Source organism: Eubacterium ramulus ATCC 29099 (genome assembly GCF_000469345.1).
Taxonomy (GTDB): domain Bacteria; phylum Bacillota; class Clostridia; order Lachnospirales; family Lachnospiraceae; genus Eubacterium_I; species Eubacterium_I ramulus.
Genome location: NZ_KI271077.1, coordinates 1 through 57,671 on the forward strand (window position 1 = coordinate 1; position 57,671 = coordinate 57,671).

At 40.5% G+C, this 57,671-nt stretch carries 52 protein-coding genes, 1 other RNA gene, 1 pseudogene and 1 other annotated feature (1 of these 55 running past the window's edge); of the genes and pseudogenes, 52 read left to right on the forward strand and 2 right to left on the reverse strand.

Translation table 11 applies throughout. The features are described from left to right. Positions 1–199: 199 nt before the first annotated feature. From HMPREF0373_RS00750 to HMPREF0373_RS00875, 29 genes and pseudogenes are all read left to right on the forward strand, one after another. The gene (locus HMPREF0373_RS00750; protein WP_021737617.1) at positions 200–1,516 is read left to right on the forward strand and encodes an ABC transporter substrate-binding protein; all 1,317 of its coding nucleotides are present in this window, start codon (positions 200–202) and stop codon (positions 1,514–1,516) included. A gap of 187 nt (positions 1,517–1,703) precedes the next feature. Next, on the forward strand, positions 1,704–2,984 hold the full coding sequence (locus tag HMPREF0373_RS00755; protein WP_021737618.1) for an ABC transporter substrate-binding protein: 1,281 nt from the start codon (positions 1,704–1,706) through the stop codon (positions 2,982–2,984). A 136-nt stretch (positions 2,985–3,120) separates the two neighbouring features. Continuing rightward, positions 3,121–3,849, forward strand: coding sequence for an ABC transporter ATP-binding protein (locus tag HMPREF0373_RS00760; RefSeq protein WP_044962514.1), 729 nt, complete (start codon positions 3,121–3,123; stop codon positions 3,847–3,849). Further along, positions 3,846–4,565: an ABC transporter ATP-binding protein gene (locus HMPREF0373_RS00765; RefSeq protein ID WP_021737620.1), complete on the forward strand. Its 720-nt coding sequence runs from the start codon at positions 3,846–3,848 to the stop codon at positions 4,563–4,565. The genes HMPREF0373_RS00760 and HMPREF0373_RS00765 overlap by 4 nt, the downstream gene beginning before the upstream one ends. 28 nt (positions 4,566–4,593) lie before the next feature. Further along, complete coding sequence (locus tag HMPREF0373_RS00770; protein ID WP_021737621.1) at positions 4,594–5,460, forward strand: branched-chain amino acid ABC transporter permease; 867 nt, start codon at positions 4,594–4,596, stop codon at positions 5,458–5,460. 14 nt (positions 5,461–5,474) lie between these two features. Then, on the forward strand, positions 5,475–6,425 hold the full coding sequence (locus HMPREF0373_RS00775) for a branched-chain amino acid ABC transporter permease (RefSeq protein ID WP_021737622.1): 951 nt from the start codon (positions 5,475–5,477) through the stop codon (positions 6,423–6,425). A 213-nt stretch (positions 6,426–6,638) separates the two neighbouring features. Beyond that, entirely contained in the window at positions 6,639–7,289 is a 651-nt protein-coding gene (gene deoC / locus HMPREF0373_RS00780; RefSeq protein ID WP_021737623.1) for a deoxyribose-phosphate aldolase, read from the forward strand. Position 7,290: 1 nt separating this feature from the next. After that, a complete protein-coding gene (locus tag HMPREF0373_RS00785; protein ID WP_021737624.1) occupies positions 7,291–7,680 on the forward strand; it encodes a cytidine deaminase in 390 nt (129 codons plus the stop codon). A gap of 109 nt (positions 7,681–7,789) precedes the next feature. Then, a non-coding RNA gene (gene ssrS, locus HMPREF0373_RS16260) (6S RNA) lies at positions 7,790–7,969 on the forward strand. Between the two features lie 174 nt (positions 7,970–8,143). Further along, positions 8,144–10,138 (forward strand): SpoIID/LytB domain-containing protein, encoded by a 1,995-nt coding sequence (locus HMPREF0373_RS00790; protein ID WP_044962515.1) that lies wholly within the window; start codon positions 8,144–8,146, stop codon positions 10,136–10,138. Positions 10,139–10,227: 89 nt separating this feature from the next. Continuing rightward, positions 10,228–11,094, forward strand: a complete 867-nt coding sequence (locus HMPREF0373_RS00795) for a YihY/virulence factor BrkB family protein (protein ID WP_022035692.1) — start codon at positions 10,228–10,230, stop codon at positions 11,092–11,094. Positions 11,095–11,229: 135 nt separating this feature from the next. Continuing rightward, positions 11,230–11,477: a binding site (T-box leader), on the forward strand. Between the two features lie 131 nt (positions 11,478–11,608). Then, positions 11,609–12,628: a phenylalanine--tRNA ligase subunit alpha gene (gene pheS, locus HMPREF0373_RS00800; protein WP_021737629.1), complete on the forward strand. Its 1,020-nt coding sequence runs from the start codon at positions 11,609–11,611 to the stop codon at positions 12,626–12,628. 325 nt (positions 12,629–12,953) lie between these two features. After that, positions 12,954–15,371 (forward strand): phenylalanine--tRNA ligase subunit beta, encoded by a 2,418-nt coding sequence (pheT, locus tag HMPREF0373_RS00805; protein ID WP_021737631.1) that lies wholly within the window; start codon positions 12,954–12,956, stop codon positions 15,369–15,371. A 31-nt stretch (positions 15,372–15,402) separates the two neighbouring features. Continuing rightward, entirely contained in the window at positions 15,403–16,428 is a 1,026-nt protein-coding gene (gene queA / locus HMPREF0373_RS00810; protein WP_021737632.1) for a tRNA preQ1(34) S-adenosylmethionine ribosyltransferase-isomerase QueA, read from the forward strand. A gap of 591 nt (positions 16,429–17,019) precedes the next feature. Next, complete coding sequence (locus tag HMPREF0373_RS00815) at positions 17,020–17,652, forward strand: nucleotidyltransferase family protein (RefSeq protein WP_021737633.1); 633 nt, start codon at positions 17,020–17,022, stop codon at positions 17,650–17,652. Beyond that, a complete protein-coding gene (locus HMPREF0373_RS00820) occupies positions 17,621–17,845 on the forward strand; it encodes a DUF6718 family protein (RefSeq protein WP_044962516.1) in 225 nt (74 codons plus the stop codon). Before HMPREF0373_RS00815 ends, HMPREF0373_RS00820 begins: the two co-directional genes overlap by 32 nt. 215 nt (positions 17,846–18,060) lie before the next feature. Next, the gene (locus HMPREF0373_RS15830) at positions 18,061–18,354 is read left to right on the forward strand and encodes an FAD-dependent oxidoreductase (protein ID WP_021737634.1); all 294 of its coding nucleotides are present in this window, start codon (positions 18,061–18,063) and stop codon (positions 18,352–18,354) included. Next, entirely contained in the window at positions 18,321–19,541 is a 1,221-nt protein-coding gene (locus HMPREF0373_RS00825; RefSeq protein WP_147597849.1) for a hypothetical protein, read from the forward strand. The genes HMPREF0373_RS15830 and HMPREF0373_RS00825 overlap by 34 nt, the downstream gene beginning before the upstream one ends. Next, the gene (locus HMPREF0373_RS00830; RefSeq protein ID WP_021737636.1) at positions 19,504–20,937 is read left to right on the forward strand and encodes a DUF6020 family protein; all 1,434 of its coding nucleotides are present in this window, start codon (positions 19,504–19,506) and stop codon (positions 20,935–20,937) included. Before HMPREF0373_RS00825 ends, HMPREF0373_RS00830 begins: the two co-directional genes overlap by 38 nt. Positions 20,938–21,018: 81 nt before the next feature. Continuing rightward, entirely contained in the window at positions 21,019–21,381 is a 363-nt protein-coding gene (gene hxsD / locus HMPREF0373_RS00835) for a His-Xaa-Ser system protein HxsD (RefSeq protein ID WP_021737637.1), read from the forward strand. Continuing rightward, positions 21,374–21,574 (forward strand): HxsD-like protein, encoded by a 201-nt coding sequence (locus tag HMPREF0373_RS00840; RefSeq protein WP_021737638.1) that lies wholly within the window; start codon positions 21,374–21,376, stop codon positions 21,572–21,574. Before hxsD ends, HMPREF0373_RS00840 begins: the two co-directional genes overlap by 8 nt. Before the next feature lie 2 nt (positions 21,575–21,576). Beyond that, positions 21,577–22,602 (forward strand): hypothetical protein, encoded by a 1,026-nt coding sequence (locus HMPREF0373_RS00845; protein ID WP_021737639.1) that lies wholly within the window; start codon positions 21,577–21,579, stop codon positions 22,600–22,602. Further along, a complete protein-coding gene (gene hxsC, locus HMPREF0373_RS00850) occupies positions 22,599–23,705 on the forward strand; it encodes a His-Xaa-Ser system radical SAM maturase HxsC (protein WP_044962517.1) in 1,107 nt (368 codons plus the stop codon). The genes HMPREF0373_RS00845 and hxsC overlap by 4 nt, the downstream gene beginning before the upstream one ends. Continuing rightward, positions 23,702–25,093: a His-Xaa-Ser system radical SAM maturase HxsB gene (gene hxsB, locus HMPREF0373_RS00855; protein WP_021737641.1), complete on the forward strand. Its 1,392-nt coding sequence runs from the start codon at positions 23,702–23,704 to the stop codon at positions 25,091–25,093. The genes hxsC and hxsB overlap by 4 nt, the downstream gene beginning before the upstream one ends. 2 nt (positions 25,094–25,095) lie before the next feature. Continuing rightward, positions 25,096–26,463: an MORN repeat-containing protein gene (locus HMPREF0373_RS00860; RefSeq protein ID WP_044962518.1), complete on the forward strand. Its 1,368-nt coding sequence runs from the start codon at positions 25,096–25,098 to the stop codon at positions 26,461–26,463. A 1-nt stretch (position 26,464) separates the two neighbouring features. Further along, positions 26,465–26,695 (forward strand): annotated as a pseudogene (gene hxsA3 / locus HMPREF0373_RS17680) (His-Xaa-Ser repeat protein HxsA3); the annotation flags it as partial. A gap of 48 nt (positions 26,696–26,743) precedes the next feature. Next, on the forward strand, positions 26,744–27,040 hold the full coding sequence (locus HMPREF0373_RS17220) for a hypothetical protein (protein WP_242831172.1): 297 nt from the start codon (positions 26,744–26,746) through the stop codon (positions 27,038–27,040). A gap of 19 nt (positions 27,041–27,059) precedes the next feature. Beyond that, positions 27,060–28,181, forward strand: coding sequence for a 5-bromo-4-chloroindolyl phosphate hydrolysis family protein (locus tag HMPREF0373_RS00870; RefSeq protein ID WP_021737644.1), 1,122 nt, complete (start codon positions 27,060–27,062; stop codon positions 28,179–28,181). 62 nt (positions 28,182–28,243) lie between these two features. Continuing rightward, entirely contained in the window at positions 28,244–28,444 is a 201-nt protein-coding gene (locus tag HMPREF0373_RS00875) for a hypothetical protein (RefSeq protein WP_044962519.1), read from the forward strand. 198 nt (positions 28,445–28,642) lie between these two features. On the opposite strand, the gene HMPREF0373_RS00880 is transcribed toward HMPREF0373_RS00875, so the two are convergent. After that, positions 28,643–29,842, reverse strand: coding sequence for an MFS transporter (locus HMPREF0373_RS00880; protein ID WP_021737646.1), 1,200 nt, complete (start codon positions 29,840–29,842; stop codon positions 28,643–28,645). A gap of 270 nt (positions 29,843–30,112) precedes the next feature. On the opposite strand from HMPREF0373_RS00880, the gene HMPREF0373_RS00885 reads away from it, so the two are divergent. The 10 genes from HMPREF0373_RS00885 (at position 30,113) to HMPREF0373_RS00930 (ending at position 42,107) form a co-directional block, all read left to right on the forward strand. Then, entirely contained in the window at positions 30,113–31,021 is a 909-nt protein-coding gene (locus tag HMPREF0373_RS00885) for an AraC family transcriptional regulator (protein WP_021737648.1), read from the forward strand. A 356-nt stretch (positions 31,022–31,377) separates the two neighbouring features. Then, positions 31,378–32,865: an RNA-binding domain-containing protein gene (locus HMPREF0373_RS00890; protein WP_021737649.1), complete on the forward strand. Its 1,488-nt coding sequence runs from the start codon at positions 31,378–31,380 to the stop codon at positions 32,863–32,865. A gap of 86 nt (positions 32,866–32,951) precedes the next feature. Next, entirely contained in the window at positions 32,952–33,428 is a 477-nt protein-coding gene (locus HMPREF0373_RS00895; protein ID WP_021737650.1) for an LURP-one-related/scramblase family protein, read from the forward strand. Positions 33,429–33,490: 62 nt separating this feature from the next. Then, positions 33,491–35,677 carry a DNA topoisomerase III gene (locus tag HMPREF0373_RS00900; protein ID WP_021737651.1) on the forward strand — a complete coding sequence of 729 codons (2,187 nt, stop codon included), beginning with the start codon at positions 33,491–33,493 and terminating at the stop codon, positions 35,675–35,677. A 296-nt stretch (positions 35,678–35,973) separates the two neighbouring features. Then, positions 35,974–36,552 carry a 2-oxoacid:acceptor oxidoreductase family protein gene (locus HMPREF0373_RS00905; protein WP_021737652.1) on the forward strand — a complete coding sequence of 193 codons (579 nt, stop codon included), beginning with the start codon at positions 35,974–35,976 and terminating at the stop codon, positions 36,550–36,552. Positions 36,553–36,564: 12 nt separating this feature from the next. Next, positions 36,565–36,870 (forward strand): 4Fe-4S binding protein, encoded by a 306-nt coding sequence (locus HMPREF0373_RS00910; RefSeq protein WP_021737653.1) that lies wholly within the window; start codon positions 36,565–36,567, stop codon positions 36,868–36,870. Beyond that, a complete protein-coding gene (locus HMPREF0373_RS00915; RefSeq protein ID WP_021737654.1) occupies positions 36,870–38,051 on the forward strand; it encodes a transketolase C-terminal domain-containing protein in 1,182 nt (393 codons plus the stop codon). Before HMPREF0373_RS00910 ends, HMPREF0373_RS00915 begins: the two co-directional genes overlap by 1 nt. A gap of 11 nt (positions 38,052–38,062) precedes the next feature. Continuing rightward, positions 38,063–39,004 carry a thiamine pyrophosphate-dependent enzyme gene (locus tag HMPREF0373_RS00920; protein WP_021737655.1) on the forward strand — a complete coding sequence of 314 codons (942 nt, stop codon included), beginning with the start codon at positions 38,063–38,065 and terminating at the stop codon, positions 39,002–39,004. A gap of 18 nt (positions 39,005–39,022) precedes the next feature. Next, positions 39,023–39,910 (forward strand): LysR family transcriptional regulator, encoded by an 888-nt coding sequence (locus HMPREF0373_RS00925; RefSeq protein ID WP_021737656.1) that lies wholly within the window; start codon positions 39,023–39,025, stop codon positions 39,908–39,910. A 439-nt stretch (positions 39,911–40,349) separates the two neighbouring features. Next, a complete protein-coding gene (locus tag HMPREF0373_RS00930; RefSeq protein WP_021737658.1) occupies positions 40,350–42,107 on the forward strand; it encodes an ammonium transporter in 1,758 nt (585 codons plus the stop codon). 139 nt (positions 42,108–42,246) lie between these two features. On the opposite strand, the gene HMPREF0373_RS00935 is transcribed toward HMPREF0373_RS00930, so the two are convergent. Further along, positions 42,247–43,140, reverse strand: a complete 894-nt coding sequence (locus tag HMPREF0373_RS00935; protein WP_021737659.1) for a LysR family transcriptional regulator — start codon at positions 43,138–43,140, stop codon at positions 42,247–42,249. Positions 43,141–43,302: 162 nt separating this feature from the next. On the opposite strand from HMPREF0373_RS00935, the gene HMPREF0373_RS00940 reads away from it, so the two are divergent. From HMPREF0373_RS00940 to HMPREF0373_RS01000, 13 genes are all read left to right on the forward strand, one after another. Further along, on the forward strand, positions 43,303–44,100 hold the full coding sequence (locus tag HMPREF0373_RS00940; protein ID WP_021737660.1) for a DUF4866 domain-containing protein: 798 nt from the start codon (positions 43,303–43,305) through the stop codon (positions 44,098–44,100). 69 nt (positions 44,101–44,169) lie between these two features. Further along, positions 44,170–45,510: a threonine/serine exporter family protein gene (locus tag HMPREF0373_RS00945; protein WP_021737661.1), complete on the forward strand. Its 1,341-nt coding sequence runs from the start codon at positions 44,170–44,172 to the stop codon at positions 45,508–45,510. Positions 45,511–45,569: 59 nt separating this feature from the next. Beyond that, positions 45,570–46,250, forward strand: a complete 681-nt coding sequence (locus tag HMPREF0373_RS00950; RefSeq protein ID WP_021737662.1) for a YoaK family protein — start codon at positions 45,570–45,572, stop codon at positions 46,248–46,250. A gap of 241 nt (positions 46,251–46,491) precedes the next feature. Beyond that, complete coding sequence (tig, locus tag HMPREF0373_RS00955; protein WP_022035704.1) at positions 46,492–47,451, forward strand: trigger factor; 960 nt, start codon at positions 46,492–46,494, stop codon at positions 47,449–47,451. Between the two features lie 171 nt (positions 47,452–47,622). Beyond that, positions 47,623–48,459 (forward strand): selenium-dependent molybdenum cofactor biosynthesis protein YqeB, encoded by an 837-nt coding sequence (yqeB, locus tag HMPREF0373_RS00960; protein WP_044962520.1) that lies wholly within the window; start codon positions 47,623–47,625, stop codon positions 48,457–48,459. Beyond that, positions 48,450–49,055 carry a selenium cofactor biosynthesis protein YqeC gene (yqeC, locus tag HMPREF0373_RS00965; protein WP_021737666.1) on the forward strand — a complete coding sequence of 202 codons (606 nt, stop codon included), beginning with the start codon at positions 48,450–48,452 and terminating at the stop codon, positions 49,053–49,055. The genes yqeB and yqeC overlap by 10 nt, the downstream gene beginning before the upstream one ends. A 150-nt stretch (positions 49,056–49,205) precedes the next feature. Then, on the forward strand, positions 49,206–50,999 hold the full coding sequence (locus tag HMPREF0373_RS00970) for an aminopeptidase P family protein (protein WP_021737667.1): 1,794 nt from the start codon (positions 49,206–49,208) through the stop codon (positions 50,997–50,999). A 1-nt stretch (position 51,000) separates the two neighbouring features. Continuing rightward, the gene (polA, locus tag HMPREF0373_RS00975; protein WP_021737668.1) at positions 51,001–53,634 is read left to right on the forward strand and encodes a DNA polymerase I; all 2,634 of its coding nucleotides are present in this window, start codon (positions 51,001–51,003) and stop codon (positions 53,632–53,634) included. A gap of 179 nt (positions 53,635–53,813) precedes the next feature. Continuing rightward, positions 53,814–54,497, forward strand: coding sequence for a dephospho-CoA kinase (gene coaE, locus HMPREF0373_RS00980; protein ID WP_341348887.1), 684 nt, complete (start codon positions 53,814–53,816; stop codon positions 54,495–54,497). Next, positions 54,498–55,295: an MBL fold metallo-hydrolase gene (locus HMPREF0373_RS00985; RefSeq protein ID WP_021737670.1), complete on the forward strand. Its 798-nt coding sequence runs from the start codon at positions 54,498–54,500 to the stop codon at positions 55,293–55,295. A 119-nt stretch (positions 55,296–55,414) separates the two neighbouring features. Then, positions 55,415–55,714, forward strand: coding sequence for an ACT domain-containing protein (locus HMPREF0373_RS00990; RefSeq protein WP_021737671.1), 300 nt, complete (start codon positions 55,415–55,417; stop codon positions 55,712–55,714). Between the two features lie 29 nt (positions 55,715–55,743). After that, positions 55,744–57,108 carry a PFL family protein gene (locus tag HMPREF0373_RS00995; RefSeq protein WP_021737672.1) on the forward strand — a complete coding sequence of 455 codons (1,365 nt, stop codon included), beginning with the start codon at positions 55,744–55,746 and terminating at the stop codon, positions 57,106–57,108. A 287-nt stretch (positions 57,109–57,395) separates the two neighbouring features. Beyond that, a protein-coding gene (locus HMPREF0373_RS01000; protein ID WP_021737673.1) for an IMP cyclohydrolase crosses the window boundary here: on the forward strand, positions 57,396–57,671 show its start. 441 nt of this gene lie beyond the right edge of the window; 276 of the gene's 717 nt are visible here — the first part of the coding sequence; the start codon lies at positions 57,396–57,398; its stop codon lies beyond the right edge, outside the window.

Here is a 57,671-nt window from a genome sequence, read left to right on the forward strand (position 1 = left end):
TTTATGGTTGACTTTTCATAGCTGGTCTCCTTTATGTGTAAGTTTTACATAGAATCATTTTACAATACGACAGTTTTTTTGTAAAATAAAAGAGATAGGGTTGCGGACGATATTTTTTGAAGAATGGACCATGAAGCCTGAAATGGTATTTTGTGAATGGCGCAGGTGAAGGATAATAAGACGGGAGAGTGGTGCGAAAATGGGAATGAGAAAGTTACACTGCAAAGTGATGCCGGCGTTGCTAAGCGCCGTATTTTTAGTTGTATTTCTGGGAGGATGTACTCAGAAGAAAAGTGTAGCACAGCAGGAACCGGCAAAAGCAGAACTTGAGGTATGGACATTTTTTGACAAAAATGTTCCAGGTGCCTATTATGTATTTTTATGGGATACGTTGGCAGAAAAATACGGTTATGATATTAACGTAAAATCTTATTCCACCGAGCAGCTGAAGGATAAACTGAAGGTGGCACTTATCTGCAATGAACTTCCGGATATTTTTCTTGTATGGGGTGGCTCTTATCCGGGATATCTGTTTGATGCAGGAGCCTGTATGCCGGTGGATGATTATATCAGTCAGGCACCATTTAAGGAAGAATATATTCAGCCCTATAAGGATGGCGTGCATTATATCATTCCGTGTCTGTCCGATGGATACGAGGTACTTTATGGGAATCAGAGTCTGATGACAGAACTTGGAATTGATCAGATTCCACAGACCTGGGAAGAACTTGAGATGCTGGTGAGACAGGTGGCTGCATATAATGCGGCACATGATACTTCCTATGCTGCACTGGAACTGGGAGAAAGGGACAACTATCTGGGAGAAATGTTGTACGGAATGATTGTGAACAGGATAGATCCTTATGCATATGAAAAATGGGAGAATGGAACCATTGATTTTATGGATCCGGTTTTTCTTGAAGCAGCACAGAAGGTGGAATGGCTGGTGCAAAACCATGCGTTTCCGGAAAACTATATGGAAACGGGGGAGGCAGAAGCTGTTCGGAATTTTATCAATAAAAAAGCGGTGCTTTTTTCACATCAGTCTGCAATCATTTATCATTTGATCCATAATATGGGAGAACATGGATTTCTTGTGGGACAGTTTCCGTCCTGCACGGAAACTTATAATGAGACATACGGTCAGTATCTGATGGATATGAATCATTCCCTGACACCGGGTATCTGCATCAATGAAAAATCTGAATACAAAGAAGATGCGGCAGAAATCTGCATGGAATTTTCTCAACAGGTAAATGAAATCAATGTGACGGAATATGGCTATCAGAATCTTATGGATCTTACATATCCGCAAACAAGTGATGTGGTCAAACCGGTATCAGATTTGAATGAGATGATTGCATCCGCAAAGAAGATCACACCGGACTGGTATTCCCAGCTTCCACAGGAAACAGGGGACAGTTGGCGGAATCTGACCAAAAAACTGTTTGCCGGAGAACTGAATGCACAGAAATTTATAGAAGAAGCACAAAAATATATGCAAAAACAACAATAAAGAAGTGAAAAACTACTTTTAATTGTGCAAAAATAAAATATAACAGAAAAAAATTAATATTTTTTTTAGAAATCCGAATAAATTCAATAAAATCTGAATTTTTTCGGATTTTTTTTTGTGCAAAAATCAGATACAATGTAGGCACCGAAAGGATACTAGAGAGATCTTTTAGAGGAGGGTAAAAAATATGAAAAAGAGATTAGCAAGACTTGCAGCAGTTGTAATGTCCGTAATGATGATCGGATCATTAGCAGCATGTGGAAGCGGGGACGGGGGTTCCGGCGACGGCGGCAGCGCATCCAAAGGTTCATCAGGGGATACCATTAAAGTTGGTATCGTTATTCCGGAGACCGGAGCACTTGCAGCATTTGGTGCCGGTACACAGGAAATGACACAGTATGCACTGGATCAGATTAATGAGGCAGGCGGAATTGAAGTTGATGGAACAGCAAAGAAATTAGAACTGGTGGTTGCCGATTCCGAGTCTAATGCAACAAAAGCATCTGAAGCAGCCAACAACCTGATTTCCAGCAAAAATATTGATATTATGATTACATCTCATACAGCAGATACAACAGTTCCGGTTGCAGCCGCTTGTGAGAGAGCAGGCGTTGTATGTTTATCTGTTGATACACCGGATGAGGCATGGGCAACTTCTGATTACAAATATAGCTACCATGCAGGATTCAATACAGAGAATGAGCTTTCCTGCTTTAAGGATGCATGGGATGCAGCAGGCATCGCAGGCGGAAAAGTCGGTGTAATGCACGCAACAGATACAGAAGGTCAGACAATGATCAACGCAATTTCTGATTTTGCAAACTCCAACGGTTACGAAGCATATGATCCGGGCGCTTATACATCCGGGGCAACAGATTATACATCTATTATCAATAACCTGAAAAAAGAAGGCTGTGACGCAGTTGTCGGCGTTATGCTTACATCTGATTTTGGTACTTTCTATTCACAGCTGAAATCTTCCGGATATATGCCGAAGGTATGTACTGTTGCAAAAGCTACACTGTTCAAAGAAGATGTTGACTCCGCAGGTGCGAACGGACTGGCTGACGGACTTTGCTCTGAAGTTTGGTGGACACCGGATCATCCATATACCTCTTCTATCTCAGGACAGACATGTAAAGAAATTGGTGATAAATGGATGGAGCTGACAGGCGACAAATACGCACCGGCTACAGCAGGTTATGATTACGCAAACGTAGAGATCCTTTATAACGTACTGAAAAATGCAGGTTCTCTTGATACAAAAAAACTTTGTGCAGCAGCAGATGAACTTAATGTTGATACAATTATCGGTAATGTAAACTATAATGACAAACATTACTCCGTTCAGAGCCTTGTAACAGGTCAGTGGACATACAATGATGATGGAACATGGACACAGAACATCATTGCAAACACACAGGTTCCGGATTGCCCGGTTACATCTGAACTCAGAGTTTTAAAGTAATGCAGACTTCAGTAATGTAACGAACACGATCAGGAAAAATCCTGATTAGACAAAAGGAGGTAACCGTCGGAAAGGTAATGTGTTTTCTGACGGTTATTCTTCTCATAAGAGAATTTTGACAGGGAGGTATAAGGTTTTGAGTGCAATCTTAACGGTAAAAGACCTGAGCATCTCATTCGGAAGCAACCATGTATTAAAAAGTATCAATTTTGAACTTGGCGAGAATGAGGTACTTGGTGTGATCGGACCAAACGGTGCAGGAAAAACAGTTATGTTGAACATCCTGACCGGTATTTTGAAACCAACCGGTGGTACCATGATTTTTGATGGAAAGGATATTGCAAGTGAGGGTGTGACAGAGCGGTGCCGTGGCGGTATCGGAAGAACATTCCAGGTGCCGAGACCATTTGAACAGATGACCGTATTTGAAAATATTATGGTTGGTGGTGTATTCGGAGCTGGTATGTCCGAAGCACAGGCAAAAGAAAAGGCCCTTAAAGTAGCGAAAATCATTAAATTAGATGATAAATTGGATTTGTTTGCAGGAAAACTGGGACTGTTAGATCGTAAACGTCTCGAAATCGGACGTGCACTGGCTACTGAGCCGAAGATTTTACTGCTGGATGAGGTTGGTGGTGGTCTGACAGAGTCTGAGGTAGGACTGATTATCAATCTTGTAAAAGAAATCAAGCGGGAAGGTGTCAGCGTAATCTGGATCGAACATATCATCCGTACCATGCTGGAAGGAACCGACCGTGTTATGCTTCTGGCTGACGGTGTGGATGTCATTACAGGAAAACCACTGGATGTTATGAATTCCAAAGAAGTAAAACGAGTATATATGGGAGGAGGAGACGACGAATGAGTTTGTTAGAAGTAAATCATATTGATGTTCATTACGGAGATTTCCTTGCTCTGAAAGACGTATCAATTCATGTAGAACCTGGTACCATCGTATCCCTGATCGGAGCGAACGGTGCCGGAAAATCCACAATTATGAATACTATCTGTGGACTCAACAAACCGACAAAAGGAGATATTATTTTTGACGGACAGAATATTGCGGGCAAGAAACCAAATCAGATCGCACGCCTTGGTCTTTCCATGGCTCCGGAAGGAAGTCACTGCTTTGAGCGAATGACCGTACAGGATAACCTTCTGATGGGTGCCTACCTTGCAAAGAAAGACGAACGTATGCAGCGACTGGAAAATGTATATAAACTGTTCCCGATCCTGAAAGAGAAAGCGAATCAGATGTCAACGTTCCTTTCCGGTGGACAGAGACAGATGCTTGCTATTGGCCGTGGAATTATGACACAGCCTAAGATTCTTCTCTGTGATGAGATTTCTTTGGGACTTGCGCCGGTTGTTATCAATGATATTTATGAAAAACTGAAAGAGATCGCTGACACCGGACTGACCATGCTGATCGTTGAGCAGGATGTAAACCGTTCACTGAAATCCTCTGATTACGCATATGTGGTTCTGGAAGGAAAAATTGTAATGCAGGGTAAATCTAAAGAGTTAAGTGTAGATGAAGTAAATGATGCTTACTTCGGTATTAATACATTTTCTCACTGATCATGTTAGACAAAGGAGTTGAGAAATTATGATTCAATGTATTGTTACAGGTATCCTCCTGGGAGGATTATACTCCATGATTGGTATCGGTATGTCTCTGGTTTTCGGTATTATGGGACTGACCAACCTGGCACATGGAGATTTGATGATTCTTGGTACTTATATTTCACTTGTTATGACAAGAGCGCTTGGATGTAATCTGATCGTATCGGTTATCGTATCTGTTGTCGTTATGTGTGTACTTGGTTTCGTGATACAGCAGTTCCTTGTTAATAAGGTTATGGATAAAGGTGAGGCACCGGCACTGCTGGTAACCTTCGGACTTTCCATTTTTCTGTCCAACCTGATGCTGAAAATCTTCAGTGCGGACAACCAGTCCATTAATAACTCACTGTCATCCAAAAATGTTGTTACTACTGACGTATTATCTATTTCTGCAAGTTATCTGACAAGTTTTATCATCGCTTGTGTTATTATCATCGGTCTGTCACTGGTAATGCAGAAAACAAACTTTGGTCGTGCCATCCGTGCTACCTCTGATGATACAATGGCAGCAGAGCTTATGGGCGTAAATACAAAACTGGCTTACGCTGCTGCAATGGTAATCTGTATGGGTATTACAGCAATAGCAGGAACGTTAGTTGGTTCCACATTCGTATTTTATCCGTCATCCGGTACACAGTACCTGATCATTGCATTCGGTGTTGTAGTAATCGGAGGTATGGGAAGTTTGTTCGGAACGCTGATCGGTGGTATCGTACTTGGCGTTGCTCAGATTGTTGGTGGATATGTATTTGGATCCGGTGTACAGATGCTGATCGCTTACATTGTATTGCTTGTAATTCTGGCATTGAGACCAAATGGATTGTTCGCAGCTTCTGCGGTAAGAAAGTAAGGGGGCTGACGAATATGAAGAAAAAAATGAACCTGATCATTTTAATTGCGGTTATCGCAGTTATGTTTGTAATTATTCCGCAGGCCGGTTCAACGTATCTGCTGAATATTATTACTCTGATGTGTCTGTATATGGCTATGAGCCAGATGTGGAACCTGCTTGGCGGTTATGCCGGAATGTTGTCTCTTGGTATGCAGGCTTTTATTGGAATCGGCGGTTATTCATTGACCATTCTTTCTGTAAACTATGGTGTAAATATTTATCTGGCGATCATCATCGGTGCAGTAATCTGTGCACTGTTTGGACTTGCAGTATCTCCGGCAATCTTTAAGATGAGCGGTGTATACTTTGCAATCGGAACATGGATCATCGCAGAAGCATTAAATATTTTCTTCTCAAACTGGAAATTTGTAGGTTATGCACAGGACTGGAGTATCAGCACAGTATTTTCCCTGTCTAATAAACAGTTATATTACACAGCATTGATTGTTGCGGTACTCGCAGTTTTGGTTGTGTTTGGATTGCTGAGAACAAAAACCGGTCTGGCGCTTATGGCCATTCGTGACAGCGCATCTGCAGCTGAGACTATGGGTGTAGAACTTTATAAAACAAAATTGAAATGCTATGTGATCGCATGCTTCATGATGGGACTGATCGGTGGTGCACAGTACATGCAGACGGCTTATATTAATCCATCCACAGGTTTCTCCATCAACTGGACGATTGCTATGACATTTGCTGTTATCATTGGTGGACTGGGAACCATGGAAGGTCCGATCGTTGGATCTGTATTATATGTAATCATCGTACAGATTATGTATAACTATCCTGGTATGTCAAATATTGTACTTGGTATTATCGCAATCGTTGTTATTATGGTTGCACCGGATGGCATTATGGGAACTCTATATAAAAAGACCGGATTTCAGATTTTATCACCAAGAAGAAGTATTCCAAAACATTAACATACCCAACTTTTTAAAAAAGTCCCGCAGATTTGGTTATCTGCGGGATTTTCTATGTGTTCTGGGCAGGAGTTTATAAGTTATGGTGATTATTTCCCGGAAACGGAAGAAAACTGGTTCTTTGTTGTAACAATTTCTGAAAATATCAGTTTGTATAGATTTTTTGTATAAAATATATTATCATGAAGTCATTCGTAAAAATGAGGTAAAGACATGAAAAAAGAAGAATTATACAGATTTGTGGATCACACTGCGTTAAAGGCAGTCACAACCTGGAAAGAAATCCAGCAGTTGTGTCAGGAAGCACGTTTTTTCAGAATGGCTTCTGTGTGCATTCCAAGCAGCTATGTAAAGCGTGCACATGAATATTTTCCGGAATTAAACATTTGCACAGTAGTCGGTTTCCCGCTTGGTAATACAAGTACAGAGGCGAAACTGGCAGAGACACGTCAGGCACTGGAAGACGGTGCGAATGAGATCGATATGGTTATCAATCTTGGTATGGTAAAGAATCAGGAGTATTCGCAGGTAACAGAGGAGATTCGTCTGCTCAAGGAAGCAACCGGTGATAAGATCTTAAAAGTGATTATTGAAAACTGTTATCTGACGGAAGAAGAGAAAATCCGGATGTGCGAAGCAGTGACAGAAGCCGGAGCGGATTTTATCAAGACCTCAACCGGATTCGGAACCGGCGGTGCTACATTGGAGGATGTGATACTGATGAAGCAGCATGTGGGACCGAATGTAAAGATCAAAGCGGCAGGCGGTATCCGTTCCAAAGAAGATATGGAACTGTATATCGGTGCAGGATGCAGCCGGATCGGTACAAGCAGTGCAATTGCAATGTTGCAGGACGGAGAATAAGATGGAGTTCGCAGAACTGATTCAGAAGGCAAAGGAAGCAAAAGAACAGGCCTATGCTCCTTACTCCGGTTTTCATGTAGGAGCGGCACTACGGTGCAAAGACGGTACGATATTTACCGGGTGCAATATCGAAAATTCAGCGTATGGTCCTACAAACTGTGCAGAACGTACCGCAATATTCAAAGCGGTTTCGGAAGGATTTCGTGAATTTGAAGCAATCGCTATTATCAGTGACAGCAAACAGCCGACAGCGCCCTGCGGTGTCTGCCGCCAGGTGATGGCAGAGTTTTGTTCCCGGGATTTTCAGGTGCTCATGCTGGGATGCGAAGGAATTCAGCGCACAGCATCCTTAGGTGAACTTTTACCTTATGCCTTTTCTCTGGAAAAATAAGGAATATGGCAAAACGAACGTGAAGTCGGAATCCAGAATTTTCTAAAAAAAATTTGAATTTTTTATTGCCAGGATGCACATAGTAAAGTATAATCAGATGTAGCGGAAGTGATTCCTGGGGTGTGCGAGAACCCTGTTATTTTGAACCTACATTTTCTTTTTGGGAATCTTAAATTGTCGGCTGGATGCCAGGCCACCGAATTCGCAGTGGAAGGCAGAAGACCGATTGCGGAATCCCCCCTAGCTTTGCTAGGAGTCAAAATTGCAGGAACGGCACTCTGGGATCACAAAAGAGAAAACTGAAAAATGTTACAAAAGATAAAGGCATAGAGATATGTCTGCGTTACAAAAGATGAAAGAACTGAATCACAAAAGATAAAGCCGGACATGGTGTGAATAACATCATGTCCGGTTCTTTTTTCCCTTTTACAGCCATATGATGTTGCGTGGAGGGGACAGGTGTATGAGAACAGAAACAGATTGCAGACAGCCAGGACGAAGATATCTGGAAAAACAGAAAAAACGAAGAAAGCGTCGAAAGGTGCTTCTGTTGTGTTTCCTTAGTATGGCTGTGATTGCAGGAATCTTTTTGATAGCAGCGGAAGAAAAAGAAAAGCAGGAGCAGACAACGGAGCTTCATCAGGAGGTTTATGCGTCGGAACTGGCAGGTTATCTGCAGGCAGCATATCTGACGCCGGAGGAAACACGGAAGTTGGTGATTCCAAAAGTCCGGGATGTTCTGACTGTGGCTGATCTGCAACAAATTTGCAGTGTGCTGGGGGTAGAAGGATGTTATGAGGAAGCAGTGATGCAGCTGCAGAACCATTTTAGTACAACTGATAGTACCTCTGTGAAAAAGAATGAAACGATATTGAGCAGAGCGCAATGGTGTATGTACTATGAACTGCTTCTGGATACTCTTCAGGTGAAAGATACCGTAACTGAAGTGGAAGTACAATATCTTGGAAAAGTTCCCGGAGAACAGCGTATCATAGCAGACAATGGAAATTATGATTGTGATCTGCAAAGCTGTCGGATGGAGTATGGAAAACACTATGTGGCGTATGTGCAGGGGAAGGTACTGCTGGGAATCAAACAGGAAGTGGGACAGACGGATGCAGAAGCGGGAAAAACACCGGAAAAAACAGCTTCCGGGAACAGCGCAGGTACGAAAGTGGGACTGATTACAATTCCGGAGACGGTGCGGGTTCTACTGACGCAGGATCATGGACAGAAGCCGGAACGTGCTGGAGTGTATGTATTGGGAAGTACCACATGGAAAGCATCTGCTTCCGGTGTGGAGGCGGTTGTTGCAGCCCAAACAGCAGCAGACTGTGGTACGTGGATGGCACAGAACGGGGTCGATGAAGCTGTTGTGGAAGCGACAGATGGCGGTACATTAAGTCTGACAGATGCCGGTGGAGCAGTTCAGGGGACTTATGCCGGAAAACTGCATATATATCGAAAGGCAGATGGCAATACATATTGGATTGTGAATGAACTTGGGATGGAAGACTATCTCTGCGGTGTGGTGCCTGGGGAGATGCCTGCATCCTTTGCACCGGAAGCATTGAAAGCCCAGGCAGTCTGTGCCCGGACCTATGCGGCGTTACAGGTGTTGGGAACCGCTTATGAAATGTATCATGCGGATGTGGACGATACCACTGACTGTCAGGTATACCTTCCGGAAAATGCAAATGCGGCGGCAACGGAGGCCGTGTATGCTACCGCCGGACAAATTCTTACCTGGCAGGGGATGATAGCCTCGGTTTATTATTTTTCTACGTCCTGTGGTTATACTACCGGTCTGGAAGTATGGCAGCAGGAGGCACTTCCTTATCTGGGGGTTCACAGTCTTGTACAGAATGAAGGAATGGGATCATCTGCAGATATATTTTTGCGGGATGGCCAGGTGACAGCATACGACAGTGAAAGCCGCTTTTTTCGATGGCGGGCTGTGTTGCAGTTAGCAGGAAATGAGCAGAAACTGCGGCACGCATTACAGACGGCAGCCAGCCACCGGGATGGAAAAGTAGTGCTGACAGATGGCGCAGGTGTGCAAACGGAGAATCTGACATCTTTTGGAACGCTAGCGGATCTTGGCATTGATGCAAGATCGGAATCCGGCTGTGTCACAGATCTGCGTCTGACTTTTGAAAACGGTATTGCACATGTATACAATGAAAATGCAATCCGGAATATTTTATGGAGCATTTGTACCACTTTGAGAGATAAAAACGGAAATTCTGCACATAATTTCCACATGCTTCCCAGTGCATTTTTTTCGGTTGATACAGAAGAACACGGAATATATGTGCTCTATGGAGGCGGTTTGGGACACGGGATCGGTATGAGCCAGTATGGTGCGGATGGCATGGCAAAAAACGGCAAGGGATATGTGGAGATACTTGGAACATTTTTCCCGGGAACAGAACTGTATACAAGAGCTGGTGAATAAAAAACTTGATGAAATGTAAAAAATCTGATATTCTATCGGAATGTGAATATTCAAAAGACAATTGTTTTGGATACAAAAGGGGAGAACTTATGGATTATAAGCATTTGATAAGGTTCTTTTTACAAAAACTGAAAAAAGATAATATTGGTGCCTACGCAGCACAGGCAGCGCTGTTTATCATCATGTCAGCCATCCCGTTTTTACTGGTATTTCTGTCGCTGCTGCGGTTCACACCAGTGAGTGAGAGTACAGTACTGTCGGTGATTCAGATGGTACTTCCGGGACAAATCAAGATCACGCCGATGCTGATCAATGTGGTAAATGAAGTGTATACAAATTCGGCCAAAATGCTTCCAATCGCAGTGATCTTTGCGGTGTATTCTGCTGCAAAGTCGATTCAGAGTCTTCGTTACGGTCTGAATATTGTATACGATACCGATGAGACCCGAAACTGGTTTGTACTGCGTTTCCGGGCAATGATCGAGACATTGATCCTCGTGCTTGTCATCATTTTACTGATGGTATTTCTGGTATTTGGCCGGAAAATCCAGAATATGCTCGTACAGTATGCACCAATTCTGTCCATAGTAACGGATATCATTTTAAAACTGCGGCTGCTGATCCTGTTTTTTGTATTGATCGTATTCTTTATGTTTATTTATAAAGTATTGCCGAACCGGACTGCAACGTTTAAAAGCCAGCTTATTGGAGCGGTGGGATGTTCTGCCGCATGGTATGTATTTTCCTTTGGACTGTCTGTATATGTTGATTATTTTAACGGATTTTCCTTATATGGCAGTCTGACTACGATCTTCCTGTTGATGTTCTGGCTGTACATCAGTATGTACATTTTTCTGGTGTGTGCAGAAGTGAATAATCTGTTTGAAATTCTTCTGGTGGAGATCCAGGAAGCGCGACAGAGAAAAAAAGAACGGGAACAGGATAAAAACGCTTGATGTTTTAAAAAAGCTATGCTAGAATAAATTCTAGTTTTGATTTGGAGATATGTATATTTTCAAATCTTTCTGTTTTTGATTTATTGTCCGGATGCTGTATATAGTATACTGTACCGGAGAAATAGAATCCAGGTTACAAAAGCTGAGAAGATGTCAGTAGGCAGATGATCGGATTACAGAGAGAATGTATGTTGGCTGAGAGTACATTTAAGGAAAGACATTTGCTGAATTTCCCATCGGAGCTGCTGTTTTGAACAGGGAATGTACGGTTTGCAATGCCGTACGGGTCCAGTAGAGACAGACGGGTCATGCACGTTACGCATCAGAGTGTCCGATGTATGTCGGAAAGTCGGGTGGTACCGCGGAATTATTTCGTCCCTTTCTTTGTGAAGGGACGTTTTTTTATGGGATTGTGGAAGTGCAAAGCACGGAACAATCCGTGTAATCAATATTTCTCAAAATGATAAAACAGAACAATCTGATACATTTATGAATAAGTAAAAGGAGATAAGAGATGAAAGACAAGTTAAAGCAAATCAGAGAAAAAGCGCTTGCTTCTATCGAAAGTTCAGAAGGATTAAACGGATTAAATGATGTCCGTGTTGCATTCCTCGGGAAAAAAGGTGAGCTTACTGCAGTATTAAAAGGAATGAAAGATGTCAGCCCGGAAGAGCGTCCATTGGTTGGTCAGATGGTAAATGAGACAAGAGCAGCCATCGAACAGAAATTAGAAGAAACCAAAAAGAAAATGGAAGCGTTGGAGTTGGAACATAAACTGAAAAAAGAAGTCATTGACGTAACACTTCCGGCAAAGAAAAACCGTGTAGGTCATGGTCATCCGAACACCATCGCCCTGGAAGAAGTTGAGCGTATCTTTGTTGGTATGGGATATGAAGTCGTAGAAGGACCGGAAGTAGAGTACGATTACTACAACTTCGAGGCACTGAATATTCCGGCAAATCATCCGGCCAAAGATGAACAGGATACATTCTATATCAATGACAAAATTGTACTTCGTACACAGACATCTCCGGTACAGGTTCGAGTGATGGAACAGGGCAAACTGCCGATCCGTATGATCGCACCGGGACGTGTATTCCGTGCCGATGAAGTAGATGCAACTCATTCTCCGTCCTTCCATCAGATTGAGGGACTGGTTATCGATAAAGGTGTTACATTTGCAGATCTGAAAGGAACACTGCAGGAGTTTGCAAAAGAGCTGTTCGGACCTGAGACAAAAGTAAAATTCCGTCCACATCATTTCCCATTCACAGAGCCGAGTGCTGAGGTAGACGTGACTTGCTTCAAATGTGGTGGAAAAGGATGCCGTTTCTGTAAAGGTGAAGGATGGATTGAGATTCTTGGTTGTGGAATGGTTCACCCGCACGTACTTGAGATGAGTGGCATTGATCCAAAGGAATATTCCGGATTTGCGTTTGGTGTAGGCCTGGAGCGTATCGCACTGTTAAAATATGAAATCGACGATATGCGTCTGCTTTACGAAAATGACGACAGATTTTTGAAACAGTTTTAGCGTTAGCTTTGAGAAGTGCAGATAGGAAGTGATTCGGACATGCGTTGAAAGCTTGCTTGCAAAAGCATGTATGAAGCACTGACGGATTGTACGGCGAATGCCGGACAATGAGAAAATCGCAGATTTTCGAATCTGCACGAAAGAAGTGCATAGGAAAAATTTTGAGGGAAAGATTTTTGAATCTGCACGAAAGAGGTGCATAGGAAAAATTTTGAGGGAAAGATTTTCGAATCTGCACGAAAGAAGTGCATAAGAAAAACTTTGCAGGAATAATTTTCGAATCTGCACGAAAAATTATGAAAGAATTAATATAGGAGAAAGAAACATGACAACTTCATTATCTTGGATAAAAGCATATGTTCCGGAATTAGAAGTAGAGCCGCAGGAATACATGGATGCGATGACACTTTCCGGTTCAAAAGTAGAAGGATATAAAAAATTAGATGAGGATCTGGAAAAAATCGTCATCGGTCAGGTATTAAAAATCGAAAAACACCCGGATGCAGACAAACTGGTAATCTGCCAGGTGGATATCGGCGGAGAGACCACACAGATTGTAACCGGCGCACCAAACGTATTTGAAGGCGCAAAAGTCCCGGTTGTATTAGACGGTGGACGTGTTGCAGGCGGTCATGACGGAAAAGTCGTAGAAGGCGGCATCAAAATCAAAAAAGGTAAATTAAGAGGTATAGAGTCCAATGGTATGATGTGCTCCATTGAAGAACTTGGCTCTACTACCGATATGTATCCGGATGCAGCTGAGGACGGACTTTACATTTTACCGGAAGACGCTCCGGTTGGTGAGAGTGCAGTTGCTTATCTTGGATTAGATGACGTAGTTGTAGAGTACGAGATTACATCTAACCGTGTAGACTGCTTTTCCATTCTTGGTATTGCCCGTGAGGCAGCAGCTACTTTCGGAAAAGAATTTATTCCGCCGGTAGTAACAGAGACAGGAAATACAGAGGACGTAAACGACTACATTAAAATATCTGTAGAAGATGCGGATCTTTGCCCGCGTTATACTGCCCGTGTAGTAAAAAATATTAAGATCGCACCGTCACCGAAGTGGATGCAGCACAGACTGGCTTCCCACGGTATCCGTCCGATCAACAATATCGTAGATATCACAAACTATGTCATGGAAGAGTTTGGACAGCCAATGCATGCTTATGATATGGATACAATCTCCGGCCATGAGATTCGGGTACGCCGTGCTGCTAAAGGAGAGAAATTTGTTACGTTAGATGGCCAGGAGCGTACCTTGGATGACAGTATTTTGATGATCTGCGATGGCGAAAAAGCAATCGGACTTGCCGGTATCATGGGTGGCGAAAACTCCATGATCACAGACAATGTTCAGACAATGCTTTTTGAGGCAGCTTGCTTTGATGGAACAAACATCCGTCTGTCCAGCAAAAAAGTAGGTCTTCGTACCGACGCTTCCTCCAAATTTGAAAAAGGCCTGGATCCAAACAATGCGATTGAGGCTATGAACCGTGCCTGCCAGCTCATCGAAGAACTTGGTGCAGGTGAAGTTGTTGGCGGTGTCGTTGATGTATACCAGAAAGAAATGACAGGAAGAAGAATTGCATTTGATCCGGATTGGATCAATGGTCTGCTCGGAACTGATATTTCTGCAGAGACAATGATCGGATATTTCAAAAAAATCGACCTTGGTTTTGATGAGGAGACACAGGAAGTCATCGTTCCATCCTGGAGACAGGATCTGCTCCGTGATGCAGACATCGCAGAGGAAGTAGCACGTTTCTACGGATATGACAATATCCCGACCACACTTCCATCCGGAGAATCCACAACAGGTAAACTTTCCTTTAAACTTCGAGTAGAGGAAGTGGCAAGAGAAGTTGCCCAGTTCTGCGGATTTTCACAGGGAATGACATACTCCTTCGAGAGTCCGAAGGTATTTGATAAATTATTACTTCCGGCAGACAGTCAGTTGCGTAATACCGTAACGATTTCCAATCCGCTTGGCGAGGACTTCAGTATTATGCGTACCGTTTCCTTAAACGGAATGCTGACATCTCTTTCTACTAACTTCAATCGTAGAAACAAAGATGTGCGTCTGTATGAATTAGGAAATATTTATCTGCCAAAACAGGAGCCTGTTACAGAGCTTCCGGAAGAGCGCATGCAGTTTACATTGGGATTCTACGGTGATGGCGATTTCTATACTATGAAAGGTGTTATTGAGGAGTTCCTGTATAAAGTAGGCATGAATCTGAAACCGGAGTATGATCCGGAGTCGGAACTGTCCTTCTTACATCCTGGACGTCAGGCAAATGTTATTTATGATGGTCAGGTAATCGGTTATCTCGGTGAGATTCATCCGACGGTTGCAGCAAATTACTCCATTAAAGATCGCGTATACGTTGCTGTCATTGATATGCCGGAAATCGTTTCCCGTGCAACTTTTGACCGCAAATACGAAGGCATTGCAAAATATCCGGCAGTCAGCCGCGACCTCAGTATGGTTGTTCCGAAACATGTACTTGCAGGCGATATTGAGAAGGTATTTGACGAGAGAGGCGGCAAGATTCTTGAGTCTTATGAATTATTTGATATTTATGAGGGCGCACAGATTAAAGCAGGATTCAAATCTCTGGCTTATAAACTGACCTTCCGTGCAAAAGACCGTACGTTAGAGGAAGCAGATATCACTGCTGCCATGAAGAAGATAATGAACGGTCTGGAGCGTCTGGGCATAGAGCTGCGCCAGTAGAAAGTTGGTGTCTGTATTGAACGAAAACGAAATGAAGGTAACAGATTATTATTTTGATCTGCCACAGGAGCAGATTGCGCAGGACCCGCTGGAGGATCGGTCATCCTCCAGACTTCTGGTCCTGGATAAAGAGACTGGCGAGTATTCTCATCATGTATTCCGGGAAATCACAGAATTCCTGAAACCAGGTGACTGCCTTGTCTTAAACAATACAAAAGTAATTCCTGCCCGTCTGTTTGGTGAAAAAGAGGGGACTCAGGCAAAAATCGAGATTCTTCTGCTGAAACGCAAGGAAAACGATGTCTGGGAAACACTGGTAAAACCGGGTAAAAAGGCAAAAGTCGGCACAAAGATCATTTTTGGTGGTGGACTTTTAGTCGGTGAAGTGATTGATATCGTGGAAGAGGGCAACCGTCTGATCAAATTTACTTATGAAGGAATTTTTGAAGAAATTCTGGATCAGTTAGGTCAGATGCCGTTACCGCCATATATCACACATCAGTTAAAGGACAAGAACCGTTATCAGACTGTTTACGCAAAATATGACGGTTCTGCAGCAGCTCCGACTGCAGGGTTACATTTTACACCGGAACTGCTTCAGCAGGTAAAAGATATGGGCGTTGATATTGCAGAGGTAACACTGCATGTCGGACTTGGTACTTTCCGTCCGGTAAAAGTGGACAATATCCTGGAACACCATATGCATTCAGAGTTCTATATGGTGACACAGGAAGCCGCTGACAAGATCAACAATGCGAAGAAAAACGGTCATCGTGTAATTTGTGTTGGAACCACAAGCTGCCGTACCATTGAGTCCGCAGCGGACGAAAACGGTATGTTGAAAGAGAGCAGCGGATGGACAGAGATTTTCATCTATCCAGGTTATCAATTCAAAGTGCTGGATTGTCTGATCACAAACTTCCATCTGCCGGAGTCAACGTTGCTGATGCTGGTTTCTGCACTTGCAGGAAGAGAGCATGTGCTGGCGGCTTATGAGGAAGCAGTGAAGGAAGGATACAGATTTTTCTCCTTCGGGGATGCGATGTTTATTCAGTAGAATCGGCTTCTAAAAAATATAATGAGATAAATAGTGCCTGTGACAGTATGCGGCTGTTGCGGGTGCTATTTTTACGTTTTAATTTTCCATAAAATGAAGATATTGACATGTTAGAACCAATAACTTATTATATAATTAAAGTGTGTAGTTTCGTATGAAAAAGGACACATATTTATTTCGATTGTAAAAATACTTTGTATGTAACATGGCTTACAGATAGTTTCATATTTTTGATAAGTGTACTAATTTACATAAAATTTTTAAATTTTATGTAGGCCAAATACAAAGGAGGTGTTTACAATCGAGACTCACATTTTAATAAGGGACTTTTGTTTATTTATTCTTAGTATATACGGAATAAAGATATTTAATTATTTACACACTTTGGTGAAAAAGCATGAAGTTCAATATTTTGTGTTTTTGGTTGTATCATTTTTTGTGATACATATGCTTTTTGCCTACCTCTAGGAGAATAGACAATCCCGAAACCCCAACATTTTGTTGGGGTTTTGCTATAGTGGTAGAACAGAAACTAAATGTAACATTGTGTAACGTATAAGCGGTTATATATGTTTTTGAGGTAAATGTAAAGTGGATATTAACAATATATTATACAGAGACGGTTTATCCGTAGAAATTTTGCAAAGCTTATCGTATGAATCAAAAATAGGAATAAATTTAAAGAAAAATCTTCATTATTTTAATCAACAAGTGTTGTTTAAAGAATTAGAATCGATAGAGAGTTGGTATGATTCGATGGATTTATTGCATGAATTAGCACTTGACTATCGTATAAAAAGCATTCAGTCTGCAATTATGAAATATCATCGATATTATCCAGACCATCAAGCTAGAAAAGTTTTTGATGATTTACTTGGTTTTCGATCATTGTGTGATGAATATGATTCGATTTTGCAATTAGGAAAATTAGAAAATTTCAGAATTGCGGATATGTCAAAAGGAAAAGCAAATGATGATGGATATCGTGGAGTGCATGTATATTATCAGCATTCAGGGAAACATTACCCTATAGAAATACAGTATAATACTTATTATGACAGGCAATTTAACAATTGGTTGCATAAGTATACTTATAAGAAAAAATACTCAAATTTTTTGGGACAAATGTTGCGTAAAGATTATGAAAATGGTAAAATCACGACAGAATCTGAATTTAAGGAGGTACTTTCAAATGTGTTATCTAGTAGCGAAAGATGTAAATAAAATTGGATGTGTTGCGTTACAAACAAAACATGGAAAGCATCTTTCTGAATTTAAGCGTGAGTTGTTAAGGCGAATTGGATATGACAGAATACAGTTGGTTACAATTAGTAGACCGTCTGCATACGGAGAATATGAACCGTATAGGTTTGTGACTTCAGAAGAAGAATTTACCCAAATTGTAGAAGCAATGTAAATGAGGGCTGTTACATGAGAGATTTATCAATTATGTAGCAGCTCATTTTTTGACTTTACAGTAAAGTTATTATAAATATATTTCTTTCAGCAAAAAGGGCAAGAATTTTTATTTGTTAGGTGGATATGTTATCGCCTACATTTTTTAGGTTGTAAAATTATAAAAAGTAGTAAGTGATGTAGATAAAGAAATGATATAGTATATAGATAGTTGAAATGAAAAAGAAAAGGGAAAACAAAGTTGAAATGGAGAAGAATACGAAAAGAGTAGCAGTAATTGGGGCTGGTCCAGCAGGATTAACGGTTGCTTATGAATTGCTGAAAAGATCCAGTGAATTTGATATAACCATTTTTGAAAAGGAAAAAGTAGTAGGTGGTTTATCAAAAACGGTATCTTTTGCCGGAAATAGAGTGGACATTGGAGGACATCGGTATTTTACAAAGGACAAAAAATATTGGAGATTTGGAAATCTGTCATGTCAAAAAATAATGACTGTTTTCTTAAAGTAGTGAGAAAATCACATATTTTATATCATGATTGTGTATTTCAATATCCAATAAAAATTGATAAGCAATGTGTAAAACAATTTGGTTTAATTAAGGGAATGCATGTAATTAATAGTTTTTTGTATTCCCATTTTACCAGAAAAGATGTTGTGACCTTGGAGGATTACTATATAAAACAGTTTGGTAAAAAGTTGTATGATTTATTTTTTAAAGATTACACATATAAGGTTTGGGGAATCAATGCGAAAGAAATGTCTGCTGATTGGGGGCGCCAGAGAGTCCAAGAAATATCATTGAAGACAATTTTACATAAAAAATTATTTAGAAAAGAGAGCGCAAAAAAATATCGGTCACTGATAGATGAATTTTATTATCCGCGTATGGGAGCTGGCTTGCTATGGGAAAATATGGCTAATTGCATCAATGATATGGGTGGAAAAATAAAAGCAAATACAGTAGTACAGTCCATTTTCATAGATAATAAGAAATACGTATTGACATTAGAACAGAATGAAAATAAATGGAAAGATGTTTATGATATTGTGATTTCATCTATGCCATTAAATGAACTTATTTTTTCAATGAAAGATGTTGACGAGCCAGTAAGCAGTGTTGCAAAAGAATTGTGTTATCGTAATATGATTGTTGTTGCGTTTGAAATTACGCCGCAGCAGGCAGGAGATACATTACTAAATAATAGCGAAGATTGTTGGTTGTATATTCAGGATAATACTGTGAAAGCTGGTAGAATACAGATTTTGAATAATTGGTCCAAAGATATGGTGAAAAATGAGAAGAACTATGTAGTTGAAATAGAGTATTTTTGTGATTTAGGAGATGCATTGTGGAATTTGGAAGAGGAACAGATGAAACGATTGGCTTTCAGTGAAATGGTGCAACTGAAAATTATTAGAAAAGATACGCAAATTGTACATGGCCTTGTTCAAAAAATTGATAAAGCGTATCCAATTTATTCATCTGGATATTATGAAGTTGAAAAAATTCAGAAATGGATTAATGGACATGCTAATTTGTTTTGTATTGGTCGGAATGGACAACACCATTATAATAATATGGATCATTCAATGCAAACGGCATTAAATGTGGCTGATTATTTATTAGGAGAATCTATAGATAAGGAGCAAATCTGGAATGTCAATATGGATTCAAAATATCAAGAAGAAATTTAAATCTGGAAAAAAGATGCGAATGCAAGAAAATAGCACACAAAAAGTAGTCAAGCCTGTTTTTGAAATTACTATCTTTGTAATCATAATGATAGGTCAATTAATTTATTGGGGAGCCTTTTTTCCTGGTGGATTTAACTTAGATGCATATGGACAATGGGATCAGGTTCATGGCTTAATGAAATTGAATAACTGGCATCCAGTATTTACAACATTGTGTTATTGGGTAATAACTAGAATATGGGATAACTTTGCGTTTTGTATTTTTGTTCAATTACTTATTTTTTCTGTTTCAGTAACAGTTTTATTGTATCAGCTGTATATAGTAAACGTACCTAAAATAATAATTATTGTGATAGCATTTTGCATAGCAATCAATCCGGGGATTAGCATGAATAATGTTTGCTTGTATAAAGATGTACCATTTACAATTGTAGTGATCTGGTTGTGTATTGTGACAATAAAAATATATTTGACAAAAGGTGATTGGCTGAAGCAACAAAGAAATTGTCTGTTATTATGGATTTTATTATTGGCTATGATGCTAATAAGACATAATGGGATATTTTTTGTGATTCCATTTTTGTTGACTATATTTTTTGTATACTCTAAAGCAATGAAGCAGGGGATTATTTTAGCGGTTTGCCTGGTAGTTAGCATATTGATAATAGAGGAACCGGTATTTCAAGCAACAGGAGTTGAAAAACATGATAATGTTGTAGGAGAAATGGTTGGTATACCAATGGCTATTTTAGCAAATTCTTATGTGAATGATTATGAAAATACACCTAATGATGTAAAAGAATATTTAGAAAGCATTGCTGATCGGAGTGAGTGGCAAAGCCGTTATATTATAGGGGAATGGGATTCCTGTAAATGGGAATTTGGCGGAATTGACTTGTTGAAGGGTGAAAAATTAAACGATATATTACGTATGACAAAAGAAACGATTATTAATTCGCCGAAAACATCGTTTCAGGCATTTAAGGAAGCAACACGAGTTGTATGGCAGGTAGTAGGAAAAGCGAATTGGAATACATGGGTATATATTGAAGATAATGATTATGGGATTCAATCAAATCATTTGGGAGTATGCGAAGCTATAGTAAATTTTATATTGAAAGGGAGTAATACTTTAGTAGGGACAACTTTTTGCTGGAATATTGGAACAGTGGTAGTTACATATCTTTTAGTAGGTATCTATACAATAAAAAAGCGATTGTGGGAAGGATTGTGTTTTTTAATACCATCATTAGTATATGACTTATGTACGGCGCTTTTGTTATGTGGATCAAGTCATAGATATTTTTATTTTAATGGAGTGTTAGTGCTTCCAGTCATAGCTGTTATTTTCTGTATAGTTAAAAAGTCAACTGTTTCAAATGAAAGAAAAGTATAAATGAAATTGAGATTAAAAGTTTAGTATGATATAATCAAAAATGATGATAACTATAATAATTTGTAGAATGGATACACAACAATGAACAAGTTAAAATTTAATAAGGAATTATATTCCAAAACAGCTTTGATAAAGGCTGCCTATAATTTTACGGATAAAGCATATGTGCATTTAGATTCAGATGATAAATATTATTATGTTACACTTGATATGAAAGAAAGTGGAAAAGAAGAAATATCTGAACATGAATTTGAAAATGAGATGCTGGCACAGAGTGTTCGACATGAAATTTATAATCAGACCAAAAATATTAGAGAACTTTTACTGGCGAGAGCTATGGCGACAAGTGTTGTTATGGGTCAGGATGCATTGGAAGAAATCCCGGAAAACGATACCTTTTGTGAAGATGAAATATTGAAGGATTGGTTTGCAGATAATGATTGAGTTAGCGTTAAATACAGAAATATATTCAGAAGATAAGATCAATCAGGTTCAAACTGTTTATCGAGAATATGCAATAATAACAAAAAAGCTGGTCGATCAATATTGGATTTTGAAATTTGATAACTGTCGGTATGATGAATCACTTACGATAAAAGAATTTGAAAATTATTTGATTGGATTAGAAAATTTATAAATATGATTGTAGTAGAAATTTTATACATAGCAGTACTTGCAATATTCAGTATTATTACTGTCAGAAGTGATCTGAAAGATGGAATGGTATATAATAAAACGATTTTGAAATTTGGTATAATAGCTATTGTTTTAGACCTACTGTATTATTCTTTGTTTTGCAGAGATTTATTTATTGCGTTTGCTTTTAATTTACTGATTGTAAGCGGGATAAGCATTTTTCTGTTTTATACACATTCCTTTGCTGGTGGTGATTGCAAACTGGCGATCATTTTGGCAATGTTGTTCCCGGCCCGGTTTTATTTAAAATATGGAGACAGTTGTTATACGTTGTTGTTTGCAATTGGAATTGCCGTATTTTTAGGATACCTTTATTTGCTTGGGGCATCCATATATGAGTTGATAAGAAAAAATAATCAGTTTACAAGAGGATATATACAGGGATACTTAATATCTTTTATGAAATCTTTTGTAACAGCAATGATTTATATCAGTGCGGTTAACTTAATTGCGTTATTATTTGGATTATATAATTATAGCCTTATGATATGGGTAATTCGTATTGTGTGCATAGTTACATCCTGGATGATTGGCAAAAATAGTTTTTTCAGAAAATGGTATATGATTACTGGTATTGTTGCGGTAGATGTAGGATTAAGCATATGGCTTGGTGTAATACCGATTTCCATTAATCCGGAAAATTATATACTTGTATTTGTGTTATTGCTTTGTCAGATGACAATTCGAACAAATTTGTATAAAGACATAGAATTAGAAAATCTGAAAAAAGGAATGATTCTGACCACAGCTTCTTCTGTTTTGATGCAGGGATCCAGAGTGCGTGGATTACCTGGTGTGTCATCAGAAGATTTGCGAAACAGGTTGACAGAGACGGAGATAGACAGTATCAAAAGATGGGCATCAGGAAGAAGTGTGACAAGGATTTCTATTGTTAAGAAAATACCGTTTGCATTTTTTTTGGTGATTGGATTCTGGTTATATCTTGCTGCATGGGGGTATTTGCGATGAAATGGAAGATAGATGATTATGATGGTGAATACAGGGTTGTTTCTTTAGCACTTAACAGCATCGTAAAGTCTGATCTGGAAAAAAAAGAAGATGGAATGCTCTGGGTGGATGGAGATGAGGTTTTCTTATATCCTGAAAAGAGAAAGCAGATGGTTTCAAATGATACTCTTACTTACCTGAAACAGAGAAATAATTATGACGTTTTTGAAATATGGCAAGATGGACGGATCGTGTTACAGTTTGACGTGCAGTCAATCGACAATTATTTTTTTGTTACAGGAAAATGTAATTCGAATTGCATTATGTGTCCTTCTCCGGAGATATCCAGAAGAAAAGGGCAGAACACGGATGTGACGTCTTTGATCAAACTTGCACAGCACGTTCCGACAAATGTTTCTCATATTACGATTACTGGCGGGGAACCATTTTTGATTGGAGAATCTATTTTTGACTTTCTGGAATTTCTGAAACGAAAATTTGAGAAAACAGAATTCTTGTTTTTGACAAATGGAAGAATTTTTTCCGTCAAAAAATATGTGGATCTATTTCGTGAGACAGCACCGGTAAATTCTATTGTGGCGATTCCAATTCATGGATCAAAATCGGAAATACATGATGCGATTACCTGTGCTGAAAATAGTCTGATTCAGACGAAGCAGGGCATAAAGAATCTTCTGAAGATAGGTACAAGAGTTGAAATAAGACTTGTAGTATGTAAACTGAATGCAGAAGATATTGTAAATATTACAGACATGATAGTGAATGAGTTCCCGCAGATCGAGTATGTCAGCATACTTGCGATGGAGATGACGGGAAATGCTTATGTTAACTGGAAAAAAGTATGGATTCCATATAGGAAGGCATTTCAGCTCATTGAGAAGGCAGTGGATCATTTGATAAAATCCGGGATTACGGTGAAATTATATAATTTTCCATTATGTACGGTAGAATCAAATTACTGGACATTGTGTGAAAAGAGTATTTCACCGGAAAAAATCAGATATATCGAAACTTGTGATATGTGCAGCATGAAAAATGCATGTGGAGGTTTGTTTGCCGGAACTGTAAAATTAGAGAAAGATGATTTAAAAGCAATAAGATGAAGTTGAATTATTTTAATTTTAAAAAGATGGAAAATCAGATCATGATGACAAATGATTTTGGAAATTTTTTGTTTGTCAGTGAATCTGAGTTTAAAGATATATTACATGGGAAGATAGAACCGAATTCTGATATAGAGAAGAAACTGCTGGATCACAAAATGATTTACCGGGAATCAGATCTTGAGTTTTCATCCACTTATATGTATGATATCAGATCATTAAAGCAGCATGTAAATATGGCGACTTCATTGCATATATTCGTGGTAACGACAGCATGTAATATGAATTGTGTATATTGTCAGGCAAATAACGGTAAAAAATGTTCTGACCTATATATGACAGCAGATATTGCGAAAAAGGCAGTAGATATTGCACTGGAATCACCGACCAGATATCTGACTTTTGAATTTCAGGGTGGAGAGCCATTACTAAATTTTGATATTGTGAAATATATCGTGGAGTATACGGAAGAAAAAAATGAATCTCATGTGATTAACTTTAATATAGTGACCAATCTGACTCTTTTTACTGAAGAGATGATTGAGTTTTTTAAAGAACACAAATTTGGGATTTCTACATCTTTGGATGGACCTGAAATTTTACATAATAAGAACCGTGCATTTAGAAATGGACAGGGGACATATGCAAAAGTGGTTGAGTCTCTTCAAAAATTGCGGGCAGCAGGACTTTATGTTGGTGCGATAGAGACAACTACAAGAGAGAGTTTATTGTATCCGAAAGAATTGGCGCGAACATATGCAAAACTTGGATTTGAAAGTATTTTTGTCCGCCCTTTGACACCGCTTGGGAAAGCAACTGTTAATTGGGAAGAGATTGGTTATACACCCGAAGAATTCATAAAATTTTATAAATCAGTAATGATGGAACTGATACAGATTAATTTGGAAGGAAGTTATATTAAGGAAGACCATACAGCAATTTTGTTAAACAGAATCTGCGGAGACTTTGTGAATTATATGGAACTAAGATCTCCTTGTGGAGCAGGAATTGGTCAGTTGGCCTATTATGCGGATGGCAATATTTTTACATGTGATGAAGGACGAATGTTATATGAAATGGGGGATGCGACATTTTGTCTGGGAAATGTATTTGAAAGTAATTATCAGAATGTGATCAATAATGGTGTTTGCAGAACTGTATGTGCATCAAGCATGCTAGAAACTTTACCATCATGTTGTGACTGCGTATATCAGCCATATTGTGGAACTTGTCCAGTAGTAAATTATGCAGGAAGTGCTGATGTAATTGAAAAAAGTCCACGAGGATATCGTTGTAAAATTTATACAGGAATTTTGGATTTTATTTTTGAACAGTTCCTTAAAGATGAGAAAATCATAATGAATGTTTTTGATAAGTGGAGATGTTAGAAATGACGGATGATAATCAGACAAACGGAGTAACTGAGAAAGAAATCAGAGAATTAGAGAAAAATAATTTGAATAGGAATAAGGTTTCTGCGGAAAAGATTTATATTTCTACAAGCAAAAAACAAAAACGTCGGATTCGATTATTATTAGTCCTGTTGTTTGTGATAGAATTTTGTGCCGCGTTGTATTTTTCTGGAGAAATCGCAGTACTGGATTTTAATAACCGAATTGTAAAAGAATTGCAAATGCAGCAATTTGGAAAAATTGAGCTTTCAACAGGAACTTATACTGGCGAAACAGATTTTGGAAATTTTAATGGTCAGGGTATATTTTCTTTCATAACAGGAGCTGTTTATTCCGGTGAATGGAAAGACAATCAGATAGCTGGTCAAGGTATTCTGGAAGTTCCGGATGAAGGAACATATGAGGGAGCGTTTCAGAACGGCAAAAAAGAGGGTGAAGGAACTTTTACCTGGAAAGATGGTTCGACTTATCAGGGAGTCTGGAAAAAGGATCAGATGAATGGTAAAGGTGTGTTCAAGAATCATGATGGCACATGTTACACCGGAGAATTTGTCAAAAATGAATTCATTAATGGTAAAGTGACGTTTAAAAATGCTTCCGGAGAGTATGCATTAACTTATAAAGACGGAAGTATAGCTGAAGCAGATATTGTGTTTGCAGATAGAACCACGTATACAGGTGGGTGTAAGCAATTTGGAATTGATGGCAGCGGAACGATGATATTTCCTAATAAAGATCAGTTTACCGGAGCGTTTACGAATGGAAAAAGATCTGGGAAAGGTACATATCAATGGAATTCCGGCGATTCTTATGATGGAGAATGGGATAAAGACAAAATGTCCGGATCCGGTAAGTATACGTATGCGGATGGCAGTTATGCAGAGGGAACATTTGACGATAATGTGTTTTTGAGTGGAACCTACTATTTGAAGAATGATTTTGGAACCTATTCTTTTGAGATAAAGAATGGTTCTGCTGTAACAGTAGAGATGACGCTGGAAGATGGAACGAAGTATAGTGGAAAAATGAGTGATGGAAAGTTGAATGGAGAAGCTCAGATCACTTATAGCAACGGAGATAAGTATAGCGGAACAATCAGTGATGGAAAGAAATCAGGTCAGGGAACCTATAATTGGAAAAGTGGTGCCACATATACTGGTTCATGGGACAACGATAAAATGAATGGAGAGGGGACTTATGCATACTCAGATCAGGAGAACGGGTTGAAATTGACAGGTACATTTGCGGATGGAGCTCCTTCCGGGCAATGTACATATTATGTATCAGCAACAGAGTATTATGTTACGGACTGGTCAAATGGAAAATGTGTAAAGGTGTATGAATAAAATGGATGAATTATTTCCGAAATTTCAAAAGAATATAGAAAATTTAATAGAAGATGAAGAGGGTAATATACCGGGAAGCAAACTGTTAATGTTAGGAACGATGATCATTGTTTTGGGAAGCCTATTGTCGGTTGATGCATTTGCAGGACACAGATCGCACAGCTCTCATCGTTCCCATAGTTCGCATAGATCGAGTAGTTCGACACATGGATCGCATAGTTCACATGCGTCAAGTACGCATAGTAACAGTCACAGTAACCATGGAAGCCATGACAGTCATGTGAGTCATCAAAGCCATACTTCACATGCGAATACGGCGACACATTCAAATTCTTTATACAGTGCTGAAGGTGACGTAAGCTATGCAGCACCGCAGGCTGACAGCATACCGGGAATTCAGGCTCCGGCTTCTACAACTGATGCGGTAGTACTTCCAAATGTTAATCAGAATATTCAGCTGCCAAATGGAACACCGGTTACAAGTATATTGCCACCGTTTGCTGTTCCGGCATCCAGTGTTGAAACAAAGATTGATCCGGGAAAGATAAAAATACCGTCACCAACAGATAAAGTATGATGAGACGAGGAATCGAACGATGAGCTTTTTAAATAAAATATTTAACAGGAAAAAGAATGAGAATGTGTCTCAGGAATGCGTAATAGACAGTCAGCCATTAAACAGTTATCTGGATGAAGCGGAAAGAGTAGCAGAAATTGTTGTAACTGGTGTTGACAGTGGAAATATTTCAGATATAGCAAACCAGATTGAAAAATTGCCAAGTACTAATGCATATAAAAATCAATATGTGTTTGATGCTCCAAAGGCAGGAACTGGAATAACGGGGATGGTTATAGCTGTCTTATTTGTATTATGGTTTCTGAGTTTTGCTGTTACTGGAAGTAAAGTGATGCATATGTCAGCGGCATATGCATCATATGGGGTGACATATATTACATGGTTTCTGATTATTCTATTCATTAATGGATATGTCATTTTGAAAAAAATAAAAAAAAGAAAGTTTATCAAGCGTTATAGCCAGTATGAAACAATCTTGAAGTATCGGAATATTGAACTGTTGGATGATCTGGCTGCGTATACAAAACAATCCTCTAATAAGGTAATAGCAGATTTGGAATATGCGATAAAGAGAAAGCTGATTCCAGAGGGGCATTTTGGAACGGATCATATGATCATTTTGATGTCAGATGATACATATGTTAAATATCAGATGCACCAGACAGAGTTTGATCGTTATTACAGAAAACAATTAGAGGAACGAGTGCGAATGGAAGAACGCTCAGAGAATATTCAGAGCATTTTGAATCAGGGAAATATCTATATTCAAGCTATTCGGGACAGTAATGCTATCATTAAGGATAAAGAAATTTCGCAAAAGCTGGATAAAATGGAGCAAATTGTAACAACTATTTTTCATGAGGTTGATATTAATCCGGGACAGGCAGGAAAACTGGGTAAGTTTCTAAGTTATTATTTACCAACCATGGATAAGTTGCTCAAAGCCTATATAGAACTTGGAGAGAAGAATGTTCTTGGTTCCAATGCAAGAAAAATGCGAAAAGAGATAGAAGAAACGTTAGATACTTTGAATCATGCATTTGAAGGAATTCTGGACAAGTTTTATCAGGAACAGGAATTAGACATTATGAGCGATATTGCTGCCATGAAAATGATGTTAAAACAGGATGGTTTGGATTGATAAGCAGACTTGGAAGTGAAAATATTGGGGATTTAAGTTAAAATGCGAGGAGAAACAGTTTTGTGAAATGTGGAATGAGAAAACCGAGTGCTAAAAAATCGTTTAAGGCAAGAACAACAGGAAAAGCAAAAAGAGCGGTTAAAAAGGCTTTGATTCTAGGTTATGGAAAAAAGGGATCTGGTTGGATAAAAGATCCTAAGAAAGCAGCATATAACAAGATTTATAGAAAAACAAGTTTTAGGATTTGGGATTTGTTTAAATAGAATAGTGTGTGAATTTATGGAAAAAGTCGTTTAGAATAACGGCTTTTTCACTTTTGGTAGCTATACATTATATCAAAAATTGAAGTTGTCTGTTTTGATTGTTATTATAAAAGATGTCGTGGCGAGAGCTATGTTTGTTGGTTGAAGCAGAAATCAAACTTTGGTCGGTGGGATTTCTGCTTCTTTCATTATACAGTACTATTTTTGAGTATGCTGATTTTTTCGATATAGAAGAAAGAGCATAAATAATAGAATTACTGGAAAAATAAGTCCGCATCTCATGCCGATCCTAATATTATTTCCTGCGTTCTGGGTGATACGGCCAACAATTCCAGGCCCGATACTGCCACCTAAATCTCCTGCCATGGCAAGGAGAGAGAACATAGCTGTCCCACCCTTTGGAAACGTTTTTGAGGAAATACTGATTGTCCCCGGCCACATAATTCCAACTGAAAAACCGCATACTATACAACCGACAAGTCCAATGATCGAATTAGATGACAGGGCAGAAAGGAGATAGCAGATAACACATAATATGCCGGAACCGCCCATAAACTTCATTAAATCCAGCTGTTTTCCATATTTCCCAAAAATTATGCGACTGATGCCCATGGTGACTGCAAACATACATGGACCTGCTAAGTCTCCCAGTGCTTTTGACAATCCCAGCGCAGATTCGGCATAAGCAGATGCCCATTGAGCCATTGCAAGTTCAGAAGCCCCAGAACAGATCATCAGACATATCGCAACCCAGAAAAAAGGTTTGGCAAATAGACTTTTAATTCCCATTCCGGTGCCGGTGTCAACCAGATGCTCAATCGGACAGGTCATGAAATTATAAGTGTTAACAGCAGGAATGAGCGCCCATATTACGGCAAGCCATTTCCAGCTGTTTATGCCGAATATCAGAAAAAACAAGCTGGAAATCAAAATTGTTCCAACAGCTCCCCAACAGTAAAAGGAATGGAGCAGGCTCATCGTTGCTTCTTTGTTTTCAAATGGACAGGCTTCAATAATAGGGCTGCAAAGTACTTCGATTAAGCCACTTCCGATAGCATAAACAACGACACTGCATATAATTCCTATGAAAGGATCAGGTAAAAGATCAGGTAAAAATGCCAGTCCAACCAGACCAAGTGAAGCAAATATTTCTGATGCAACAACGCAAATACGATATCCGATATAATCTACAAATTTGGCACAGAACAGATCAACCAGAAGCTGTGTGAAAAAGAAGAAAGTGGATATCAAAGCAATATTACCGAGAGAAATATGATAGTCATTGTGAAATTTCAAAAAAAGAAGCGGTGCAAAGTTTGCCGCAATAGCCTGCGTGATAAAGCCCATATAACAGGCAATTTTTGTCTTATGATAGTCATTTTTCTTTACAGTATTCATTTCTTATTTCCCGTTCCGAATATTTTTAACAATTTTATGTTCAATAGAAAGATGTTCATAAAAATGCTGCCACAAAAAAAGTCTGTTTTTGGTGGTGCGGTTATTTCGATTCTGTCTCCTTCAATGCTGATCTCACTTTCATTCATCCATTTAAAAATCATGCGAATACCTCTTTTCTTTTTTTATTTGATTATATAGCAAACAATAAACATATGCATTGAATTAAATCACCAGAATACTGTATAATATCGTAAAAGGAAAGAATGTGATATGGAGATGGATTATAATAAAATACTTACAGACGAGGACTTTATGGAAATCAAGCAGCACGGAACCAGTGATTATCCATTCCAGTATTATTATGATGATCTGGAGTTCTTTGATTTTCATTGTATTGAATGGCACTGGCACAGAGAATTTGAGTTTTTATATGTTGAGTCTGGACAAATTATATGTGGAATAGGTGAAAAACAGATTATATTGTCAGAAGGAGACGCAATTTTTATCAATTCTAAAATATTGCATCGGTTTTATGCATCATCAGGTGGTGTCATTCCTAATTTTGTATGTATGCCTGAATTTATTGCACCAGAGAATAGTTTGGTCTATAAAAAATATATTTTACCAATCATTTCATCGAATATGTCTTTCCAGTGTTTTCAGATTGCTGAACCGTGGCAGGCAAGGATTATACAAATTATGATAAAAATAATGGAAACACAGGAGAATGAGAAAATAAGGGAGCTTTCCACTTTGGCATTGTTGCAGGATTTATGGTTGATTTTTTACGAAAATGTAAAGTTATCGGATAAAGAAAATATGCAAACAGTTGATGAGGCTGCACAGAAAAGAGTACAGTTGATGATGCAATATATACATGAAAATTATAATCATGAGCTGTCACTGGATGAAATAGCCTCACATATAGGGGTCAGCAAAAGTACTGCGCTAAATTTGTTTCAACGATTTTTACATACTACGCCGGTCAGTTATTTGATAGGATATAGACTGCAGGCAGCTTCCTGGCTATTGAAAAATACGAATAAAAAAGTAAAAACCATCGCCTATGAAAGTGGATTCCGTAATGTCGATTATTTTTGCAGATTGTTTAAAAAACGTTATCATTTAACACCATCAGACTATCGTTGCGCATGCTTAAAACAGTATATCTGTAAGTGACTGCCAGATGAGTCAACTACAATATACCAGTTTGCTATGAAAAGATGGATAAGAATAATGCATGAATTTATAGAAAAAGTCGTATGATATAACGGCTTTTTCCTTTTGAGATGACTATACATTATATACAAAAATTGCAGTTGCCATGTAATTGTAAATCGAAAGTTTGGTAGATAATTTAGTGTTAGATACAGTAAATATAATAGATGTCTGTATTTTAAGTGAAATTGGAAAGTTGCACAAACAAAAAAAACTATGAAAAACGGCGGTTGACATGCGGTAAACAATCAATCTATACTGTTTACAATATCAAGATTTGAACGCTTTACATTATGAAAGTAAACGGGGGATAATAATTGAAAAAAGAAGTATTAGAAGCTTTACAATTAAATGAAAATCATGAACGGGAATGCAAGTTGGCAGAAGGTGGTCTTCCGGAAAGTATATGGGAGACATATTCCGCTTTTTCAAATACAGATGGAGGAACGATTTTGTTGGGGGTAAAAGAACATCGAGATTCTTTTACGGTCAATGGATTAAATGACAGACAGATTGTAAAGTATCAGAAAAATTTCTGGAGTACAATCAATGATCGAAATAAAGTTTCTAAAAATATTTTATTGAACCATCATGTAAAAGTTATTGAGTATGAGGGCAAGAATATTCTTGAAATAAATGTTCCGGCGGCTGATCGGCATGATAAGCCTGTGTATATAGGAACCGATCCCATGAAGGGAACGTATCGCAGAGACTATGAGGGAGATTTTTTGTGTACGGAAGCATCTGTCAGAGCTATGTTTTCAGATCAGCGTGATATTTCGGTAGATTCGGAAATTTTGGAAGAAATGGATTTAGATGCATTGAATGCAGATACAATTAAAGGATATCGTGTATTATTTGAACAGTTGCATGAAGGACATCCATGGAATAAATTATTGAAGGATGAATTTCTGATCAAATTGAAAGCAGCAGCTAAGAATAAAAGGGGAACCGTTTCACCGACGGTTGCAGGAATTTTGATGTTTGGTGATGCTGATCGGATTACGGATGTGTTTCCAGATTATTTTTTGGATTACAGAGAAGAATGTGACGATAAGAGAGTACGTTGGCTGTATCGGACACATTCTAATGAGGGGGATTGGAGTGGGAATTTATTTGATTTTTTCTATAAAGTGACAACCAGAATCGATGATGATGTGGCAGTTCCGTTTATGAATCGGCGAAATGGCGTGCGTGTAGACCGGGTTGATGTACATGATGCATTGAGCGAGGCAGTTGCTAATGCACTTGTTCATGCCAATTACTATGGAAAACGTGGGATTGTCATTATAAAACACGGGAAGCAAATTTCTATTTCTAATCCTGGAACAATCCGAATTACAAAAGAAGAATTTTATGCGGGTGGAAACAGTGATCCAAGAAATCCAAATCTGCTGAAAATTTTTGGCTTTGTAAATGTGGGTGAACGTGCGGGCAGTGGTGTAGATAAAATTATGACTGCATGGGAAGAACAGTATTGGACAAAGCCAAGGTATGAGATATCAATAAAAGCCGAGCGAATTACTCTATATTTAGAAGTAGGACAGGTTGTATATATTCCGGGAGCTGCAGATTTAAATGTTGTCAGAGAACCAGAGTATTATTCTGGTTTGGTGTCAGACAGAGAGCAAAGACTCTTAGATTATCTGACTCAGTATGGGAAAATCAGTATGGGGAAAGCAACGGAAGTGTGTGGATATAAAACAAAGTCGGCAACCCGTAAATTAATTGATAAAATGATAAAAAATGAAATACTGGAGAGAACAGGAAGTGGACCTGCAACAGTATATATATTGAAGCGATGATATTAAAAAACTTAAAGGAGATTTAAGAGTCTTTAAAGGTCTCTAAAGAGACCCTTAGAGACGGTTAAGAATAAGAAGGAGTACACATGCAATTATTAATTGAACAACGTGTATTTTCCTGGTCAGATACATATGATATCTACGATGAACAGGGAAATCAGAAATATTTTGTAAAAAATGAACTTATCTCATTAGGACACCGCCTCCATGTATATGATGCGGCGCACAATGAAATCGGATTTATCAAACAGAAATTATTCTGTTTACTTCCAACTTTTGAAATCGAATGGAATGGACAGTTGATGGGGCACATAGAGCAGCGTTTTGCTTTGTTCCGCCCAAAATATGATGTGGATTTCATGGGATGGCGTGCAGAAGGTGATTTCATGGGCTGGGATTATGATGTGTATGAAGCATGCAGTGCAGTTGTTCACGTACATAAAAAGATTCTGAGCTGGGGTGACACCTACGCCATCGAGTTTGATGATCCGAAGCATGAAATTCCGGCATTGTTACTGGTACTGGCCATTGATGCGGCAAACTGTTCACAGAATAATTCTTAAATGTCCGTTTTACAAAGGCTGAGAGAGATAGAACAAAAAGAAGAAAGAGAATTAGCAAAAATATGGGAAAAACATTAGTCATTGCCGAAAAACCTTCCGTTGGACGGGATATCGGTAGAGTTTTAAAGTGTGGAAAGAAAATTGACGGGGCTTTGGAAGGCAGTCAGTATATCGTAACCTGGGGATTAGGCCACTTGGTTACGCTGGCAGATCCGGAGCACTACGATAAAAAATACAAAGACTGGAAGATGGAAGATCTTCCGATGCTTCCGGGGAAGATGGATATCGAGGTCATCAAGCAGACCGGGAAGCAATATCAGGCAGTAAAACGACAGATCTACCGTAAGGATGTATCGGATATCGTCATTGCAACCGATGCCGGCCGAGAGGGGGAGCTGGTTGCCCGCTGGATTCTGAAGAAAGCAGACAATCATAAGCCGTGTAAGCGTCTGTGGATTTCTTCTGTGACAGATAAAGCAATCCGTCAGGGATTTGAGCATCTGAAAAATGCAAAAGAATATGATAATCTGTATCATGCGGCTGTCTGCCGTGCAGAGGCAGACTGGCTGGTTGGATTAAATGCGACCAGAGCATTGACCTGCAAATACAATGCACAGTTGTCCTGTGGTCGCGTGCAGACACCGACACTTGCAATGATTGCAAAGCGGGAAGAAGAAATTCGGAAATTTGTTCCAAAACCATATTACGGACTGCAATTGCAGGCAGAGGGTGTGGTATTTACCTGGAAAGATGAAAAAAGTGGCAGTTATCGCAGTTTTCAGAAAGACCGGATAGCGAATATTCAGAAACAATTGTCCGGAAAGAAATTGCAGATCATAAAAGCAGATACTAAGGTGAAAAAGCAGGGTGCACCACAATTATATGACCTGACACAGCTGCAACGGGAAGCAAATCAGAAATTTGGATTTTCTGCAAAAGAAACGTTGAATATCATGCAGCGGTTGTATGAGAACCATAAAGTACTGACATATCCGAGAACAGATTCACGTTATCTGACGGCAGATGTCATGGGAACGATCAAAGAACGTCTGCAGGCCATCAATGCCGGTGTTTACCGGGAGTTTGCTGCTCCGTTGATCCGCCGCGAACTGCCGAAGAAACCTGCATTTGTCAATGATGCAAAAGTCAGCGACCATCATGCAATCATTCCAACGGAGCAGGCACCAAATTATATCCATATGAGTAATGAGGAACGAAAAATCTACGATATGGTAGTGCGCAGATTTCTGGCAGTTATGTATCCGGCGTATGAATACGAAGAATCTGTATTGACTGGAGCAGTGGAAGGAGAACATTTTTATGCCAGAGGAACCCGTCCGCTGCATATGGGATGGAAAGCGATTTATGAAAATCAGTCCGAGGATGAGGAAGAAGAGGAATTAAAACGCCAGAATCTTCCTGTAATGCAAAAAGGGCAGGAATTTTCCATTTCCGATATCCGCCTGACAGAAGGTAAGACAAAGCCACCGGCACGATTTACCGAAGGCACGCTGATCGCTGCCATGGAAAATCCGGTACGTTATATGGAAAGCAGCAACAAAGAAATGGCAAAGACACTGGGAGAAACCGGTGGACTTGGAACGGTTGCTACCAGGGCAGATATTATTGAAAAATTGTTTTCCGGCTTTTTATTAGAGAAAAAGGGTGAAGATATCTATACCACAGCGAAGGCACGTCAGCTTCTGGAACTGGTTCCGGAAGATCTGCGCAAGCCGGAACTGACGGCAGAGTGGGAAATGAAACTCTCAAAGATTGCAGAAGGAAAACTTTCAGACCGGAAGTTTATGAATGAGATTCGAACTTATTCAACGGATCTGGTAAAACAGATCAAGACAGCGGAAGGAACTTTTCGGCATGATAATATGACAAACAAACTTTGTCCGAATTGTGGGAAACGTCTGCTTGCTGTAAATGGCAAAAATAGTCGGATGCTTGTATGTCAGGATCGGGAATGCGGATACCGGCAGACTATCGCAAAGACGACAAATGCCCGCTGTCCGCAGTGTCATAAACGAATGGAACTGATCGGCAGCGGTGAAAATGCTTCTTTTGTATGTAAGTGTGGATATAAGGAGCGCCTGAGTAAATTCCAGGAGCGCCGGAAGAAAGAAGGCGCAGGAGTTTCCAAACGGGATGTACAGAATTATCTGAAGAAACAACAGAAAGAGGCAAAGCAGGAGACCGGCAGTAATGCAATGCTGGACGCATTGAAAAACATTAAATTGTAAACAAATAAAAAATATTCAACCAGAGCGGGAAAAGTTCTGATTGAATATTTTTTGTTTTTCAGAAAAATATCTGGTTAAAATCTATGAGAGAATCATTCGGTCTGGTCGTTAGAAATTTGTGTTTTTATGTACCTGAATTTCATTGTCAGATACAATACATGAATTTGTTTCATCTATAAAATGAAAAAAAATCACTTTATCTCTTTACAATCAAAAAACACACCGATATAATGTTAAATGCTGGTAAAAACCAACATTTCAGGAAAGAGTAGTCACAAAAAGAGGAGAGATAGATCATGAAAAATGGAATTGAGATCAGATGGCATGGCCGTGGCGGTCAGGGTGCCAAGACTGCAGCACTGCTTCTGGCAGATGTAGCTTTTAAAACCGGAAAGCATGTACAGGGTTTCCCGGAGTACGGTCCGGAGCGCATGGGCGCGCCAATCACTGCTTATAACAGAATCAGTTCAGATGTGATTCGTGTACATTCCAATATTTATGATCCGGATTTTGTTGCAGTTGTTGATGAGACATTATTACATACCGTTGATGTAACAGCCGGATTGAAAAAAGAAGGTGCCATCATTGTTAATACAGCAAAATCAAAAGAAGAGCTCATGCCGCAGTTAAACGGTTATGAGGGACGTGTCGTTACGATTGATGCCAGAACAATTTCTGAGGAAGCACTGGGAAAATATTTTCCAAACTCTCCAATGCTGGCAGCAGTAGTAGCAACTACCGGTGTAATGCCGAAAGAAACATTTTTGCATGAAATGCGTGCTTCTTACAAACATAAATTTGCAAAGAAACCAGAAGTGATCGATGGAAATATGAAAGCACTGGAAATGGCTTTTGCGGCTGTAGAGGAAGCATAGAGGAGATAGAAGATGAGAACAGATATCAATAAAATCAATGAACATACGCCACATACAGGGCTGACGGAAGGAATGCAGGTATTTGCTGCAGGAACTTCCAAATATTTTAAGACCGGTGAGTGGAGAAATAATACACCGGTTTATTTAGAGGATAACTGCAAACAGTGTCTGCTGTGTGCACCGGTCTGTCCGGACAGTTCCATTCCGGTCAAAGATCAGAAACGAGGAGCCTTTGACTTAGATCACTGCAAAGGGTGCGGAATCTGTGCAAAGGTATGTCCGTTTGGAGCAATCAAAATGAAGGAGGGCGTAGAATAATGGGAATCAAAGAACGTATGTCAGGTAACGAGGCCGTTGCCTATGCAATCAAACAGGTAAATCCGGATGTTATGCCGGCATTTCCGATCACGCCGTCCACAGAGATTCCGCAGATGGTATCCACATACATTGCAAACGGCGAAATCGATACAGAGTTTATTCCGGTCGAGAGTGAACATTCTGCAATGAGTGCCTGCATCGGATCTGAGGCAGCAGGTGCAAGGACACTGACCGCAACTTCTTCCGCTGGTCTGGCCCTGATGTGGGAGGAATTGCTGCTGGCAGCTTCCAACCGTATGCCGATCGCTCTGACATTGGTAAACCGTACCCTTTCCGGTCCGATCAACATCAACTGTGATCATACCGATGGTATGGGGGCCCGTGATACCGGATGGATTCAGATTTATGCAGAAAACAATCAGGAAGTATACGATAATTTTATTCAGGCATACCGCATTGCCGAGCATAAAGATGTCCGCCTGCCGATTATGATTTGTCAGGATGGTTTTATTACCAGTCATGCCGTAGAGAATATTGAATTATTAGAGGATGCACCGGTCAAAGCGTTCGTTGGTGAATATCATCCGGAGGAGTATTTGTTAAATCCGGGGAAGCCGGTTTCTGTTGGACCGTATGCAGTATCTAATTTTGTAATGGAAAGTAGAAAAAATCAGCTCATTGCGCTGGAGAATGCAAAACAGGTTATCTTAGATGTAGCGAAAGAATTTGCAGGAATTTCCGGCAGAGAGTACGGTCTTTTTGAAGAATATAAAACCGAAGATGCAGATTATGTAATGGTCATTATCGGTTCCGCAGCAGGAACCGCAAAAGAGGCTGTAGATGAACTGCGCGAGGAAGGCAAAAAAGTCGGTGTTCTGAAATTGCGTGTGTTCCGTCCGTTTCCGGCAGAAGAAATTGTTGAAGCAATGAAAAACTGCAAAGCAGTAGCTATTATGGATCGTTGCGAGAGCTATAACGGAAACGGAGGACCGCTTGGTTCTGAGATTACAGCAGGTCTGTATCGTACCAGAACTTATATGGAAGCAATCAACTACACTTACGGACTTGGCGGACGTGACTTTACGGTTGAAGATGCAAAGGATGTATTTGCAGAACTTGCAGATGTAGTAGAAAACGGTAAACCGGTAACACAGTATCAGTATATCGGTCTGAGAAAATAGGAGGCAGAGTGATGAGCGAATATAAATTTAAAGAAGTTATGAGCAAACCGGAACGTCTGGCTCCGGGACACAGAATGTGTGCAGGATGTGGCGCAACCATCGCAGTTCGTGCCGTACTGCGTGCATTGCATGAGGGAGATCAGGCAGTGATCGGTAACGCAACCGGATGTCTGGAGGTTTCTTCTTTCATGTATCCATATACAGCGTGGGAGGACAGCTATATCCATAATGCATTTGAAAATGCAGGTGCTACATTAAGTGGTGTTGAGACAGCATACAAAGCACTGAAAAAACGTGGTCGTCTGCCGGAAGATGCAACCTTCAAATTTATCACATTTGGTGGTGATGGTGGTACATATGATATCGGTTTCCAGTCTCTTTCCGGAGCAATGGAGCGTAATCACGATATGGTGTACGTCTGCTATGACAACGGTGCATACATGAACACCGGTATTCAGCGTTCTTCCGCAACACCGATGTATGCAGATACCACAACCACACCGGTTGGCACACAGTCCAATGGTAAAATGCAGAACAGAAAAGATCTGGCATCTATTATCGCAGATCATGATGTTCCGTATGTTGGTCAGACAACCATGATCGGTAATTTTTCTGATCTGCATAAAAAAGCAGAGAAAGCCATTTACACAGAGGGAGCTGCTTTCTTAAATATCATGACTCCATGTCCGCGTGGATGGCGTTATGATACTGCAGATATCATGAAAATCTGTAAACTTGCAGTTGAGACATGCTACTGGCCGATGTTTGAGGTAGAGCATGGAAAATGGCGTTTAACTTACGAGCCGAAGAAAAAACTGCCAATCGAGGACTTCTTACGCGAGCAGGGCAGATTCAAACATCTGTTCAAACCGGGCAATGAGGATCTGATCGCACAGTTCCAGGCTGAGGTTGACCGTCGTTGGGAAGAACTGCAGTACAAATGTGCACGATAATCCGGGAGGAATAAATATATGACTTTGTTATCCTATCAGGTATTTCAGACAGTGGTGGGACAGGGAAGTTTCCAGAAGGCGGCAGAGATTTTAAATCTGACGCCTTCTGCAGTCAGTCATGCAATCGCATCGATGGAGCAGGAACTGGGATTTTCCCTGTTTACGAGAAATAAGGCTGGGGTTGCTCTGACTAATTATGGAGAACATCTGCTCCCTTATGTGAATGCAGTATTAAACAGCGATGAGAGCCTGCAGCAGGCAATCGCGGGACTGAACGGACTGAAAATGGGAAATGTAAAAGTGGGCTGTTTTTCCAGTGTATGCACAAATTGGATGACAGACATCATCCATTCCTTTCATCAGCGTTATCCGGATATTAATATCGAATTGTATCAGGGAACCTATGCAGATGTGTCTTACTGGATTAAAAACGGCATTGTAGACATCGGCTTTTTGTCCCTGTCATCCGCAGGAGATCTGCCAATTGAGCCGTTATACCGTGACCCGCTGCTCTGCGTCGTTCCGAAAGGATACCGCAAACGGGAAGATACGCCATATATGACACCGGATGAGATGAAAGACGAGGTCTTTGTTTCACAAATGGAGACCACCGATGCGGATATTGCAATCTTTATGAAACAGAATGGATTGGGAAATGTGCGGATGGACTACCATGTTGTAGATGATCTGTCTACGATTGCACTGGTGGCAGCCGGACTAGGCATCTGCATCATGCCAGAACTGGTCATGAATGACATCCCATATGCAGTAGACCGTTATCCGATGATGCCGGAAGCATATCGTGTCATTGGCATATCAGCATTAAACCCGAACTTCCTTGCCCCGGCGGTTAAAATGCTTTATCAGCATGTTATAGAAAAGTATAAGATCATAGAAGAAGCATAAGAGAGTTACGATTCCATTTCATAACCTTCCGTATAGAAAAAATTGTGCTCTGGTTGAATTGCACAAAAATAGTGCCAAAAAATGCGATAATTCGCCAGATTACATAAATTCACAAAAAATTAATAAATTTTATTGACTTTTCATTTCGATGAGGGTAATATTACAGACATCAAAGGCAAAGGTGCTGAGAAGAATAAACTTCCGGTGCCTTTTTCTATTTTCCGGGATAAGAATCTTACAAGGACAGATAACAGAAATTGCGAACAACTGTTAGTTGTTTTACAGTAGGTTTCAATGCCCGGACAATAGAAAAACTCTGATAGCGACACAACGGGGTGTCATCTGCAGGCTAGCGGCAGGTGATGCTCCTTTTTTATTTCCATAAAAAGTGTCGTTTTAAGTAAAGGTTCTTCGGAACCAAAAAACCAGGAGGTAAGTTATGACGCAGGAGATTATGACTTTTATTAATGACAACATATTTGGTGTCTGGTTTCTGATAGGTGCAGCATTGGTATTCTGGATGCAGGCAGGTTTCGCAATGGTAGAGGCAGGTTTCACTAGAGCAAAAAATACCGGTAACATTTTGATGAAGAACCTGATGGATTTCTGTATTGGTACTGTAATGTTCATTCTGATTGGATTTTCGTTCTTACTTGGCGAAGATGTGTTAGGATTTATTGGAAAACCGGGATTTGATCTTTTCTCATCCTACAGTAATTTCAGTTTTTCAAGTTTCGTATTTAACTTAGTATTCTGTGCTACCACAGCAACCATCGTTTCCGGTGCTATGGCAGAGAGAACAAAATTTTTATCCTATTGTATTTATTCCGGAGTAATCTCTGCATTGATTTACCCGATTGAAGCACACTGGATCTGGGGCGGCGGCTGGTTAGCACAGCTTGGCTTCCATGATTTTGCAGGATCCTGTGCAATTCATATGGTTGGTGGTGTCAGCGCACTGATCGGTGCATGGCTTCTTGGACCACGTATCGGTAAATTTACAAAAGACGAGAATGGCAAGATCAGAAAAGTAAATGCTATTCCGGGACATAACCTTGCACTTGGCTGCCTTGGATGTTTCATTCTCTGGTTTGGCTGGTATGGTTTCAACGGCGCAGCAGCAACAAGTATTGAGCAGTTAGGTTCTATTTTCCTTACAACAACCATTTCACCGGCAGTTGCAACGGTTGTTTGTATGATATTTACATGGTTAAAATATGGTAAACCTGATGTCTCCATGTGTCTGAATGCTTCTTTAGCAGGTCTGGTAGCAATCACAGCTCCTTGTGATGTTACAGATGCAGCAGGTTCCATCGTAATCGGTGCTGTGGCAGGTTTATTAGTAGTATTTGGTGTATGGCTTCTTGATTACAAGTTACATGTAGATGATCCGGTTGGTGCCGTAGCCGTTCACTTTATGAATGGTATCTGGGGTACATTTGCAGTAGGTCTTTTTGCTACAAACACAGCTCCGGGTTATGCAATCGCAGATAAAAACGGAAATGAGCTTGTCGGTCTGTTCTATGGCGGCGGCGTAAAATTATTAGGTCTGCAGTGCCTTGGTATCATAACCGTTCTGGCATGGGCAGCAGTTACAATTACAATTACATTCCTTGTAATTCGTGCAACAATCGGTCTTCGTGTCAGCGAAGAAGAAGAAATCATTGGTCTGGATCAGACAGAACATGGTCTTGCAAGCGCTTATGCAGACTTTGCATTAACATCCAGTATCAACAACTTCTCATCTGCTACTCCGGTTAAACTTCCGAAAAATGCAGTACCAATCGATGAGGCTGTTCCGGTACAGGTTCGTACTCCGGATCCATCTATTGCAACTGGCAGCGATGTAAGTATTACAAAGATTACAATCTATGCAAAACAGAGCAGATTCGATGCCCTCAACGAGGCAATGGCTGCAATTGGTATCAATGGTATGACCGTTACAAATGTACTTGGTTGTGGTGCTCAGCACGGCAGAACAAGCAAATACCGTGGTGTTACCATGGATATGAACTTACTGCCTAAGATTCAGGTTGATATCGTAGTAAGTAAAGTTTCTCCTAGAACTGTTATTGAAGCTGCCAAGAAAGCACTGTATACCGGTCATATCGGTGATGGTAAGATCTTCGTATACAACGTAGAAAATGCAATCAAGATCAGTACCGGTGCAGAAGGTTACGATGCACTTCAGGACTAACTGTAAAAGGCAATAGTAGTAATAATAAGCTGATACAATTTCAGTAATTTAGTAATTCTTCAAAATCCTTATATAAAACCTTAACGAAAAAGCAGATGCTTCGGATTTTTGTCTGGAACATCTGTTTTTTATCGTAGATCTAAATTTTATCATGAATCAAAAGTTCAAGCAGACGATGTGCAGCCATGCTCATGGGATGAGTCTGATCATACACAATGCTGACCTGGCGGGTAGGAAGTGCCTCTCTCAATTTCAAAGAAACTACAGAATTGTTCTGTAATGCATCCGTAACCATTGGCTCAGGAAGAAAAGCAAGTCCAAGCTCATTTTTGACCAGGGGAAGAATCTGATCTGTCGTGGCCGTTTCAATATCCGGGACCAGACGCAGACCATGAGAGAAAAAAAGCTCATCATAAAAATGCCGGGTAGCAGTATTCACCCCCAGACAGATAAATGGATAGTTTTTCAATTCAGAAATCGATAAAATTTTTTGCTGAAGAGGACGGAAGGTAGTTCCTCCGACAAGGATATCCTGAAAAGGCTGCAAATTTACCTGAATCAGCGGTGAAGTAACGGTCAATGGAGTTGTCACAACTGCGAAATCAATTTCACCGCTTTTGAGAGATTGAATAGCCTGCGGTGTAGAATGATTTGCAATTTTTAGCCGTACTTTTGGATAATCTATATGAAACTGACGTAATCGATGCAGAAGATAGATATTCAAAGCGATTTCACTGGCACCGATTGAAATGCTGCCATATTCCAGACTTGCACTTTTCGTCAGTTCATCTTCCGCAGCCTGCAATTGTGTCATGGCAGCCGATACACGTACATAAAGCTGCTGGCCTTCCGGTGTCAACTGTACGCCTCGGTTGGTGCGCACAAATAATGTGCACTGGATTTCCTGCTCCAGAGCATTCATGGCCCGCGTAATATTTGGCTGACTGTTGTGGAGTGCATGTGCTGCTTTCGTAAAATTACAGTATCTGGCTACATAATAAAAAATTTTGTAATATTCAAAATTTACATTCATAATGAAATCTCCTGTAAAAATGATAGTTGATGACGGAAACAGATATATCAAAATATTATAATAAGCATGTCAATAATATCTTTTACTGATTGCTGATTTCCTATTATAATCGACTTGAATAGAAAAAACAACTGTCATAAAAAATGAATAGGAGATGATTGTATGTCACTTGTTTTACCAAGAGAAGAGGAAGTTGAGAAAATGTTTTCACGCATTCTGGCATCCAGGGATGCATGTGAACGTCTCAGTGAGACATTTTATAACCATCTGTGTGATGATAATCGTTTTATAGATTCTGATCCGGGACATTTTGCAGAAGTTATGTTAAAAGCATATGAAAATGGTGATGTCAGTGCGGTTCTGCTGGAATTGTGTAATCGCAGCATGTTTGATCTGCTGAAGGAAGCTTATCTGATTCCAAAGAGATTTCATGGAAAAACAGGGGAAAATCCGGTTCTGTTGACAGATATCAATGGAAAAGTATTGAATACAAAGCAATCCGTTGTTTCCAGACATGAATATAAGAAATTTCTGGAAATCTATCAGGCGCATGTGGCAGCTCCACGTTCGAAACTATATCTGGCAGACGGATATGATATGGTCAGGTACTATACGGAACATATGAATATCGAGGAAAAAAAGGAAAAAAGGGAACGGGGTATCCTGATTTTATATGCTATGCCAGATACGAAAAAATTACATCTTTCCGAGGCTCAGGCTTATGATGTGGTCTGGAATACTTTTCAGGAGATTCAGAAAGCAGCGTATTCTGCAATTGTTTATTATGGACAGGAAACCGGAAGTAAGGCGGGAAAATCTTTTGATGAACTTGGGGTACTGTTACCTATCCATCAGTTTGAAAACAGAATGCTTCAGCATTTAAGTATGATCGACGGACTTGTGCTGTCTTGCAGAGAACAGATGATACGGGTAGCTGGTGCGGACAGTCTGGATTTGTAATCAGATAACAGTGTTTTACTTCTATAAGTGGTGAGTAATAACAAATTTATCTCAGTGGGAGTGCATTGTATGTGGACATTCAATGATCAGAGTATTGTAAAAAAGAATCATATGGATATTTTATGGCACAAATATGCGGATAAATCCGAAGAAAAAACGATTGTCGACGCTGACCTTCCGGCTAAGGCATCTGTCGTTGGGAGAGTTGGACTTATGATGTTGTCATGTGGGACAGGTGCCTGGCGTGTGCGCAGTTCCATGAATGAGCTGTCGGCTTTGCTGGATATGACATGTACCGTGGATATCGGACTGATGTCAATCAATTATACCTGTTTTGATGGAAATGATGCATTCAGTCAGTCGTTATGCCTGACGAATACGGGGGTAAATACATCGAAACTGAACCGCTTGGAAAAGTTTGTGATGCATTTTAAAGAACGGGAAATTACAAAAAGCTGTGAAGAAATACATACGATACTTGATAAGATAGAAGAAATACATGGATTGTATTCACCTGTTACACTGGCAGTCGCAGCAGCATTGGCCTGTGCCTGTTTTACATTTCTGCTTGGCGGTGGCCCCATTGAGATGCTGTGTGCTTTTGCCGGTGCAGGAATTGGCAATTATATCCGGTGTAAGCTTTCGAAACATCATTATACGCTGTTTTTGTGCATTATTGTGTCAATATCAGCAGCATGTCTTTCTTATTCTGTTATGCTGAAATTACTGGAGATCTGCTTTGCTGTAAAAGTGGAGCACGAGGCAGGATATATCTGTGCCATGCTTTTTATCATACCGGGATTCCCTTTTATTACCAGTGGGATTGATCTGGCAAAACTGGATTTGCGATCCGGAATGGAACGGATGATGTATTCCGTTATTATTATATCGGTTGCGACTATGACAGCCTGGGTTCTGGCGATGGTACTGGGGTTAAAACCGCTGTCATTTACTACGATGAGCCTTGGACTCTGGCAGTGGATTGTGTTGCGTATCTGCGCAAGCTTTGGCGGTGTATTCGGATTTTCTGTTATGTTCAACAGTCCATGGAAACTTGCTGTTGCGGCTGGAATAATAGGAGCTGTATCTAATACGCTGCGACTGGAAATGCTGGATATCACTTCTGTCCCGGCGCCGGTGGCTGCATTTGCCGGGGCAGTTGCTGCAGGAGTTCTGGCGTCTGTGTTGAAAAGAATGGTTGGATATCCAAGAATTTCCATTACGGTTCCATCGATTGTAATCATGGTTCCGGGACTGTATCTGTATAAAGCAGTTTATAATCTGGGAAACATGGATCTGTCAGCAGCCTCTTCCTGGTTTGCATCAGCTCTTCTGATTATTTTTGCGTTACCGTTAGGGTTGATATTTGCCAGAATTCTTACAGATAAAACATTTCGTTATTGTACCTGATGATTTTGGTTGGGGAAACATTTCGTTATGGTACCTGATGATTTGGATTAGGAGGAAACATGAAAAAATTACGGATGCATTATTGTTCGAAAAAGCAAATGTCGGAATCGTTTCTGACAGCAGCTTTTCTTTCCGTGTCCGGTGGTTTGCAGGATATGTATACTTATATTTCAAGAGGACATGTATTTGCAAATGCACAAACCGGTAATATTGTGCTGCTCAGCCAGCATATTTTTGCGGGAAACTGGGCAGATGTTATGCGATATCTGATGCCGGTACTGTCTTTTATGTTTGGTGTTGCGGCGGCAACTGAAATTCGTCAGCATTTTCAGAATATAGGCCGAATTCACTGGAGGCAGATTGTCATACTGATAGAAATGAGCATGTTATTTCTGGTTGGATTTTTACCGGGGAAAATGGATCTGGTGGCAAATGCTTTCGTCTCATTTTCCTGTGCCATGCAGGTACAGACGTTTCGTAAAGTTGATAGTTATGCATTTGCAAGCACCATGTGTATTGGAAATATCCGCAGCGGAATGGAAGCACTCTGTGCCTATCGTCAGTCACATAATCGCCAGATTCTGTACAAAGCTTTTCATTATTTTGGAATCATTATTTTATTTGCATTTGGAGCAGGTATTGGCAGTATTCTGATTCCAGTTTTTAACCTGCAAACAATCTGGTTTTCCAGTTTTTTACTGATGGTTGGATTTTTCCTGATGTTTATTCAGGAAAAATAGCCAAAAACGTAGAATATAGTGACGAAATATGTGAAAAAATCATAAAGTGATGGAAATGTGCTGCAAAATATCGTATACTTGGAAAAGTATGAATCAGAATAAGATTTGGCTGAAAAAATACAGGCAGATCCTTTTCAATCTGGAGAATGAGGATCTGGGCAAAGCCAAAAACTGATCAGAAAAAACGTACATTCAAAGTCAAAAATGATTTTGAAAAATGAAAATACTTTTGGAGGAAGCGATGAGCGAGAAAAAAATTCAGGTTACTCTTGGAAATTATAAAGGAGTAGAGGTAAAAAAAGCAGAGATTATCATTACGGAGGAAGAAGTAAAAGCAGAACTGGAGCGTGCAAGACAGTATGCGGTAACGACTCAGGACAAAGACGGTGCAGCAGAACTTGGTGACGAGGCAGTCATCGATTTTGTCGGATATATTGACGGAGAGGCATTTGCAGGCGGAGACGGAACAGATTTCCCATTAAAACTTGGTTCCAATACGTTCATTCCGGGATTTGAAGATCAGTTAGTTGGAGCAAAAAAAGATGATAACGTAGATGTGGTTGTTACATTCCCGGAAGATTATCATGCAGCAGAGTTTGCAGGAAAAGAAGCTACATTCAAAGTTACGGTAAAAGGTGTCCGCAGCAGTTTCCTTCCGGAACTTTCCGATGAAGTAGTTCAGAAAATCTCCCAGTGCAAGACCGTTGCAGAGTTTGAGGAGTTTGTAAGAAAATCCATCCATGATTTCAAACAGAATCAGGCAGATATGGAGAAAGAAAACAAAGTTCTGGAGCAGATCGTAGAGGCTTCTGAAATCGAAGTTCCACAGGAATTCATCGATGAGCGCAAAGAGCAGCTCAAAAATAACCTTCTTGCACAGCTTCGCAATGCAGGAAACACATTTGAGCAGTATCTGCAGTACAACGGATTAACAGAAGAACTGTTTGAGGAGTACGCAGCAAAAGATGCACTTTCTATGTTAAAAGGTCAGGCAGTGTTACAGGAAATCGCAAAAGCAGAGGGATTTTCCTATACAGATGAAGATGTCGATCAGACAATCGCTGCAATGGCAATGTCTTATCAGATGCCGGCAGAGCAGCTGCGTGAGATGATGGGCGAGCGTGGAGTAGCTATGGTTGCTGAGGATATCCTTTCTAAACAGGCACTTGAGTTTATCGTAAAAGAGGCTGTTGAGGCATAATAATACGGATAAATCAAGAATTGTGAGAACAGAATCGATAGCAGCAAATATACGATATTTGCAAAATAAAGAGATATATCATGAAAATGGTGTATCTCTTTATTTCATATCTGCCGATTTTGTGATAAGATAGAAAGGATGAAAATCAGAGGGAAGAAATGCGAGGTTAATATGAAAGATCTGATTATCGTTCGTGGCGGTGGGGATATTGCAACCGGAACGATTTATAAATTGAAAAAATGTGGTTTTTCGGTATTGATACTGGAAATCGCACATCCATCTGCAATCCGCAGAAATGTGGCATTCAGTGAGGCAGTATATGAAGACCATTCCAAAGTAGAGGATATGGAGTGTTTTCTGGCGAAGGATGAAGATGAAGCGGAGCGTTTTCTGAAAGACGATAAGCTGACAATGCTCATTGATCCGAAAGGAAATTGTCTGAAACGCTTCAAGCCGATGGCAGTGGTAGATGCGATTCTTGCCAAAAAGAATCTTGGAACCACACGCGATATGGCACCGATCACGATTGCGCTTGGACCGGGATTTACAGCAGGTCAGGATTGTGATGCTGTTGTTGAAACCATGCGTGGTCATAAACTTGGCAGAGTCATTTATGAAGGGAAAGCCATTGCAAACACTGGTGTTCCGGGAATAATTGGCGGCTATGCGGCAGAACGCGTCATTCATGCTCCGGTGGATGGAATTTTGCACAACATTGCAAAAATTACGGATATTGTTGAGGAAGGACAGCCGATCGCATGGATTGAAGGCGCGGACGGAATGCGGGCAGAAGTTCCGGCAAGTCTGTCCGGTTTACTCCGTGGACTGATCCGGGAAGGATATCCGGTTACCAAAGGCTTTAAGATGGCAGATATTGATCCACGACTGAACGAATACGAGAATTGTTTTACGATTTCGGATAAAGCAAGATGTATTGCAGGTGGTGTCGTGGAAGCATATTTTGTATTAAAGCAGCAATTAGAAAAAGGTGATGCACAATGTATGTAATTGCAATTGTGGGCGCCGGCGGCAAGACAAGCCGGATCAAAAATCTTACAAGAGAATATGTGCAGCAGGGAAAAAGCGTTCTGGTCACAACGACGACTCATATGGGGCTGGAACCGGACATGGTTTTATTCGAAAATCTGGAAGATATCAGACAGCAGTTGGAAAAACAGCATGTTTGTATCTGTGGAAGTCCGGTGAAAGAAAGGAAAATTGCATCACTGCCAGAAGAAATTTATAAGCAGGCCTGTGAGCTTGCAGATATTGTATTGGTAGAGGCAGACGGATCAAAGCATATGCCGGTTAAATTTCCGGCCGCACATGAACCGGTGATCCCGGAAAACGTAAATGAGATCCAGGTGGTCATGGGCTTGCATGCCATCGGACATCCCTTTTGTGAGGTGAGCCATCGACTGGAACTGGTAAAACAGTGTCTGGATGTTTCAGATACGGATCTTGTGACAAAAGCACACCTTGAAAAATTGTATCTGGAAGGCTATCAGAAGCCATTACAGGAAAAATACCCAAATGCAAAAATCGGATTTTTCCCGGCAGACCACAGTCATTTCTTTGATTTGGAACCGTTGAAATTTTACTAAATGACGTTTCTGACGTGAGAGGATTGCGAATATCCATTTGACGTCAAAAGTATCAACATTCTAATAGCGCTAATATCTCATAAAAATCTGTTCAACCAGATCGCTATGAGTATAAGATAAAAATTATAAGTAACATGGAGGATAGATGATATGACAATTCAGGAAAAACTTGCAATTTTGCGAGAAAAAATGAAAGAAAACAACATGGATATCTACATGATTCCAACCGCAGATTTTCACCAGTCAGAGTATGTTGGTGAATACTTCAAAGCACGTTCTTATATGAGCGGCTTTACAGGATCTGCCGGAACATTAGTAGTGACATTGACAGAGGCAGGTCTGTGGACTGACGGACGTTATTTCATTCAGGCGGAGCAGCAGCTTGCAGGCAGCACCATTACATTATACCGTATGTCTGAGGAAGGTGTACCGACAGTAAAAGAGTTTGTAGAGGATAAACTTCCACAGGGCGGCGTGATCGGTTTTGATGGAAGAGTACTTTCCAGTGCCGATGGAGCAGCATATGCGAAAATCGCCGAAAAAAAACAGGGCAGCCTGTCCGTTGCAAAAGATCTGGTAAATGAGATCTGGACAGACAGACCACAGCTTCCGACAGAGAAAGTATGGATTTTAACCGATGAATACAGCGGAGAGACCACAGCCTCCAAATTAGGAAGAATCCGTGAAGTAATGAAAGAGAAAGGTGCACAGGTACATCTGATCAGCTCTCTGTATGATATTGCATGGATTTTAAACCTGCGTGGAAACGACATTTCCCATGTGCCGGTATTTTTATCTTTTCTGATGATCGAGGAAGATGCCTGCACACTGTTTATCCATGCAGAGACATTGACGGATGAAGTACGAGCTTATCTGGCAGACAATGACATTACTGTTTGTGCTTATGATGAGATATACGATGCAGCAGCAAAACTTGCAGCAGACAAAGTAATGCTGATGGACGAACATACCATCAATTATCGTATCCGTATGGCATTCCCGGAAGGATTAAAAGTTGTAGATGACCTGAATCCATCCGAGCGTATGAAAGCCATCAAAAATGCAACAGAGTTAAAAAATACAAGAATCGCACACTTAAAAGATGGTGTGGCTGTAACCAAATTTATGTACTGGTTAAAGACACATGTCGGAAAAGAATATATCACAGAGTATACTGCAGGAAAATATCTGGACAGCTTGCGTGCCGAGCAGGAGAATTTCCTGGACCTGAGTTTTGACAATATCAGTGCTTATGGCGCAAATGCAGCTATGATGCACTATTCTGCAAAAGAAGAGACAGCAGCAGAGTTAAAACCGGAAGGATTTTTACTGGTAGATTCCGGCGGACATTACTACGAGGGAACGACAGATATTACAAGAACCTTTGTGCTTGGACCTCTGACTGACAAACAGAAGCTGCATTTTACAACGGTTTGCAGATCTAATCTAAACCTTGCAAATGCAAAATTCCTGTATGGATGCAGCGGATTAAATTTAGACATTTTAAGTCGTGGACCATTATGGGAGATGGGGATTGATTATAAATGCGGAACCGGACATGGTGTCGGACATATCCTGAATGTACATGAGGGACCGAACGGCTTCCGTTGGAGAGTCGTTGCAGAGCGTAATGACAGCGGCAGACTGGAAGAAGGTATGATCACTACGGACGAACCGGGTGTATATCTGGAAGGTGAGTACGGCATCCGTACCGAGAATGAGCTGATCTGTGTGAAAGCAGAGAAAAACGAATATGGTCAGTTCATGCAGTTTGAAAATATTACTTACGCTCCGATTGATCTGGACGGAATCGATCCGGATGAGATGACCTGCCGTGAGAAAAAAATGCTGAATGCATATCATAAAATGGTATGGGAAAAAATATCTCCGTATCTGAATGATGATGAGCGTGAATGGCTCAAAGAGTACACAAGGGAGATTTAGTATGAGTAAAAAAATCGTACTGATTGATGGACATAGTATTTTAAACCGTGCCTTTTTCGGAGTTCCGCCGTTGACGAATTCGGAAGGACTGCATACGAATGCAGTATATGGATTTTTAAATATTATGTTCAAGATTCTGGATGAGGAGAAACCGGATTATCTGACAGTGGCTTTTGACCGAAGCGAGCCGACGTTCCGCCATCAGATGTTTGACGCCTATAAAGGAACGAGAAAACCGATGGCTCAGGAATTGCGGGAGCAGGTGCCTGTCATGAAGGAAGTTTTGCAGGCCATGGGCATCAAAATCGTGGAAATGCCGGGGTATGAGGCAGATGATCTGCTTGGAACGATTGCAGGTATGGCAGAAGTACAGGGCATGGATGTCAGTATTATTTCCGGTGACCGTGATCTGTTGCAGCTTGCTACGGAAAAAGTAAAAATCCGGATTCCTAAGACAAAACGAACCGGTACGGAGATTGAAGATTATTATGCAGCTGATGTAGTGGAACGTTATCAGGTTACACCAAAGGAATTTATCGATGTGAAGGCTCTGATGGGTGACAGTTCCGACAATATTCCGGGTGTTCCGGGTATCGGAGAGAAGACTGCTACGAATCTGATCGTTGCTTACAAGAGTATTGAAAATGCCTATGCACATCTGGAAGAAATCACACCAAAACGTGCGAAAACTAATCTGGAAGAGCACTATGATATGGCGCAGATGAGCAAGACACTGGCTACCATCGAAGTACATGTACCGATTGAATTTGACATGGAAGCGGCAAAACTGACAGATTTGTATACACCGGAAGCGTATGTATATATGAAACGCTTGGAGTTCAAAAACATGCTGACCCGTTTTTCAGATGATATGTCACAGAACGATCTGGAAAAATATTTCCATGTGTATCATGAACTTGATGAAATTCAGAACTTTTTTGATGGATTTTCCGCAAAAGAGGCGGCAGTGTCTTTCTTTGAAGAGGCAGGAATTGTGTATGGTCTTGCAGTGGCAAAAAGCAATCAGAACGTTGTTTATCTGACCTGCGGCGGATTTGTGACAGAAGGATATCTGGAAGAACAGGTCCAGAAACTTTGTGACGGACTGGATACACTTATAACGCCTGATTTGAAAGGATTATTGAAGCATGTCCGTGTACCGGAGACAAAGAATTGCATTGACACTACCATCGCCGCATACTTATTGAATCCGTTGAAAAATGAGTATACTTACGATGACCTTGCAAGAGATATTTTGGGACTGATGGTGCCGTCTAAGCTGGATCTGCTTGGAAAGTTAAAGATTAAGAAAGCGGCAGAGGAGAAGCCGGAGGCACTGGAATTGATGGTCTGCTATGAGGCTTATACCTGCATTGCGGCAAAAAATCAGTTGTTGGAACAGTTAGAAGATCACGATATGAAAAAACTGTATGATGAGATCGAGATGCCGCTGGTATATGTGCTGGCAGATATGGAAAAAGAAGGTGTCCGCGCAGAAAAGGCAGAACTGGAAGCGTATGGTGCACAGCTTACTGGCAGAATCTCGGAACTGGAGACTTCCATTTATGAAAAGGCAGGAGAGACGTTTAATATCAATTCTCCGAAACAGCTGGGTGTTATTCTGTTTGAAAAACTGCAGATGCCAAACGGTAAGAAAACAAAAACCGGATACTCTACCGCTGCGGATGTCCTGGAACGTCTGGCTCCGGATTATCCGATCGTATCAGAAATTCTGGAGTATCGTCAGCTTACCAAATTAAAATCCACTTATGCGGATGGACTGGCACTGTGCATTGCTCCGGATGGAAGAATCCACAGTACCTTTAATCAGACGATTACAGCAACAGGGCGTATCAGCAGCACAGAGCCGAATCTGCAGAATATCCCGATTCGTATGGAACTTGGTCGTCTGATCCGAAAAGTTTTTGTGCCAAAAGAAGGGTATGTATTTATCGATGCGGACTATTCTCAGATTGAGCTGCGTGTGCTGGCACATATGTCCGGGGATCAGAACCTGATCGCAGCTTATCAGCATGCAGAAGATATTCACCGGATCACTGCTTCCCAGGTGTTCCATACACCGCTGGAAGCAGTGACAGATCTTCAGAGACGAAATGCAAAAGCGGTAAACTTTGGTATCGTGTATGGTATCAGTTCTTTTGGCCTGAGTCAGGATCTGAGTATTACACGAAAAGAAGCAGAAGGTTATATCGCAAGCTACTTTGAAACCTATCCGGGCATCAAGATATTTCTCGACCGACTGGTAACTGACGCAAAAGAAAAAGGCTATGCAGAGACGATGTTTGGCAGACGCAGACCTGTCCCGGAACTGGCATCAAGCAATTTTATGCAGCGTTCTTTTGGTGAGCGAATTGCTATGAACTCTCCAATCCAGGGAACGGCAGCGGATATTATCAAGATTGCGATGATCCGGGTAAAACAGCGCCTGGAGCGGGAACAGTTAAAATCAAAACTGATCCTGCAGGTGCACGATGAACTTCTGATTGAGGCAGCAGCTGACGAAGAAGAGTATGTAAAAACACTACTGGCAGAGGAAATGCGTCATGCCGCAGATCTGGCTGTAACGCTGGAAGTTGATGTGAAGTCTGGCAGAAACTGGTTTGAAGCACACTGATCTGCGAGGGCGCACATTGTCTGGGAGACAATGGTTTTGCGCCGACCGAAACGAAGTGTAGAGTGCAGTGATTCTGAGGAGATATGTCAGATTATGTTGCGCAGAATCACGCACCAGGTTTCACGTGCATTTGTCATAAATGTCAAGAAATCATTTTTTCAGAAAGGAAATATTCAGAGTTGCTGTATCAAAACAGATATGACAACTCTGAATTAACATACAATGATATGCATTTTATAGGAATTACAGGCGGTGTCGGCGCCGGAAAAACAGCAATTCTGAGCTACCTTGAAAGCAATTATCCATGCCGTGTCATGCTGGCAGATGAAATCGCCCATGATGTGATGGAGCCGGGCAGAGACTGTTATCGGAAGTTACAGGAATTGTTTGCAAAGGATCAGGTATTTGAAGCAGATGGACAGATTGACCGAAAAAGGATGGCACAGGTCTTGTTTTCCGATGAGGAGAAACGGCTTGCACTAAATAATATCGTACATCCGGCGGTAAAGCAGTATGTTATTGATGAAATGAACCGGGAGCGTGCGGAACAGAAGAATAAAGTGCTGATTTTGGAAGCTGCTCTTCTGATCGAAGAACATTATGATGAAATTTGTGACGAACTGTGGTATATTTATACTTCTGAGAAAAATCGGAGAGAACGATTGAAGTTAAATCGTGGGTATTCCGATGAAAAAATTGACAATATTTTTGCCAGCCAGCTTTCAGAGAGTACTTATCGGGAAGTATGCAGAGAAGAAATCGATAACAATCATCTGCCGGAAGATGCATTCAGCCAGATTGATGCATTAATGAAAGCACGCCAGGTAGAAAAAGTACAGAAGCGTCAGACAACGGAGGAATAAATGGAATTATGTAGTATAGCAAGCGGCAGCAGTGGAAACTGTATTTATGCAGGTACGGATCACTGTCATGTCCTTGTGGATGCCGGAATCAGCGGCAAACGGATTGAAGCCGGACTCAATGAGATCGGACTGAAAACGGCAGAGATGGACGGGATTCTTGTAACGCATGAGCATTCTGATCACATCAAAAGTCTTGGAGTCCTGGCAAGGAAATATGGACTTCCCATGTATGCCACACAGGGAACTATTGATGCCATAAAAGAAAAATCAGCCATCGGAAAAGTGGATGAATCCCTGTTTCGTGTGATTCATCCGGAGGAGGATTTTACCATCGGGGATATGAGGATTTCCCCGGTACCGACGTCCCATGATGCGGCAGAACCGGTGGCATATATGATGTATCAGGGCGATAAATCCATGGGAATTATCACAGATCTAGGAAAATATGATAATTATATTGTAGACAAATTGCAGGGATTGGATGTATTATTGTTAGAAGCCAATCATGATGTACATATGTTGCAGGCAGGAACGTATCCGTATCAGTTAAAACGGAGAATCCTTGGAGACCGGGGACATTTGTCCAATGACCTGTCCGGGCAGCTGCTTGGCAAAGTATTGCATGACGGGTTTAAAAAAGTGATTTTAGGTCATTTGAGCAAAGAGAATAATTATCCGCAGCTTGCATGGGAGACCGTCCGTATGGAAGTGACTATGGGAGAAAATCCCTACAAGGGAAGTGATTTTCCGATGGTAGTTGCCAAGCGGGATGAGGTTTCTGAATTAGTCAGGATATAATGAGCGCAAGAGAGTCAGAGGGAGCTTGCTCACACTTGACGAACGGCGAAATTATTGAGTGATGAAATCACGAGATAATAATCTTTTTGTGACCGTAATTTTGAGAGAGGAGAGCGCATATGCGCGAGAACACAATGGAAAAGACAACAGACAAAACAATTATCACAGTAGTAGGAAAAGACACCGTAGGTATTATTGCAAAAGTATGCACCTACCTTGCAAGTAACAGTATCAACGTACTGGATATTTCCCAGACAATTGTACAGGATTTCTTTAATATGATGATGATCGTGGATATGAGCAGCTCAGCAAAACCATTTGCAGACTGCGTAAAAGAATTAGAGCAGCTTGGCGAAGAAATTGGCGTAAAGATCAGATGCCAGAGAGAAGAAATTTTTGATATGATGCACCGCATCTAAGAAAATACTGGAAAAGGAGATTACGACCAATGATAAATATGTTTGAAGTAAATGAGACGAACAAGATGATCGAGCAGGAAAACCTGGATGTTCGTACCATTACACTGGGAATCAGTTTATTAGACTGTATTGATTCTGATCTGGATAAAGTAAATCAGAATATTTATAATAAAATCACTACGCTGGCGAAAGATCTTGTAAAAACAGGAAAAACAATCGAAAACCGTTACAGTATTCCGATTGTAAACAAACGAATTTCTGTAACTCCGATCGCTATGATCGGTGCAGCTGCCTGCAAAAAGCCGGAAGATTATGTGACGATCGCACAGACCTTAGACCGTGTGGCAGCAGAAGTAGGTGTCAACTTCATTGGCGGATATTCCGCATTGGTAAGCAAAGGTATGACAACTGCGGATGAACTGCTGATCCGTTCCATTCCACAGGCACTTGCCTGCACGGAGCGCGTCTGCAGCTCTGTAAACCTTGGTTCTACCAAGACAGGTATCAATATGGATGCTGTACGTCTTATGGGTGAAATCGTCAAAGAGACAGCAGAATATACAAAAGATGCAGATTCTCTTGGCTGTGCAAAACTGGTAGTATTCTGTAATGCACCGGATGACAATCCATTTATGGCAGGTGCGTTCCACGGTGTGACAGAAGCAGATGCCATCATCAATGTGGGTGTCAGCGGACCTGGTGTTGTAAAGACTGCACTGGAAAAAGTAAGAGGCGAGAGCTTCGAGGTACTGTGTGAGACAATCAAAAAGACCGCATTCAAGATTACCCGTGTCGGTCAGCTGGTAGCAAAAGAAGCTTCCAAAATGCTTGGTATTCCGTTTGGAATCATTGATCTGTCTCTGGCTCCGACACCGGCAGTTGGTGACAGTGTAGCGGAAATCCTTGAGGAGATCGGTCTGGAGTACGCCGGAGCACCGGGTACAACGGCAGCATTAGCTATGCTGAACGATCAGGTGAAAAAAGGTGGTATCATGGCATCTTCCTATGTTGGTGGATTAAGTGGTGCTTTTATCCCAGTCAGTGAAGATCAGGGAATGATCGATGCCGTAAAAGCAAATGCACTGACTTTAGAAAAATTAGAGGCGATGACTTGTGTATGCTCCGTAGGTCTGGATATGATCGCTATTCCTGGAGATACACCGGCTACAACAATTTCCGGTATTATTGCCGATGAGATGGCAATCGGTATGGTAAATCAGAAAACCACAGCGGTTCGTCTGATTCCGGTTATCGGAAAAGGTGTTGGCGAGATGGTAGAGTTTGGTGGCCTGTTAGGCTATGCACCGATCATGCCGGTAAACCAGTATTCCTGCGCAAACTTTGTAAATCGTCAGGGACGTATTCCGGCTCCAATCCACAGCTTCAAAAATTAACCGTACAGTTCACTTGTCACATGTATCTATTATCCCCACAGTATAACCGGCTGTGGGGATTTTTGAAAAAAGATATATTAATAAATCTAATAAAAATAAGTAAATAAATTAATGGTATTAATAAGAATCGGTGGTTGTAAAAATATATTTGGCATGTTACACTTTGAATAGATGAGAAAAATTCACAGCAGGATTCATTTTTATCAAAAAAGAAATCAAAAAAGAACGGTGAATGATTCTATAATAATTAACCATGACAAGGGGTACCACACGAAGGAGGACATGATATGGAAATGCGTTCTATTGCAAAGCAGTTACAGGAGAATTCTTACCCGGGAAGAGGCATTATCATCGGCAGAACATCCGATGGAAGTAAAGCCGTTACCGCGTACTTTATCATGGGAAGAAGTGAAAACAGCAGAAACCGTGTATTTGTAGAGGATGGTGAAGGCATCCGCACACAGGCATACGATCCGTCTAAATTGGAAGATCCGAGTCTTATTATCTACGCACCGGTTCGTGTATTGGGAAATAAAACAATTGTAACAAACGGAGATCAGACA

Excerpts from the sequence above, each read along its gene's own strand:
- tig (WP_022035704.1), top strand. The coding sequence starts at position 46,492 with ATGAGCGAGAAAAAAATTCAGGTTACTCTTGGAAATTATAAAGGAGTA.
- HMPREF0373_RS00950 (WP_021737662.1), top strand. The coding sequence starts at position 45,570 with ATGAAAAAATTACGGATGCATTATTGTTCGAAAAAGCAAATGTCGGAA.
- HMPREF0373_RS00985 (WP_021737670.1), top strand. The coding sequence starts at position 54,498 with ATGGAATTATGTAGTATAGCAAGCGGCAGCAGTGGAAACTGTATTTAT.
- HMPREF0373_RS00885 (WP_021737648.1), top strand. The coding sequence starts at position 30,113 with ATGGAGATGGATTATAATAAAATACTTACAGACGAGGACTTTATGGAA.
- HMPREF0373_RS00880 (WP_021737646.1), bottom strand. The coding sequence starts at position 29,842 with ATGAATACTGTAAAGAAAAATGACTATCATAAGACAAAAATTGCCTGT.
- HMPREF0373_RS00895 (WP_021737650.1), top strand. The coding sequence starts at position 32,952 with ATGCAATTATTAATTGAACAACGTGTATTTTCCTGGTCAGATACATAT.
- HMPREF0373_RS00770 (WP_021737621.1), top strand. The coding sequence starts at position 4,594 with ATGATTCAATGTATTGTTACAGGTATCCTCCTGGGAGGATTATACTCC.
- HMPREF0373_RS00775 (WP_021737622.1), top strand. The coding sequence starts at position 5,475 with ATGAAGAAAAAAATGAACCTGATCATTTTAATTGCGGTTATCGCAGTT.
- HMPREF0373_RS00970 (WP_021737667.1), top strand. The coding sequence starts at position 49,206 with ATGACAATTCAGGAAAAACTTGCAATTTTGCGAGAAAAAATGAAAGAA.
- HMPREF0373_RS00820 (WP_044962516.1), top strand. The coding sequence starts at position 17,621 with ATGTGTTATCTAGTAGCGAAAGATGTAAATAAAATTGGATGTGTTGCG.
- hxsC (WP_044962517.1), top strand. The coding sequence starts at position 22,599 with ATGAAATGGAAGATAGATGATTATGATGGTGAATACAGGGTTGTTTCT.
- HMPREF0373_RS15830 (WP_021737634.1), top strand. The coding sequence starts at position 18,061 with ATGAAAAAGAAAAGGGAAAACAAAGTTGAAATGGAGAAGAATACGAAA.
- deoC (WP_021737623.1), top strand. The coding sequence starts at position 6,639 with ATGAAAAAAGAAGAATTATACAGATTTGTGGATCACACTGCGTTAAAG.
- HMPREF0373_RS00910 (WP_021737653.1), top strand. The coding sequence starts at position 36,565 with ATGAGAACAGATATCAATAAAATCAATGAACATACGCCACATACAGGG.
- HMPREF0373_RS00830 (WP_021737636.1), top strand. The coding sequence starts at position 19,504 with ATGTCAATATGGATTCAAAATATCAAGAAGAAATTTAAATCTGGAAAA.
- HMPREF0373_RS00825 (WP_147597849.1), top strand. The coding sequence starts at position 18,321 with ATGTCAAAAAATAATGACTGTTTTCTTAAAGTAGTGAGAAAATCACAT.
- yqeC (WP_021737666.1), top strand. The coding sequence starts at position 48,450 with ATGTATGTAATTGCAATTGTGGGCGCCGGCGGCAAGACAAGCCGGATC.
- hxsB (WP_021737641.1), top strand. The coding sequence starts at position 23,702 with ATGAAGTTGAATTATTTTAATTTTAAAAAGATGGAAAATCAGATCATG.
- HMPREF0373_RS00765 (WP_021737620.1), top strand. The coding sequence starts at position 3,846 with ATGAGTTTGTTAGAAGTAAATCATATTGATGTTCATTACGGAGATTTC.
- HMPREF0373_RS00900 (WP_021737651.1), top strand. The coding sequence starts at position 33,491 with ATGGGAAAAACATTAGTCATTGCCGAAAAACCTTCCGTTGGACGGGAT.
- HMPREF0373_RS00915 (WP_021737654.1), top strand. The coding sequence starts at position 36,870 with ATGGGAATCAAAGAACGTATGTCAGGTAACGAGGCCGTTGCCTATGCA.
- queA (WP_021737632.1), top strand. The coding sequence starts at position 15,403 with ATGAAGGTAACAGATTATTATTTTGATCTGCCACAGGAGCAGATTGCG.
- HMPREF0373_RS00840 (WP_021737638.1), top strand. The coding sequence starts at position 21,374 with ATGATTGAGTTAGCGTTAAATACAGAAATATATTCAGAAGATAAGATC.
- HMPREF0373_RS00795 (WP_022035692.1), top strand. The coding sequence starts at position 10,228 with ATGGATTATAAGCATTTGATAAGGTTCTTTTTACAAAAACTGAAAAAA.
- polA (WP_021737668.1), top strand. The coding sequence starts at position 51,001 with ATGAGTAAAAAAATCGTACTGATTGATGGACATAGTATTTTAAACCGT.
- HMPREF0373_RS00925 (WP_021737656.1), top strand. The coding sequence starts at position 39,023 with ATGACTTTGTTATCCTATCAGGTATTTCAGACAGTGGTGGGACAGGGA.
- HMPREF0373_RS00930 (WP_021737658.1), top strand. The coding sequence starts at position 40,350 with ATGACGCAGGAGATTATGACTTTTATTAATGACAACATATTTGGTGTC.
- pheS (WP_021737629.1), top strand. The coding sequence starts at position 11,609 with ATGAAAGACAAGTTAAAGCAAATCAGAGAAAAAGCGCTTGCTTCTATC.
- HMPREF0373_RS00905 (WP_021737652.1), top strand. The coding sequence starts at position 35,974 with ATGAAAAATGGAATTGAGATCAGATGGCATGGCCGTGGCGGTCAGGGT.
- HMPREF0373_RS00845 (WP_021737639.1), top strand. The coding sequence starts at position 21,577 with ATGATTGTAGTAGAAATTTTATACATAGCAGTACTTGCAATATTCAGT.
- HMPREF0373_RS00935 (WP_021737659.1), bottom strand. The coding sequence starts at position 43,140 with ATGAATGTAAATTTTGAATATTACAAAATTTTTTATTATGTAGCCAGA.
- HMPREF0373_RS00785 (WP_021737624.1), top strand. The coding sequence starts at position 7,291 with ATGGAGTTCGCAGAACTGATTCAGAAGGCAAAGGAAGCAAAAGAACAG.
- HMPREF0373_RS00920 (WP_021737655.1), top strand. The coding sequence starts at position 38,063 with ATGAGCGAATATAAATTTAAAGAAGTTATGAGCAAACCGGAACGTCTG.
- HMPREF0373_RS00860 (WP_044962518.1), top strand. The coding sequence starts at position 25,096 with ATGACGGATGATAATCAGACAAACGGAGTAACTGAGAAAGAAATCAGA.
- HMPREF0373_RS00870 (WP_021737644.1), top strand. The coding sequence starts at position 27,060 with ATGAGCTTTTTAAATAAAATATTTAACAGGAAAAAGAATGAGAATGTG.
- HMPREF0373_RS00755 (WP_021737618.1), top strand. The coding sequence starts at position 1,704 with ATGAAAAAGAGATTAGCAAGACTTGCAGCAGTTGTAATGTCCGTAATG.
- HMPREF0373_RS00945 (WP_021737661.1), top strand. The coding sequence starts at position 44,170 with ATGTGGACATTCAATGATCAGAGTATTGTAAAAAAGAATCATATGGAT.
- HMPREF0373_RS00990 (WP_021737671.1), top strand. The coding sequence starts at position 55,415 with ATGCGCGAGAACACAATGGAAAAGACAACAGACAAAACAATTATCACA.
- HMPREF0373_RS00750 (WP_021737617.1), top strand. The coding sequence starts at position 200 with ATGGGAATGAGAAAGTTACACTGCAAAGTGATGCCGGCGTTGCTAAGC.
- HMPREF0373_RS00790 (WP_044962515.1), top strand. The coding sequence starts at position 8,144 with ATGAGAACAGAAACAGATTGCAGACAGCCAGGACGAAGATATCTGGAA.
- HMPREF0373_RS00995 (WP_021737672.1), top strand. The coding sequence starts at position 55,744 with ATGATAAATATGTTTGAAGTAAATGAGACGAACAAGATGATCGAGCAG.
- HMPREF0373_RS00940 (WP_021737660.1), top strand. The coding sequence starts at position 43,303 with ATGTCACTTGTTTTACCAAGAGAAGAGGAAGTTGAGAAAATGTTTTCA.
- pheT (WP_021737631.1), top strand. The coding sequence starts at position 12,954 with ATGACAACTTCATTATCTTGGATAAAAGCATATGTTCCGGAATTAGAA.
- hxsD (WP_021737637.1), top strand. The coding sequence starts at position 21,019 with ATGAACAAGTTAAAATTTAATAAGGAATTATATTCCAAAACAGCTTTG.
- yqeB (WP_044962520.1), top strand. The coding sequence starts at position 47,623 with ATGAAAGATCTGATTATCGTTCGTGGCGGTGGGGATATTGCAACCGGA.